Below are 57671 nucleotides of genomic sequence, written 5' to 3' on the forward strand. Positions count from 1 at the left end.
TGCGTTACGGGGCGCATTCGCGAGTGGGCGTCGCAGCCATCGCCGTGCTGGTCCCCGCGATCTATTTCTTCGCCGCGCAGGCGATCCGCGAGGTGACCGGGCTTGGCCTCACGAGCCTTCGGGTCACCGGCATCGCCGCGGGTCTGATTGCGCTGTCACTCGTGCTTCTGACCATGCCGGTGCCCCCCACGGTGCAATACGTCCCTTTCCAGCTGGCGAGCATATTCCTCTTTCTGGACGGCACGCTCGCGCTTGCCCGAAAGCGCAACCGGGATGCGTTCGAAAACGGCCTGGTGGCGCTCGGGTTTCTCGTCATTACAGGCGTAATCCTGCGCGTGCCGATGTTTCCGGCCCTGCTGGACGAGCCCACCCCCTGGGCAGTGTTCGACGCTGCCCTGTTCGAGCGCGTCTACATTCAGTGCATGGGGGTGCTCAACGCGAGCCTCGCCCTGCTCATCGTCGCGCGGATCGTGGCAAAGGTGATCGTTGGATATCGTCACAGCTCCGAGCGCGACGGACTGACCGAACTGCTCAATCGCAGGGCTTTCGACGCACTGGTCGGCAGGCCCGCCACGGCCCCGGGCGCGATCATCATGTGCGACATCGACCGGTTCAAGCAGATCAACGACCGCTTCGGCCATCATGTCGGCGACGAGGTGATCCGATCCTTCGCCTGCATGCTAAGCGAGCACGGGCATCATGCAGGCCGCGTGGGTGGCGAGGAATTCGCGCTGCTGCTGCTCGATACCGGCCTCGACGAGGCGGCGGCGCAGGCAGAGCGGATCCGCAGCGCGTTCGACAGCCTGTACCATCCGGCGATCGGCCCCGACGTGCAGCTGAGCGCAAGTTTCGGAGTCGCCGCGTTCGAGCCCGGCAGCTCCGTTCGTGCAGCCATGCGCAGCGCCGACCGCGCGCTGTACACTGCCAAGCACACCGGCCGGAACCGCGTGACGGTCGCCCGCGAAGAAGACGCCTTGCCCGCACCGCTCCTCTCCGCAGCCTGAGGGCTCGGCGGGAAGGTTCTAGCCCCAGCCGCCCACAAACGCCGCGACGTTGCCGCCCAGCGCGTCGACCGCGTAACCGCCTTCCATCACCACCAGCGTCGGCAGGCCGAGCGTGGCGATCATCTCGCCCATCGTGGCGTAATCCTCTCGCCTTAGCCTGAAATGCGAGATCGGGTCTTCGGCGAAGGTATCCGCGCCGTAGGAGACGATCAGCAGGTCCGCACCATGCGCGCGCACCGTATCCAGCGCCGTCTCGAGCGCGGGCGCATAGCCCGCCCAGTCGGGGCCCTGCGGCAGTGGCAGATTGAGCGTCGCGCCCTCGCCCTGCCCGCTCCCGCGCTCGTCGGCATGGCCCCAATAGAAGGGAAAATCGGTCTTCGGATCGGCGTGGATCGAAGCGAACAACACCTCGCCATCATCGTAGAAGATGTCCTGCGTGCCGTTGCCGTGGTGGTAGTCGACATCGAGGATCGCGATCCGGCGCACCCCACGCGCCTGCGCTGCGCGCGCGGCGATGGCGGCGTTGTTGAGGTAGCAATAGCCGCCCATGTAATCCGCCCCGCAATGGTGCCCGGGCGGGCGACACAGCGCGAGGGCAGCGTTGTCTCCGCCCAGTACGGCATCGAGCGCGGTCAGCGCGCTTTGCGCTCCGCCATAGGCCGCTGCCCACGTTCCGGCGGCGACCGGCGTCGAGGCGTCCATTGCATAGGCCCCGATCTTTGCATCGATCCGGTCGAGCGCGAGCGCGCGGCGTGCGACCACCGGGAAGACGTAGCCCATCGCATCGCCCTCACGTCCGGCGGCGAGCCACAGGTCGTGCGCCTCGCGCAGAAAGGCCACATAGGCGGGGTCGTGGACCGCGAGGATCGGCTCGATCCCGAAGTCGCGTGCGGGCTCCCCCGGGCCGAGCGCGTCGAGCAGCGCGGCGAAGCGCGCCGGGCTTTCGGCGTAGTCCATCCATCCGCCATTATGCAGTTCGCGGATGGGCGCGTGGTGGGCCTGTGCGGGGTCGGAGAAGTGCCGCATTGGAAGCCTAGCCAGCCGCCCGCTCCAGCCGGGCGCGCGCTTGCGTCTCGCCGATCAGCGGCAGCAGTTCGCCCATGTCGGGGCCGTGGTCCATGCCGGTCAGCGCCTGACGCAGCGGCAGGAACAGCGGCTTGCCCTTGCGCCCGGTGCGCTCTTTCAGCGTGGAGGTCAGCGCGCCCCACGGATTGTCGCCCCATGTCAGCGCATCCGCCGCGTCGGCCAGAAACGCGCGGTCTTCGTCGGAGAATGCGGGCTGCTCGATCGGCCCGGTGACCAGCCGCCAAAGCTCGGCCGCCTCGCCGACATGCGACAGGTTGGGCCGGATAGCGTGCCAGCCCGCCTCGTCGATTCCCCCGGGCAGGCGATCCTGCACCTGCGCATAATCCATCTGGTGGACGATCGCCGCGTTGAGCCGCTCCAGCTCCGCCTCGTCGAACTTGGCCGGCGCGCGGCCGAAGCTCTCCAGATCGAAGCCTTCGATCAGCGTCGCACGGTCGGCGATCGGCTCGACCGGCTGACTGGTGCCCAGCCGCGCCAGCAGCGAAAGGATCGCCTCCGGCTCGATCCCCTGCTCGCGCAATGCCTCGCACGACAGCGAGCCGAGGCGCTTGGACAGCTTGCCTTCCTTGCCGACCAGCAGCGCGGTGTGGCCGAAGCGCGGGAAGCTGTCGATCACATCGCAGTGATCGGGCCCGACCCCGGCCGCATGCAGCGCGGTGAACATCTGCACCTGGACGGCAGTGTTGGACACATGGTCCTCCCCGCGCAGCACGTCGGTCACGCCCATGTCCATGTCGTCGATCACGCTTGGCAGCATGTAGAGCCAGCTGCCGTCGGCGCGGCGGATAACCGGATCGGAACGCTGCGCGGGATCGAATTTCTGCGGGCCGCGCACGCCGTCTTCCCACGCAATCAGTTCGTCATGGTCGAGCTTGAAGCGCCAGTGCGGGGCGATGCCTTCGGCTTCCTTCGCGGCGCGCTCGTCCTCGCTCATCGAGAGCGCCGCGCGGTCGTAGATCGGGGGCAGGCCGCGCCCCAGCGCGATCTTGCGCTTAAGCTCCAGCTCCTGCGCGGTCTCGTAGGCGGGATATACCCGGCCTGCGTCCTTCAGCTTGGCAAAGGCGTCTTCATACAGGTCGAGCCGCTGCGACTGGCGGAACTCGGCATCGGGTTCCAGTCCCAGCCAGGCGAGGTCTTCGCGGATCGCGGTGACATATTCCTCGCGGCTTCGCTCTGCATCGGTATCGTCGATCCGAAGCAGGAACTTGCCCGGCCCTTCATCGTCGCCCTTCCGGGCGAGCAGCCAGTTGTGAAGCGCAGTGCGCAGGTTGCCGACGTGGAGGCGGCCCGTGGGTGAAGGCGCGAAGCGGGTGACGATCATGGCAAGCAGCGCTACTCGCGCGCTCGCACGCCTTCAAGCGTGTGTCGCTGCGCGGGCTAGGCCACCTGGCAGCGGATCGGGTGGACGTTGGAGGCGATTTGCTCCTGCGCGGGCCGGTGATCGGGCTGAGTATCTAGCGGCGCAGCGGAGGGTCGGGCCGCCAGCTCGCTCTCCATCGGGCGCGAGATGTAATAGCCCTGCGCCTCCTGGCAGCCGTGCCGTTTCAGCCAGTCGTACTGCTCCTTCGTCTCGACGCCCTCGGCAGTGGTTTCCATGCCCAGCGCCCGGGCGAGCATGATGACGTTGCGGACGATCGCCTGGCAATCGGCGCGCTCCAGCATTTCCGAGACGAAGCATCGGTCGATCTTGATCTTGTCGAAGGGGAAGGCGCGCAGGTAGTTGAGCGAGGAATAGCCCGTCCCGAAATCGTCGAGCGCGATCCGCACGCCCAGATCGCGCAGGCGATGGAGCAGTTCCACATTGCTCTCGCTGTCGTGCATCAGCGCGCTCTCGGTGATCTCGATCTCGACCCTCTGCGGGTCAATCTGCGCTTCGACGATGGCGTTGGTCAGCACGGTGACGAGGTTCGGATTGCACATCTGCACTGGCGAGAGGTTGATCGCGATCCGGTGCGGCTCGTCCCAGCTGGCCGCTTCCTCGATCGCCTGGCGGATGATCCATTCGCCCAGCGGGATGATCAGCCCGGTCTCTTCTGCGATATCGATGAACTCGCCCGGCAGGATCCGCCCACGCACGGGATGTTCCCACCGAACAAGCGTTTCCTTGCCGGTCCACTTGCCGGTCTTGAGACACACCTGCGGCTGGTAGACGAGCGTGAACTGCCCTTCCGTGATCGCGGTGCGCAGGTCGAGCTCCAGATTGCGGCGGGCGTGTTCGTTGTGATTGAGCGAGGGGTCGTAATCGGCGAAGGTCGATCGGCCGGCGCGCTTTGCGGCATACAGTGCAAGGTCGGCCTGGCGCATCAGCTCTTCGCCGTCGATGCTGTCATCCTCGCTGTAGCCGACCCCGACCGAGGCGGACACGCGCACCGTCTGCCCATCGATATTGAACGGCTGCGCCATCGCTTCCACGATCCGCTCCGCACACTGGTGGACCGCTTCGAGATTGCGCACCCGGGTCAGCAGGACCGCGAATTCGTCGCCTCCCAGCCGCGCGGCGAGATCGTGTTCGCGGATCACGCCGAGAATCCGGCGCGCAGCCGCGCGGACCAGCCCGTCGCCGACATGATGGCCGAGCGTGTCGTTGACCGACTTGAAGTGGTCGAGGTCGATATAGAGCAGCGCGATCCGCCGCCGCCTGCCGGTTCCGGCAAGCATTTCGTTCAGGCTTTCGTTGAACAGATGGCGGTTGGCGAGCTCGGTCAGCTGGTCGTAACGTGCCATCCGCGCGACCCGCTGTTCGGTCTGGCGGCTCTCGGTCACATCGCGCAGCACACCGCGCACGGAGCCGTCGCTGGCCGGATTGCCGGAGATGGTCCACCAGCGCTTTTCTGTGCCCACGGTGATTTCCAGTGCAAGATCGCGGAACCGCACCCGGTCGAGCAGCAGCGTCGCCAGCCTCTCTCGCGCCGGGCCGGCATCGAACAGGCCGACCAGCTCGCGCCCTTCGAGAAAGTCGCGGTCGACCCCGGCGGCATGGCCGAAGCGTTCGCATACGTTCATCAGGCAATTGCCCTCGTCGACCTCCCACAGCCAGTCGGACGAGGACTCCTCGTATTCGTGGAGCAGCAGCTTGACCGTTTCGGCGGTCCGTCGCTGGTCGAACTGTTCGCGGCAGGACTGTTCGAACTGGCGCCCCTGCCGCCGGGTCGAACGGATCAGCGCGTAGCCGAACGCGAGCGCGAGCATGAGCGAGGGCCAGGAAAATTCGTCTCTCATGGTGAAGGACAGCACTGCTGCCGCCAGCATCGCCCCGCCCAGATAACTGGTCAGCGGCGCAGGCATCGAGCGGTAGGCGATCACCGAGGATGCCAGCAGTCCCGCGGTCAGGACCGCGAAGAACACCGGATGCGCATTGAACAGGGTGGGGAAGAACACCACCGCGCCCAGCACCCAGAACGCGGTTTCGGTGTTTGCGGCAATCTGCAGTTCACGGTGGAACTTGCGAAGGTGCGTGACATCGATCGTGTCGGGATAGAAATCCAGCGAGAGACGCCATTGGCGGAAATTGCAAAAGGCAATCGTTGCCGCCCATGGCAAGCCGTAGGTGGCGGCAGGATGGCCCCACAGCGCGACCACGCAGGCCAGCGCCGCGAAGGAATGAAGCGCGCACAGCGATGGCAGATGGGAGGTCAGTTCGCGCAGTCGCCAGGCGAGCAGAAGATTGCGCTCCCCCAGAATCGCCATCTGTTTATCGATCACACAGCGTCCCTCCTCGAGGGAAACGACTAGCCAGCAAGTCTTAAAGGACCATCAAACAGACTGTCCCGTTTTTGAAACAAAAGTGCTGGTTGACGACATTTTTTCTGCAGTGAATTGAACCATGGGTCGAATGACCGCTCCCAGGTTCAGCGCGCAACGGGTCGGCGCCTCGTTCGGCGAGCGTCAGCCCGCTCGCCGTCGCCGAACCTTTACTGACCGAACAGCGTCAGGCTGCGCCCATGGCCGGACAGGCGCACCCCGTTGTGCGGCGTACGCTCGATCCGGTCGGCGGCGCGGATCGCGTCCATCACCTCGGCCAGACGCGGCGGAGGCGCAATCTTGCAGACAGGCGCAGCCGGGTCGGGGCGGGTGTCGCCCGCGATCACTTCGAAGCGCGCGCCGGAGATGCGGTAGGCCACGTGCGCCCCGGCGCAGCGCGGGGTCCACCAGATTTCATGCTCGTCGGCGCTCAGCGCGATGCCGTAGGGTTCATCGAAGTCCTCGCCATCGATCCCGGCCACCCGCCACTCCCCTGCGAGCGTCGTTGGCGCGGCAGGGATTGCGGGGTGGAGCGCGATGCTCGCCCCCGCCCGTGACAGCATTACCGAACCGTCTGCAGCTTGTGCCACGCTCCACCGGCCTTGGAGCGCATCGAGCACGCGCGGCAGATCCTGCGGGTAACCGATCTCGCAGACGACCTGCTCGCCATCTGGTTCGGGCCGGGAGAATTCGATTCCGCTGCCCGCTGCGCGATATGAGATCGACTGGCCCGCGCAGTCCGGTTCCCACACCAGCGAATCGCCTCGGCCGGTCAGGGCGATCGGATGGGGCAAGGCCCTGCCATCGATCCTTGCAATCACCCACTTGCCGGAAAGGTCGGGCAAGAGCGCGGCATCCGGCGCGCCATTCGCCGCCGCCGCAGCGCGGGCCCCATCCTCTCCGGCCTGCCCGGAGGGGCCGACGCAGCCACTCACCACCAGCATCGCGGCCAGAAGGGCGGACGAACCGGCAAGGCTGACGGGTGTGGTGCGCATGGTCTGTATCCTGTGTGCCGCGGGAACGCATTCCGGCGTGAAAAAGGCCCCGGAAGATCGCTCTTCCGGGGCCCCTTTCTCTTCGCCGTGGCGTGAACCTGCGCTTACTCTTCGGCAGCGCCCGCTTCATCTTCGCCGGTCTGCAGGTATTCGCCCGCATCAGCGTCGGTGCCGTGGGTCGCGCCTTCCATCTTGGCGAGCGGATCGTCTCCGGTCGCCGCTTCCGGACCCTGCGCCAGTTCGGCCTTGCGCTCTTCTTCCGCGGTTTCGGCGGCGAGGATCGCTTCCTGAGCCTTCTTCCACGAAGCCTTGAGCGCGGCGTCGCGGCTCGACGCGGTGACCCGCATCCGGTTCATGGTCGCGCCCGTGCCCGCCGGGATGAGGCGGCCCACGATGACGTTTTCCTTGAGCCCGATCAGCGAGTCGCGCTTGCCCTCGACCGAAGCCTGGGTGAGCACGCGGGTCGTCTCCTGGAACGACGCGGCCGAGATGAACGAACGCGTCTGGAGCGAGGCCTTGGTGATCCCGAGCAGAACCGGCTTGCCCTGTGCGGGCGTCTTGTTCCGGCCAAGCTTCGAGTTGACCTCGTTCATTTCCTCCAGATCGACCTGTTCGCCCGGCAGCAGCACGGTGTCGCCGCCATCGGTGATCTCGACCTTCTGCAGCATCTGACGAACGATCGTCTCGATGTGCTTGTCGTTGATCTTCACGCCCTGCAGTCGGTAGACTTCCTGGATCTCGTTCACGAGATACTCAGCCAGCGCTTCCACGCCCAGCACGTCGAGGATGTCGTGCGGGTTGGGCGAGCCCGAGATCAGGGTGTCGCCCTTCTTCACGAAGTCGCCTTCCTGAACGTCGATGACCTTGGTCTTGGGGACCAGGTACTCGACGGCTTCACCCTCCTCCGGAACGATCGCGATCTTGCGCTTCGCCTTGTATTCGCGGACGAATTCGATCCGTCCGGAAATCTTGGCGATAATCGCGTTGTCCTTCGGAATACGCGCTTCGAACAGCTCGGCAACACGCGGCAGACCGCCGGTGATGTCGCGCGTCTTGGCGGCTTCGCGGCTGGCACGGGCAAGGATGTCGCCCGCTTCGACCTCTTGGCCATCCTCGACCGAAAGCGTGGTGCCCGGCGCCAGCATGTAGCGCGCAGCCTCGTTTTCCTCGTCGGTGCTGCCTTCGTTGAAGAGGGTGAGACGCGGACGCAGCTCTTCCTTCTTCTTGCGCCCTGTCGCCCGGTTCTCGGTCACGACGCGCTGGGCAATGCCGGTGGCATCGTCGACGCGCTCTTCCAGGGTCGAGCCTTCGACCAGATCGAGGAACTTCACCACACCCGACTGCTCGGTGATGATCGGCAGCGAGAACGGATCCCACTCTGCCAGACGATCGCCTTCGGAGACCTTCTCGCCATCCTTGTGCATCAGCACGGTACCATAGGGCACCTTGTGGATCTCGCGCTCGCGGCCTTCCTTGTCGATCACTGCCAGTTCGCCATTGCGGGCGAGCGACAGGATACGGCCCTTCTTGTCGGTGATCGTCGGCATGTCGCGATAGACGACCTTACCGTCGGACACCGAGTCGAGGTGGCTGGTTTCGTTCAGCTGCGCCGCACCGCCGATGTGGAAGGTACGCATGGTCAGCTGCGTGCCCGGCTCACCGATCGATTGCGCCGCGATGACGCCGACCGCTTCGCCGATGTTCACCGGCGTACCACGGGCGAGGTCACGCCCGTAGCAGGTGGCGCACACGCCCTGGTCGGCTTCGCAGACCAGCGGCGAGCGGATCTTGGCGACCTGCACTTCGGCCTCTTCGATCGCCTTCACCATCGGCTCGTCGAGCAGAGTGCCCGCCTTCGCGATGACTTCGCCGGTGGCAGCGTTCACCGCGTCCTCGGCCAGGGTCCGGCCCAGGATACGTTCTGCCAGCGATGCGATCACCGAACCGCCCTGGACGATGGCGCGCATGTCCAGGCTGTTGTTGGTCTTACAATCCTCGACCACGATCGTGCAGTCCTGCGACACGTCGACCAGACGACGCGTGAGGTAGCCCGAGTTGGCGGTCTTCAACGCGGTATCCGCAAGGCCCTTACGAGCCCCGTGGGTCGAGTTGAAGTATTCGAGGACGGTCAGACCTTCCTTGAAGTTCGAGATGATCGGCGTTTCGATGATCTCGCCCGAAGGCTTGGCCATCAGGCCGCGCATACCCGCGAGCTGCTTCATCTGCGCCGGCGAACCACGCGCACCGGAGTGGCTCATCATGTAGATCGAGTTGATCTGCGCTTCCTTGCCGTCACTGTCGATCGGCCGCGACTTGATCTTGTCCATCATGGCGTCCGCCACCTGGTCGCCGCAACGGCTCCAGGCGTCGATCACCTTGTTGTACTTTTCCTGCTGCGTGATCAGGCCGTCCTGATACTGCTGCTCGTAATCCGCGACGAGGGACTTGGTCTGTTCGACCATGCCTTCCTTCGATTCGGGGATTTCCATGTCGTCCTTGCCGAAGGAGATGCCGGCCTTGAACGCGTAGCGGAAGCCGAGCGTCATGATCGCGTCGGCGAACAGCACCGTGTCCTTCTGGCCGGTGTGGCGGTACACCTCGTCGATCACGTCGCCGATGTCCTTCTTGGTCAGAAGGCGGTTCACGATGTCGTAGGGCACCTTGTGGTTCTTCGGCAGGCACTCGCCGATCAGCATGCGGCCCGGGGTCGTGACGAAGCGCTTCATCTCGACCTTGCCGTTCTCGTCCGTTTGCGGGACGCGGGTGATGATCTTGGAGTGCAGCGTCACCGCATTGGTTTCGAGCGCGTAGTGAATTTCGCTCATGTCGGCGAAGCGCTGCAGCTTCTCGATCTTGTCGTCGCCGTCCTCGATGAACTCGGGCGTCTTCTCCTGCCGTTCCATCGACAGGTAGTAGATCCCCAGCACCATGTCCTGCGAAGGCACGATGATCGGCTTGCCGTTGGCGGGCGAGAGGATGTTGTTGGTCGACATCATCAGCACGCGCGCTTCGAGCTGGGCTTCGAGGCTCAGCGGCACGTGGACGGCCATCTGGTCACCGTCGAAGTCGGCGTTGAAGGCCGAACAGACGAGCGGGTGCAGCTGGATCGCCTTGCCTTCGATCAGCACGGGCTCGAACGCCTGGATGCCCAGACGGTGCAGCGTCGGCGCGCGGTTCAGGAGAACCGGGTGCTCGCGGATCACCTCGTCGAGGATGTCCCACACTTCCTTGCGCTCGCGCTCGACCCACTTCTTGGCCTGCTTGAGCGTCATGGAAAGGCCCTTGGCGTCGAGCCGGGCGTAGATGAACGGCTTGAACAGTTCGAGCGCCATCTTCTTGGGCAGGCCGCACTGGTGCAGCTTCAGCTCCGGACCGGTCACGATGACCGAACGGCCCGAATAGTCGACGCGCTTGCCCAGAAGGTTCTGGCGGAAGCGGCCCTGCTTGCCCTTGAGCATGTCGGACAGCGACTTGAGTGGACGCTTGTTGGCACCCGTGATCACGCGGCCGCGACGGCCATTGTCGAACAGCGCGTCGACCGATTCCTGCAGCATGCGCTTTTCGTTGCGCACGATGATGTCCGGCGCGCGCAGCTCGATCAGGCGCTTCAAGCGGTTGTTACGGTTGATGACGCGGCGATAGAGGTCGTTGAGGTCGGACGTCGCGAAACGGCCGCCATCCAGCGGCACCAGCGGGCGCAGCTCGGGCGGGATCACGGGGACGACTTCGAGGATCATCCATTCGGGGCGGTTGCCCGATTCGATGAAGCTCTCGACGACCTTGAGGCGCTTGATGATCTTGGCGGGCTTGAGCTTGGACTTGGTGGTCTCCAGCTCTTCCAGCAGGTCGGCCTTTTCCTGTTCGAGGTCGAGGTCCATCAGCAGGTGCTTGACGGCTTCCGCGCCGATCCCGGCGGTGAAGGCGTCTTCGCCGTACTCATCCTGCGCTTCGAGCAGCTCGTCTTCGGTCATCAGCTGGTAGCGTTCCAGCGGGGTGATGCCCGGCTCGGTGACGATGTAGTTTTCGAAGTAGAGAACCCGCTCGAGCACCTTGAGCTGCATGTCGAGCAGCAGGCCGATGCGCGAGGGCAGCGACTTGAGGAACCAGATGTGCGCGACCGGCGCGGCCAGTTCGATGTGGCCCATCCGCTCGCGGCGGACCTTGGTCACGGTGACTTCGACGCCGCACTTTTCGCAGACGACGCCCTTGTACTTCATGCGCTTGTACTTGCCGCACAGGCACTCGTAGTCCTTCACCGGGCCGAAGATGCGCGCGCAGAACAAGCCGTCACGCTCGGGCTTGAACGTGCGGTAGTTGATCGTCTCGGGCTTCTTGATCTCGCCGAAGGACCACGAGCGGATGCGCTCGGGGCTGGCGATGCCGATCTGGATCTCGTCGAAGGTTTCGGGCTTCGCGAGCTGGTTGGTGAATTTGGTCAGTTCGTTCATTTCTCAATCCCTCTTGGGGGTGAAATCCGTATCTCGATCAGTTGCCGGTGGCTGGGAGTTGAACCCGCACCCCGTCACCGGGGACCACTTGAGTGGTGCGTCTACCGTTCCGCCACACCGGCCTGATCTTTACTCCGCCGCGATCTGCATGCCGTCTTCGTCGTCCTCGTCCGCGATGGACTTGAGTTCGACGTTGAGGCCCAGCGAGCGCATTTCCTTGACGAGCACGTTGAAGCTCTCCGGAATGCCCGCTTCGAAGGTGTCGTCGCCCTTGACGATCGCTTCGTAGACCTTCTGGCGGCCGACCACGTCGTCCGACTTGACGGTGAGCATTTCCTGCAAGGTGTAGGCCGCGCCGTATGCCTGCAGCGCCCACACTTCCATTTCACCGAAGCGCTGTCCGCCGAACTGCGCCTTACCGCCCAGCGGCTGCTGGGTGACGAGGCTGTACGGGCCGATCGAGCGTGCGTGGATCTTGTCGTCGACGAGGTGGTGCAGCTTGAGCATGTAGATGATGCCCACGGTCACCTTGCGGTGGAAGGCATCGCCCGTGCGCCCGTCGAACAGGATCGACTGGCCGTCCGCATCCAGACCCGACTTGGTCAGCTGGGTGGTCACGTCGCTTTCACGGGCACCGTCGAACACCGGGGTGCCCATCGGCACGCCGCGGGTCAGGTTGCCCGCCAGCTCCGCGATTTCCTCGCCCGAGCGGCTGTCGATCGAGTCGTGATAGTCCTCGCCGTAGATCTCCTTCAGCTTGTCCTTGATCACCGCAGGCGGTTCACCGGGTTCGGCATCGGGGTTCTTGGCACGCCAGTCTTCCAGCGCATCCTTGATCTGGTGCCCGAAGCTGCGGGCCGCCATGCCGAGGTGCGTTTCGAAGATCTGACCGACGTTCATGCGCGAGGGCACGCCGAGCGGGTTGAGCACGATGTCGACCGGGGTCCCGTCGGCGAGGAACGGCATGTCCTCTTCCGGCAGGATGCGGCTGATCACACCCTTGTTCCCGTGGCGGCCGGCCATCTTGTCGCCCGGCTGCAGCTTGCGCTTAACCGCGACGAAGACCTTGACCATCTTGAGCACGCCCGGGGCGAGTTCGTCGCCGCGTTCGAGCTTTTCCTTACGGTCCTCGAACTTGGCGTCGATCACCTTCACGGCGTCGTCGTACTGGCCCTTGATCGCTTCGAGCTGGGCCTGGCGGTCATCGTCTTCGACAGCGAACTTGAACCATTCGTGGCGGTCGACGCTCTCGATCACCTCGTCGGTCAGCTCGGTGCCCTTCTTGATGCCCTTGGGCGCGGCCGAAGCGGTCTGGCCGACCAGCATGTCCTTCAGACGGTTGTAGGTCGCCCGGTTGAGGATCGCACGTTCGTCGGCGCTATCCTTGCGCAGACGCTCGATTTCCTCGTTCTGGATCGCGCGGGTACGGTCGTCGATCTCGATCCCGTGGCGGTTGAACACGCGAACTTCCACGACCGTGCCGGCAACGCCCGGCGGCAGGCGCAGCGAGGTGTCGCGCACGTCGCTGGCCTTTTCGCCGAAGATGGCGCGCAGAAGCTTTTCTTCCGGCGTCATCGGGCTTTCACCCTTGGGCGTGATCTTGCCGCACAGGATATCGCCCGGGTGCACTTCGGCCCCGATGTAGACGATGCCCGCCTCGTCGAGGTTGCGCAGCGCTTCCTCGCCCACGTTGGGAATGTCGCGGGTGATGTCTTCCGGCCCGAGCTTGGTATCGCGCGCCATCACCTCGAATTCCTCGATGTGGATCGAGGTGAACACGTCGTCCTTCACGATGCGTTCGGAGATGAGGATACTATCCTCGTAGTTGTAGCCGTTCCACGGCATGAACGCGACGAGGCTGTTCTTGCCCAGCGCCAGTTCGCCCAGATCGGTCGAGGGGCCGTCAGCGATGACGTCGCCCTGCTCGACCGTTTCACCCACCTTCACCAGCGGGCGCTGGTTGATGCAGGTGTCCTGGTTGGAGCGCTGGAACTTCTGCAGCGTGTAGATGTCGACGCCCGACTGGCCGGGTTCGACATCGCCGATCGCACGGATGACGATACGCGTGGCGTCGACCTGGTCGACGATGCCGCCACGGCGGGCGGTGATCGCCGCGCCGCTGTCACGCGCCACGGTTTCTTCCATCCCGGTGCCGACCCACGGAGCCTCGGCCTTCACCAGCGGCACCGCCTGGCGCTGCATGTTGGCACCCATCAGCGCACGGTTGGCGTCATCGTTTTCCAGGAACGGAATGAGCGATGCACCGACCGAGACGAGCTGCTTGGGGCTCACGTCCATCAGCGTGATGGTTTCACGCGGAGCCATCAGGTTGTCGCCGCTCTGACGGGCGGAGACGAGCTCTTCCACGAAGCTGCCGTTCTCGTCGAGTTCTGCCGAGGCCTGCGCGACGGTGTGCTTCTGCTCTTCCATCGCCGACAGGTAGACGACATCGCTGGTCACCTTGCCGTCCACAACCTTGCGGTAGGGGGTCTCGATGAAGCCGTACTTGTTCACGCGGCTGAACGAGGCGAGCGAGTTGATCAGGCCGATGTTCGGGCCTTCGGGCGTCTCAATCGGGCAGATGCGGCCATAGTGCGTCGGATGCACGTCGCGGACTTCGAAGCCGGCGCGCTCACGGGTAAGACCGCCCGGCCCAAGCGCCGAAACGCGGCGCTTGTGGGTGACTTCCGACAGCGGGTTGGTCTGGTCCATGAACTGCGAGAGCTGCGATGAGCCGAAGAACTCGCGCACCGCCGCCACGGCGGGCTTGGCGTTGATCAGGTCGTTCGGCATCACGGTCGACACGTCGACCGAGCTCATGCGTTCCTTCACCGCGCGTTCCATGCGCAGCAGGCCGACGCGGTACTGGTTTTCGAGCAGTTCGCCGACCGAGCGCACACGGCGGTTGCCGAGGTTGTCGATGTCGTCGACTTCGCCCTTGCCGTCCTTCAGACCGACCAGTTCCTTGACCACGGCAAGGATGTCTTCCTTGCGCAGCGTGGTCACGGTGTCTTCGGCGTCGAGTTCCAGACGCATGTTCAGCTTGACGCGGCCGACGGCGGACAGGTCGTAGCGCTCGCTATCGAAGAACAGGCCTTCGAACAGCGCTTCGGCGGTTTCCTTGGTCGGCGGTTCACCCGGACGCATGACCTTGTAGATCGCTTCCAGGCCCTCGTCGCGGTTCTCGGCCTTGTCGGCCTTCAGCGTGTTGCGGATCCACGGGCCGGTGTTGACCTCGTCGATGTCGAGCAGTTCGACCTGGTCGACGCCCGCAGCGTCGAGCACTTCGAGGTGCTCGGGCGTCACTTCGTCGCCCGCTTCGATGTAGATGCGACCGGTCGATTCATCGATCATGTCGCGCGCGGCGTAGCGGCTGAAGATTTCCTCGCTCGGCAGGAGGAGCGTTTCGAGGCCGTCCTTTTCCGCCTTGTTGGCGGCACGCGGGCTGATCTTCTGGTTGGCGGGGAAGACTTCCTCGCCCGTCTTGGCGTCGACCAGCGGGAAGGTCGGCTTGGCACCGCGCCATTGCTCGGCGACAAAGGGAATCGTCCAGCCGTCCTTGGCGCGCTGCCACACCACGGTGTCGTAGAAGTGATGCAGGATCTCTTCGCTGTCGAGGCCCAGGCCGTAGAGCAGCGAGGTCACCGGCAGCTTGCGCTTGCGGTCGATCCGGACGTTGACGATGTCCTTGGCGTCGAATTCGAAATCGAGCCACGAACCACGGTAGGGGATGACGCGCGCAGCAAACAGCAGCTTGCCCGAGGAGTGCGTCTTGCCGCGGTCATGGTCGAACAGGACGCCCGGCGAACGGTGCATCTGCGAGACGATCACACGCTCGGTGCCGTTGACGATGAAGGTGCCGTTCTCGGTCATGAGCGGCATGTCGCCCATGTAGACTTCCTGCTCCTTGATATCGAGCACGGAACGGGCTTCGGTGTCCTGGTCCACCTCGAACACGATCAGGCGCAGCGTGACGCGCATCGGCGCGGCATAGGTGATCCCGCGCTGGCGGCATTCGGTGGTGTCGTACTTGGGCGGTTCAAGTTCGTAATCGACGAAGTCGAGCTCGGCCGTGCCGGCGAAATCGCGGATCGGGAAAACGCTGCGCAGGGTCTTCTCGAGGCCCGAAACGTAGTCGATTTCCTTGTCGGAACGCAGGAACTGTTCGTAGCTTTCGCGCTGAACCTCGATCAGGTTGGGCATCTGCACGACTTCGTGAATATCGCCGAAGATCTTGCGGATGCGGCGCTTGGCAGTGCCGGTCTTGGCCGTGCCGCGCTTCATCGGAAGCTTGGCGTCGTCGTTCGCGCTCTTGGTCGCCATAAGTCGAGAGAACCTCTTCTGCCGTTCGCGCAGGAACGAAGGCAAAAGGCCCTCGCCACGCGCGAGTCATGAAAAATATCGCTGCACGAGGGGAACAGGCCATGACGCGGGCGGCATATCGGCAGGCGCACCATGCGTCTGCCGTTGGGGTCATACCGCCGCGAGGGTCTGGCCGCGCCGCTTCCTTCCCGGGATCCGAATCTCGCGCGTGATTCGGCCTTGCTCGAAGCTGACGTGTCCGCGCCATATAGGAATCTGCACGCCAAGTGTCAAAGGCAGGGGGAATTTTTCGTTTATCGATCAGGGATTTATCGTTTTTCGATATTTATCGATTGACGATAAGTGCGGGCGGGATTATTGAATATCGATATCGGACAACAAGGAGATCGATAAATGACCGACACCGCCAAACACATCACCGCCGCTCTTGCCGCGATCATCATCGCCGCCACCAGCATGACCGCCGTGGTCACCGTGCCGCCCGCCGAAGACGGCATGGTTGCCACCGTCCACACGATCGAAGTCGCCTGATCCGGCGCCCCGACACCTTCAGAACAGAAAGCCCCATCATGCCCAAGCTTGCCCAGAACCTCCTCGTCCTCACCGTCGCCGTGCTGGTCGCCGGTACCAGCCTGACCGCGATCACCACCGTGCCGCCCGCACAGGATGGCACCGCCACCGCCTACGCCAACCTCTCGCACAGCCCGCAAGAGCTGGCCTGACCCGACACCCGACGCCCGCCCCCACCATGGGGCCCGACAACAGGGGAGAACCATCATGACCAATGCCCTCAACGATCCGCTGCTGCTCATCGGCAAGATCTTCTGCATCTTCCTCCAGGCCGTCATGGCGCTCGCCACAATCGCCCTCGGCATCGCAATTCCCGTGATTATCTTCGCGCAAGGGACGATCCAGGCGGAAATCGCCAAGGAACTGCCCGGCATGACCGAGCAATTCCCCGGCCTGTTGATCGCCGCGATCATGGCCATCGGCCTCGCGATCGTCGCCATGCTGTTCGTCTTTTTCGGCAAGCTGCGCCGGATCATCGGCACGGTCGGCGAAGGCGACCCCTTCCAGCCGCAGAACGCCACACGGCTGAGCCAGATGGGCTGGCTGATGCTGGGCACGCAGCTGGTCGTCATCCCCGCCGGATTCATCGTCATGCAGCTGGCGAACTACGCCGACGCGATCGAGAAGGCCGGCGCAAAGGACTTCCACATGTCCTTCGACGATGGCGGGTTCGATATGACCGCGCTGCTGCTGACCGTGATCCTGTTCATCCTCGCCCGCGTGTTCCGCCACGGTGCCGCGATGCGCGAAGATCTGGAAGGAACCGTGTGATGCCCCCCTCCCCCGACACTCCCGACGGAGCTGCCATCATGGTGAAACTGGACGACCTGCTGCACGAACGCCGCATGACCCTGACCGAACTGGCCGAGCGAGTCGGCATGACGCTGGCCAACCTCTCCATCCTCAAGACCGGCAAGGCCAAGGCGATCCGCTTCTCCACGCTCGAGGCAATCTGCCGCGAACTGGAATGCCAGCCGGGCGACCTGCTCGCCTACGACACCCGCAGCGAAACCGCCTGAACCCGCGCGCGAAGCTCCCTGCACGCCCATCCGCACGGGAGCTTCGCCTTTCCCTCCAAGGCAGCCGATCCAGAGAAACACGCTAAGTCCCTGAACAATATTGCTTGGCGCGGGAACCGTGATGGAGCATGGGCGGTTGCCACCAAATCCGAATGCCGGGGGAATGGTCCCCCGGATCGAGAAAACAGGGGGAATTACCTTGAAGAAGATCATCGCAACCGCCGCCATCGCCACCTTCGCGCTCTCGCTCGCCGCATGTAACGGTGCCAACGAAGAAGCCGGCGAACAGGCCGACGACGTCACCGAAGCGCAGGGCGAAGTCCTCGACGCGCAGTCGGGCGTGACCGAAGCCCAGGCCGATCTGGCCGAAGAAAAGGGCGACGAAGCCACTGCCGAGCAGCTTGAAGAAAAGGCTGACCAGCAGGAAGAAACCGCCGACGAGATGTAATCTCGCCGGGTTTTCGGACCTGACAGAAGCGGCCGCGCGATCCTTGGGGATTGCGCGGCCGTTTTGCGTCGGGCCGCGATCAGCTCTCGCGGCAGCGAATCCAGTGGTGTCTGCCCTGGTAAAGCACCGATCCATCATAGGCATCGCCCTTGCGCACCGTCTTGACCACCGCCAGCCGCTCGTTCGCCTGCGGGTCAGTCAGCACCAGCCGCAACTCGCCGTCGTCGAGCCACCATTGCGGCGCATCGACGGACACGTCCCTGCCATCGACCTGCAACCTGTGGGCGAACAGCGCCGAACCCGCCGTGTGGCCGAACCCGACCGCGATCTCGATCGCCGGCTCGGCCGCAGTTCGGCACACAAAGCCCCCGGTCGCATGGGCCGGGCTGGCGAGCATCGCGAATACGGGCAGGGCGATCAGGAGACTGCGCATGGCAGCCTGTTGCCCGGACCCGCGTGAACCGGCGGTGGACGGCACGCGCCACCCGCTTTTGCTTGACTCCGCCCACGTTCTCGCTAAGTGCCCGCCCCGACCGCTCCGGCCATGCGCCCTGCGGTCATCCGTCCGAGACAGTTGGTGACCGGAATATGCCGGTCTTAATTTCCAGCCTAGACGGGGAAACGAGATTTACAGCGGCCCGCATGTCCCCATGCGCCGCAATCGCATCCGATAGCCGGATGCACCTCCTTCCCTTGTCAAACGGACCCATGGCCTCGCAGCTTTTGCGGCGGGGTCGAACGTGAGCCGGTCGTCTCCGCCTGTGCGGGGTCGGCCATAGTGAAGGAGTAAGCATGGATCGTTCGCAAAAAACCGATGCGGTCGCTCAGCTGAACAACGTCTTCAACGAGGCGGGCGTGGTGGTTGTCACCCGCAACCTCGGCCTGACGGTGGCAGAGTCCACCGATCTGCGCGCGAAGATGCGGGAAGCCGGCGCGACTTACCAGGTTGCGAAGAACCGTCTTGCCAAGATCGCCCTCAAGGACACCGACTACGCAGGTATCGAAGAATACCTGTCCGGTCCGACCGCCCTCGCTTACAGCGAAGATCCGGTCGCCGCGGCCAAGGCCGTGGTGGAGTTCGCGAAGACCAACGACCGCATCGAAGTGGTCGGTGGCTCGATGGGCTCGCAGGTGCTCGACGAAGCAGGTGTCAGGGCTCTCGCCTCGATGCCGAGCCTCGACGAACTGCGTGGCAAGCTCGTTGGTCTGGTCAACGCCCCCGCGACGAAAATCGCGCAGGTCGTCAATGCCCCGGCGAACAAGCTCGCTCGTGTCTTCGGCGCATATGCCGCCAAGGACGCTGCGTAAGACGTTTTTCCGCACGACATATCCGGTCGCGGCATGAGCCCGGCCACGCTATTTTTTGGAGTGAATTATCATGGCTGACATCGCCAAGCTCGTTGAAGAACTTTCGAAGCTGACCGTCCTCGAAGCAGCTGACCTCGCCAAGGCTCTTGAAGAAGAGTGGGGCGTGAGCGCCGCTGCCGCCGTTGCGGTTGCTGGCCCGGCTGCCGGTGGCGACGCCCCGGCCGCTGAAGAAAAGGACGAATTCGACGTCATTCTCACCGGCGACGGTGGCAAGAAGATCCAGGTCATCAAGGAAGTCCGCGCCATCACCGGCCTGGGCCTCACCGAAGCCAAGGCTCTCGTCGAAGGCGCGCCCAAGCCGCTCAAGGAAGGCGTCAACAAGGCCGAAGCAGAAGAAGTCAAGAGCAAGATCGAAGCCGCTGGCGGCACGGTCGAGCTCAAGTAAGCTCTTCTCGCTTCCGAGCGAAATCGAAGGGCGGTGCCAGCGATGGCGCCGCCCTTTTTCGTGGTGGCCGGAAGATCAATTGCGCCATTTCGCCGGACCAGCGATAAGAACGAATGACGGCGAATAATCTTGAGTGGCTCATGAACTGGTATGTTCGCGAGTGTGACGATTATTGGGAGCACTCTTATGGGGTCAAAATCGACACCTTGGACAACCCCGGATGGACGATCGCAATCGACCTACGCGAGACCTCGCTAGAAGGGCGCACCTTCGCGGCCGAGCATGGCGAACCTGCGGCTGACATTCATGAATGGCGTGAGAAGGGAAGCTGGTGGATCGCAAAGGCCAACGGAACCAGTTTCTCTGCCGCGTGTGGCCCGACCGACCTCTCTTCGGTAATCGGCCTCTTCCGCGACTGGTCGGAAAATTCGAGCGATTAGTGCCGACTGTACCGTCTAGGATTCGTGCCCCCGCACTCAATCCTATGAGATCGATGTCGAGCTGCCGCCGAATAGATCTCCCGCAAGGCACGTCATTGGCCGAGGCTCAGGTCACCCGGCCGCGCAGCACGTTGCGTTCCTTGCCCGCGTGCAGATCGTCCGCATCGATCTGCGCCTGCAGCCGCGCCATGTCGTTCTCGCGGTAATCCTGCTCGAGCTGCTCGATCGCGCGCGCGTCGGTGTCGAGATGCTCCAGCACTGCGCGGCCCATCGCAATCGCGCTTTCGCGCAGCTCACGCACCTGAAACGCGATCTGTGCCGGGGCCAGCTTCATCACGTGCCGCCGGTCGAAGGTGCGCACGAACAGCGCGGCGTCGGGGAAGGCCTCGCGGACCGAGGCGAGGAATTCGGCGTCGATCTGGTCGCCATCGATGCAGAAACAGATCAGCTTCGCCTCGCGCGCTCCGGCCTGGCGCAGCATGTCCATCCGCAACCCGTCCCCGAAGAACACCTTGATCCCGAACTCCTCGGCAGTGTCGATCTGCGGCACGTTCCTGTCGATCATCGTGACGTCGAGCCCGGCGGTGGCGAGCATTTGCGCGACCGTTTGGCCGAACCGGCCGAAACCGATCACCAGCGCCTGCGGCGTTTCGCCATCCGGCCCCTCGCGCTCCTCCCGCGCGCCGGCAGCAGGCGTGCGCAAACGCGCGGTCGCCATCATCAGGAACGGCGTGGTCGCCATGGAAAGCGTGACGATCGCGGTAAACAGGCTGGCGGTCTGCGTATCGATCACCCCGCCGCTTTGCGCGGCATTGAACAGCACGAACCCGAACTCGCCCCCCTGGCTCAGCAGCAGGCCGAGCGCGAGGGCGCTGCGCCACGGTAGCTTGACCACCATGCCCAGCCCGGTGATGATCGCGGCCTTGGTCGCCACCAGCGCCGCCGCCATGCCGATCACGAACAGCGGCTGCGCGGCGATCGCCTGCAGGTCGAGCATCATCCCGACCGAAACGAAGAACAGGCCCAGCAGGATCGAGCGGAACGGCTCGATATCGGCCTCCAGCTCGTGCCGGTAGGGCGTATCGGCCAGCATCACCCCGGCGATGAATGCGCCCAGCGCGGTCGACAGGCCGATCGCCTCCATCACCGCCGCCGAGGCGACCACCGCGAACAGCGCGGCGACGACGAACATCTCGCGCTCGCCCAGCCGCCCGATCAGGCGCAGCAGCGGGCGCAGCAGGAACCGCCCGGCGAGCACCAGGGCGACACAGGCACCCAGCGCGATCGGCAGCTGGACCCATCCGCCGGTGCCGCCATCCTCGCCCCCCTGCACGCCGAGCGCGGCGACGATCGCGAGCAGCGGGATGATCGAGAGATCCTGAAACAGCAGGATGGAAAACGCCCGTTCCCCCACCGGGGTACGCAGGTTGCCGCCCGATTGCAGCATCGGCAGCACCTGCGCGGTGGACGACAGGCCGAGCGAGAGGCCCACCGCCAGCGCCGCCGCCATCGGATAGCTGGTCGCGAGCCAGATCACCCCCGACACCGCAAGGCCGCACAGCGCAACCTGCGTCAGGCCGAGGCCGAAGATCGCCCCGCGCAACCGCCACAGCCTGCTGGGTGCCAGTTCCAGCCCGACCACGAACAGCAGCATGACGATGCCCAGCTCCCCGAAACTGAGCGTTTCCTCGCCGCTGCCCGCCAGCCCCAGTACCTGCGGGCCGACCACCGCGCCTGCGACAAGGTAGCCGAGCGTCGCGCCCAGCCCCAGCTTGCGAAAGAGGATCACGAACAGCAGCGCGGCGGCCAGCAGCACGACCCCGCTTTCGAGCGCTACGTGCGCGGAGGCTTCGCCGTGTTCCATGCCAGTGTGTTCCCCGGGTATCAGGTCGATCCGCAAAACCCATGGAGCGCATGCTCCCCCTAGGCAAGCGGCACGCGCACCAATATCCGGGCCGGCTTTTTATGGCTTACGAACCCAACCCCTCACGGGATCCGTCCCCCTGGCGCACCGAGATATTCGCCACGCTCCGGCTCAGCTGGCCGCTGGCGCTCGCCAACCTGCTGCAAATGCTGACCTATGCGATCGACGTGATCTTCATCGCGCGGCTGGGGGAAGAGCCGCTGGCCGCCTCCGCGCTGGCGGTGTCGGTGTTCGGGCTGATCGTGTGGGCGCTATGCTCGATGACGGGGATGGTCGCGGCGGTGATTTCGGCGGAGCTGGGCGCGCGGGCACCGGCCTTGCGGCCCGTTCGCCGTGCGACCCGCATGGCGCTGTGGCTCGCGGTGCTGAGCGGCGCGGCGGGGATGATCGCGTGCCTGGGGTTCGAGCAGTTTGCCCTGCTGACCGGGCAGGAGCCCGCGCTCGCCGCACTGGGGCAGAGCTACATGCTGATCCTCGTCTGGTCGGTGATTCCGTTCATCGTCAACAACGTGCTGCGCAGCTTCGTCTCGGCGCTCGACCGGCCGATTTTCGCGACGGCGATCACCGCGCTCGGCATCGGGGTGAACGCGGCGGGCAATTATGCCTTCATCTTCGGCAACTGGGGCGCTCCTGCCCTGGGCCTGCCCGGCGCGGCGGTCGCGACGCTGTTCACCTCGCTGTTCACCATGCTGGCCTACGTGATAGCGATCCGGCTCGATCCCAAGCTGCACCGCTACCATATCTTCGGGCGCTGGTGGGTGCCGGACTGGCCGGTGTTCTGGCAGATCGCGCGCAAGGGCACGCCGATCGCGCTGATGGTCAGCGCGGAAGCCGGGGTGTTCAGCGCGGCGGCCTTCCTGATGGGCAATATCGGCGCGGCGCAGCTCGCCGCGCACACGCTCGCGCTGCAGATCGCCGCGCTCGCGTTCCAGGTGCCCTTCGGTGTCGGGCAGGCGAGCACGATCCGGGTGGGCTATTTCTACGGCGCGCGCGACAGCGACGGGATGGCCCGCGCGGGCTGGGCCGGAATCGGCATCGCGCTGCTGTTCATGAGCGTGACCTCCAGCGCGATGGTGCTGGTGCCCGACTATCTGCTGTCGATCTATATCGACCCGTGGGCGGCGGCGAACGTCGCGATGGTCGCCTTCGCCACCCGCTACCTGCTGGTCGCCGCCGCGTTCCAACTGGTCGACGGGGTGCAGGCGGTCGCGGGCGGAGCGCTACGGGGCCTGCAGGACACGCGCGTACCGATGTGGATCGCGGTCTTTTCCTACTGGGTGCCGGGGTTCGGTACCGCGGTGGTACTCGGCTTCTGGACCCCGCTGGCGGGCGTCGGCGTGTGGCTGGGCCTGGCGACCGGTCTTGCTTTTGCCGCCGTGCTGCTGACCTGGCGCTGGGCGCGGCGCGAGGCGCTGGGCCTCACGCGCGTCCAGCCGGATGCGAAAAGGGTCAGGCCGCCTTCTGCGTGATTTCGCGCTGCGGGAAGGGAATGGTGATGCCCTTGTCGTCGAAGGTCGCCTTGGCTGCCTCGGTCAGGTCCCAGGTCAGCTGCATGTAATCGCCGGTCGCGCACCATACGCGCAGGCCGATCCCGACCGAGCTGTCGTCGAGCGAGGCGACGAAGGCCTGCGGTTCGGGGTCCTTGAGCACGCGCTCGTCCGCCTCTGCCAGACCGAGCAGCGTCTCGCGCGCCTGCTGCATGCTGTCGTCGTAGCCGATGCCGACGATCAGCTCGATCCGGCGGGTGGGATGGCGGTGCAGATTGACGATCGGCTGGTTCCAAAGTTCGGAATTGGGGACCATCACGAACAATCCGTCGAACTGTTTCAGCTCGGTCGTGAACAGCCCGATCCGCTGGACGGTCGCGGTGAACTTGTCGACGCTGATCGCCTCGCCGACCACGAAGGGGCGTTGCACGAGGATCATCACACCCGAGGCGACATTGCTGAGCGTGCCCTGCAAAGCGAGGCCCACCGCCAGCGCCATGCCGCCCAGCGCGGCGATGATGCTGGTCGTCTCGACCCCGAACTGGCTCAGTACGGTGACCAGCACCACCGCCCACAGCGCATACTTGACCATGTTGGACAGGAAGTTGGCGATGGTCGGTTCGAACTTGGAGGATTTGGACAGCGCGCGTTCGGCCCAGCGCGACAGCACGCTGGCGATCAGCAGGCCGATCACCAGCACCGCGAAGGCGCCGATGATCTGCATGATATTCGCCTGCAGCCACTCGATGATGCTGGTCACGAAGCTGAGGTCCACGCCGGGCGTATCGGCGCGCGGGGTCGGTGTTTGAGAAGCCATGCCTGTCCTGTTACCTGGGGTCCTGATCGAAATGCGGTGGCCCGCACTTATGTGGGCTACGCATGAGAGGCCCAGCCGGTCCCGCGAGGCCCGGTTCGCAGGCCGCCGCTCTCAGGCAACTTTTTATCCGGGCGACCGCTTGACGCGCCTTTGGCGGCTGCACATATGCCCCTCGCTGGCACTCTCCCCATGGGAGTGCCAACACCCGTTTTTCACCCTATCAAGAGGTATCAAGCATGGCATTTCGTCCGCTGCACGACCGTGTTCTGGTCCGTCGCATCGAAGCCGAGGAAAAGACCGCCGGCGGCATCATCATCCCCGACAGCGCTCAGGAAAAGCCGAGCGAAGGGATGATCGTTGCGGTCGGTTCGGGCGCCAAGGCCGACGACGGCACCGTCACCCCGCTCGACGTCAAGGAAGGCGATCGCGTACTCTTCGGCAAGTGGGGCGGCACCGAGGTCAAGATCGACGGTGAAGACCTGCTGATCATGAAGGAAAGCGACATCATGGGGATCATTTCCTGATCCGCTGATCGCAACGCTTCCTACCAATACCCTAATTTCAGGAGACAATTACAATGGCAGCCAAGGACGTAAAGTTCGGCCGCGAAGCACGCGAAGGCATCCTGCGCGGCGTCGACACCCTCGCCAATGCAGTCAAGGTCACGCTCGGCCCCAAGGGCCGCAACGTCGTGATCGACAAGAGCTTCGGCGCACCCCGCATCACCAAGGACGGCGTCACCGTCGCCAAGGAAATCGAACTCAAGGACAAGTTCGAGAACATGGGCGCGCAGATGATCAAGGAAGTCGCATCGAAGGCGAACGACGCCGCCGGTGACGGCACCACCACCGCCACCGTGCTGGCCCAGGCCATCGTGACCGAAGGCATGAAGTCGGTCGCAGCGGGCATGAACCCGATGGACCTGAAGCGCGGCATCGACATCGCCGTGACCAAGGTCGTCGAAGACCTTAAGGGCCGTTCGAAGGACGTCTCCGGCTCCAGCGAAATCGCCCAGGTCGGCGTGATCTCCGCCAATGGCGACAAGGAAGTCGGCGAAAAGATCGCCGAAGCGATGGAAAAGGTCGGCAAGGAAGGCGTGATCACCGTCGACGAATCGAAGGGTCTCGAATTCGAGCTCGAGACCGTCGAAGGCATGCAGTTCGATCGCGGCTACCTCTCGCCCTACTTCATCACCAACCCCGACAAGATGACCGTCGAACTGGATGATCCCTACATCCTGATCTTCGAAAAGAAGCTGTCGAACCTGCAGGCGATGCTGCCGATCCTCGAAGCAGCCGTCCAGTCGGGCCGTCCGCTCCTCATCATCGCGGAAGACATCGAAGGCGAAGCGCTGGCCACCCTCGTGGTCAACAAGCTGCGCGGCGGCCTGAAGGTTGCTGCGGTCAAGGCTCCGGGCTTCGGCGATCGTCGCAAGGCGATGCTGCAGGACATCGCGATCCTGACCAAGGGTGAAATGGTCAGCGAAGATCTCGGCATCAAGCTCGAGAACGTCACGCTGAACATGCTCGGCCAGGCCAAGCGCGTCACCATCGACAAGGACAACACGACGATCGTCGACGGTGCGGGCGAACAGGCCGACATCGAAGCGCGCGTCAACGAAATCCGCACCCAGATCGACAACACCAGCAGCGATTACGACAAGGAAAAGCTGCAGGAACGTCTCGCCAAGCTGGCGGGCGGTGTTGCCGTGATCAAGGTCGGCGGTGCAACCGAAGTCGAGGTGAAGGAGCGTAAGGACCGCGTCGACGACGCGCTGCATGCCACCCGCGCCGCGGTTGAAGAAGGCATCGTCCCGGGCGGCGGTACCGCGCTGCTCTACGCGTCCAAGGCTCTCGAAGGCCTCAAGGGCGACAACGAAGACCAGACCCGCGGCATCGCGATCGTGCGCAAGGCGATCCTCGCCCCGATCCGCCAGATCGCGACCAATGCCGGTCACGACGGTGCGGTGGTTTCGGGCAACCTGCTGCGTGAAGGCGACGAAACGCAGGGCTTCAACGCCGGGACCGACACCTACGAGAACCTGGTCAAGGCCGGCGTGATCGACCCGACCAAGGTCGTTCGCACCGCGCTGCAGGGCGCAGCCTCGGTTGCCGGTCTGCTGATCACCACCGAAGCGGCTATTTCGGAAGTTCCGGAAGACAAGAACGCCGGCGGCGGCATGCCCGACATGGGCGGCATGGGCGGCATGGGCTTCTAAGCCCCCCCCAACCACGCCTGCCGTTACGGCAAAGAAAAGGCCCCGTCGGAGCGATCCGGCGGGGCTTTTTCGTGGCGGCTTGCGCGCGGTGGGAATGCCCGGCGGCTACCCGCCCTTGCGGCTCGCCTCCGCTGCCGCGAGCACGTCCTCTGGCCAGGTCACCTGCGTCTGCGTCTGTGGGTTGAACACATCGCCCGGGTACTGCGCCGCCTCGGCTGCCGCGATTTCCTCCGCGGTCAGGAATTCGCTCGGCTCGAGCGCGAAAACGTCGAGCCCGCGGGCGATCTCGGTCGCGTAGATGCGGCCGTTGTACCAGTAGGCACTCCAGTAGCCGCCGGTGATCAGCTGCTCCGCATCCACCGGGCCGCGATCGAAATACGCGATCTCGACCGGGTTCTGCGCATCGGTGAAGTCGATCACGCTGATCCCGCCCTGATACCACGCCTGCACGAAGATATCGCGGCCCGGCACCGGGATGATCGAGCCGTTGTGCGCGACGCAGTTTTCCTTGTCGCTCTGCGGGGCGGGCAGTTTGTAGAGGCTGTCGAAGCTCAGCTTGCCGTCCTTGAGCGAATAGATCGCGTCGGCGCCCCAGTTGCGCGGATCGCCCGCCTGGCAGCGCGGTCGCCCGCCGCCGCCCCATTCATCGGTGAACAGCACCTTGGTGCCGTCGTTGTTGAAGGTGGCCGAGTGCCAGTAGGCAAAGCCCTTGTCCGTCACATCGTCGATCCGCACCGGCTTGAGCGGGTCGGAGATGTCGAGGATGATGCCATTGCCCGAGCATGCGCCCGCGGCGATGTTCTTGGCCGGGAACACGGTGATGTCGTGGCACTGGTTCGTAACGTAAGTGTCCTGCGTCGGCTCGCCCGCCTCGGTCATCCCGTGGTCGCCGCCGCGCCACAGGCCGGCGATCTGGCCGTCCTTGGCGAAGACGCGCGGGGAATCGACGATCCGCGATTTCGCCGGGTCGGCCAGCGGGATCTCGATCACGTCGATGCTGAACAGCGCGGTTTCGTCACCCGCCGTGTCGAAGCAGCCCGCCAGCTCCGCGTCGTCCCGGACATAGCTGGTGCCCGAGTTGTAGACCACGATCCGGCGATCATCCGCCGCGACGACGGAGTGCGTGTGGCTGCCCCGGCAGGTCTGCACCAGCCCCACCTGACGCGGATTTGTGATGTCGGAGATGTCGAAGATGCGCAGGCCGCGGAAGCGATCCTCGCTCACCCGGCCCTCGACCCCCTGCAGCCCGCAATCCTTGCGCGCGCGGCTGTCCTGCACGCTCATGATAAGAATATCGCCGACGATGCTGACATCGCCCTGCCCGCCCGGGCACACCACCGAGGTGACGAGGTTCGGCACCCCGTCCTCGCCCAGCCGGTAGGCATTCCACCCGTGATAGCTGCCCGCGACCAGCAGATCGCCCGAGAACGCCATGTCGGTATTGGCGAAGCTGAGCAGCGATCCGCGCTGGCCGAAGCGGTCTTCGCTCTCCTCGTCCTCATCGCGCGGATCGGCCTTGGTCGCATCGACCAGCTCTGCCTCTTCCTCGTCGTCCTCGATCCGCGGTTGCAGCTGCGCGGGGTTGGCAGGATCGAAGAACCCGGTCGGCTTGGGCATTGCGGTAACGATACGCAGGTTGGAAATCGCCTCGCCCGCATCGCGGAACCCCGGGGCGAGACCCGCGCGCGGATCGGTGGAGAGTTTGGCGCCGACCGCATTCATCCGGTCGATCTCGCCCTGCTGTTCGACTTTGATGTCGTTGACGAATTCGAACATCACCGGGTCGTAGGCGGTGCCCGGCTGGTTGAGCAGATCGTCGACCATGCGGATCGCGCCCTGATGGTGGCGGATCATCAGTTCGAGGAACAGCGCGTCGAATGCAGTGCCTTGCAGCGAGGCAAGGCGCTTCATCTGGTCCGGCGTGGCCATGCCCATCGCGGCCATATGCTCGGCATGGGTCATCCCGTCCATATTGGCGGCGGTGTGTTGCATCGTTGCAGGCAGCCCGCGCGAGGACAGCCAGTCACGCATGAAGGCGATCTCGTCGCCCTGCCCAGCGTCGATCCGGCCCGCGATCTTGACGATGTCCGGGTTGCTGGTGCGCCCATCGACCAGCTGGGTCATTTCGGTCGCCTGCTGGTGGTGCGGGATCATCATCTGCATGAAGCGCGCATCGGCGGGGGCGAAGTTCGTCCCGGCAAGCTTGCTCGCGTCCTCTGCCTTGAGCGACCTGTTCTCCTGTCCCGGCGCGCCCGGCTGGATAATCGGCGCATCCTGCGCCGCGAGCGGAACCGCCATCGTCGTGGCCAGAGCAATAAGGCTGGCGGCGGTCGCCATGGTGCGGATGGTCATGCTGGTATCTCCCCTGTTCGAGCGCGAACTTACCGCTTTTGCCCTTCATGAAAAGGCGGATCTCATGCCATTTACCCGCAACGATCCGCGCGCTGGCGTGTTGGTGGATGGAAAGGAGAGAATTGCCACTATGAAACTACCCCACAACGCCCATGTCGCCGTCGTCGACGGCAACCGCTTCATGCTCCTCCGGAACACCGGCAAGCCGTTCGAGCCGACATTGGAGAAGGTCGACCAGCCCGAACTCGATCCGAGCAATTTCAGCGCGGGCGTGCGCCACCAGGACGATGCCAGCCAGCGCAGCGGCGCGACCGATCTGAACGAGCTGGCCCATGGCGCGGCGGTCAGCGAATGGCTCAACGCAAAGGCCGTCTCGGGCGACCTGAAAGAGCTGATGGTGATGGCCGATCCCAAAACTCTCGGCGAGATGCGCCGCCACTATCATTCGGAACTGGAACGCATTCTGGTCGGCGAGATCGACAAGACCGTAACCGGCGAACCGCTTGAAAAGATCGCGAAAGTGATCGCCGAAAGCTGATCGAACGCGATTGGTTTCACGCTTTACCGCAGGATTGGCATGATCGACCGTGCCAATCCTGCGCAAGTGGCACTTTGGGCTTGAGCGCCCGTTAAGTGCGCGCATTAATGCTCTGCACACGAGTCACGGGCTATGGGGCAGAGCATGCTTAGGAAACTTGGGTCGACATTTGCACTGGCACTGGCAGCGGGCGCACTGGCGCAGGCACCAGCTGCCGCGCAGGACGCACAAAGTGCCTCGCTCGACGCGCAGGTTTCGCTCGAATCGCAATTCGACAGCATGCTGGGCACCGAGCTTCGGGCCCCCAAAACTTTCGAAGCAGTCTACGATTCCTCGTTCGAACGCCAGGTTGCCGCCCTTGCCGACGGCTCTCAGGGCCGGATCGGCGTCTACGCAGTCGATCTGACCACCGGCGCAGAGGTCGGCGTGCTTGCCGATCAGCGTTTCCCGATGGCCAGCACCAGCAAGGTTGCGATCGCGGCGACCTTCCTCGCTGGGGTCGACCAGGGCCGCTGGAGCCTGTCGAGCGAGTTCGAACTGCCCGGTCGCGGAACCTATATTTCCGCGCGCGAGCACCTCAATCTGATGATTACCCGCAGCTGCAATGATTGCACCGACGCGCTGCTGAACGCCGTGGGCGGCCCGCAAGCGGTCAATGCGTGGATGCGCAGCGCGGGAATTCTCGATTTCCAGCTGACCCGCAACATCGCCGCGCTGGTGCGCGAGGATGGGCGGACCGACCCCGCGACCGAGATCGATCTGCGCGACAGCGCGACCCCGCGCGCGATGGGCCAGCTGCTCGCCGGGATCTATCAGGGCCGGTGGCTCAGCCCCTCGTCCCGGCAGGTGCTGATGAACGCAATGGGCGACACGGTAACCGGCAAGCGGCGGATGACCTCGGCCCTGCCGATGAGCGCCAATCTGGCGCATAAGACCGGCACGCTGAGCCGGACCGCCAGCGATATCGGCATTTTCTACACGCCCGACGGCCGCCCGATCGCAGCCGCGATCTACGTCACCGGGCAGAGCGCCTCGATGGCGGTCGAAAACGGCAGCCGTGCGGAGAAGCTTAACGCGCGCCGCCTGCGGGACGAACGGATCGCCTCGATCACCAGCGCGCTGTACAATGGCTTCGGGCAGCAGCGCGAGCCGACCGACGGCCGGGTCTGGGCCACCGCCAATTACGGCGCCGGCGGCCAGTAAGTTTCATTTTCTTCGGACAAAAAAAGGGCGGCACCGAGAGGCGCCGCCCTTCTTTTTTCGCTGAAACGCTGGCCTTAGTCGGCAGCGGCTTCGGTTTCGGTTTCGCCCTGGATGTCGGCTTCCGCTTCGGTCGCTTCGTTTTCAGCAGCGTCGGTCGCGTTGTCGATGGCTTCGCCGGTGTCGTTGGCGGCGTCTTCGATGCCTTCGCCCATGGCGTCGACATTGGCTTCGGTGTCGGCAGCGGCGTTTTCGACGGTGTCGCCAGCGGCGTCTTCAGTGCTTTCCGAGCAAGCGGCGAGGCCGAGAGCGGAAACGGCGATGGCCGAAGCGAGAACGATCTTGCGCATAATCTGTAATCCTTTTCCAGATGGATCCTGCCGCGGTCTGAGCGCGGAGAGGATGAAACCTCCGGGTTCCGGCGGCTTCTGATTCGTAGATAGTGGCAAGAATGTGGCGGGGCAAGCCCAATTTCGCCACAAACTGTGACAAGCGCCTTTTTCCGGCCATTTTTCTGGGAATAATTTGCCGTGCGTAAGCTGCTGACGCCCTCTCGCCACACTGCTAGCAGGGAGGCATGGCCGACAAGCAGCACCTCTATCTCGTCGACGGTTCGGCGTATATCTTCCGCGCGTATCACCGCCTGCCCCCGCTGACCAATCCGGAGGGGACACCGGTGGGCGCGGTCTATGGCTACACCACCATGCTGTGGAAGCTGGCCGAGGATCTCGACAAGGCCGAGGGGCCAACGCACCTGGCGGTGGTGCTCGACAAGTCGAGCCAGAGCTTCCGCAACGAGATTTACGACCAGTACAAGGCCAACCGGCCCGATCCGCCGGAAGACCTCGTCCCGCAATTTCCTCTGATCCGCGACGCCACCCGCGCGTTCAGCCTGCCGATGATCGAGGAACCCGGCGTCGAGGCGGACGACATGATCGCCTCCTACGCCCGCGCCGCGGCAGCGCAGGGCTGGGACGTCACCATCGTCTCGTCCGACAAGGACCTGATGCAGCTGGTCGGCACCAGCGAGCAGGGCGGCACGATCGATATGCTCGATACGATGAAGAGCGCGCGGATCGGCCCCGCCGAGGTCGAAGAGAAGTTCGGCGTCGCGCCCGAACTGGTGGGCGACGTCCTCGCGCTGATGGGCGATTCGGTCGACAACATCCCCGGCATTTTCGGAGTCGGCCCCAAGACCGCGACCAAGCTGATCCAGGATCACGGATCGCTCACCGCCGCGCTCGACGCGGCTCCCGAGATGAAGAAGAGCAAGCTCAAGGAACGCCTGCTCGAACATCGGGCCGATGCCGAACTCAGCCGCATTCTGGTCACGCTGAAGGAAGATTGCGAGCTGCCGATCGCGATCGACGATATGAAGCTGGGCAAGATCCCGCCCGAACCGCTCGCCGCCTTCCTCACCCAACACGGCTTCGGCAGCCTGCTGAGGCGGCTGGAGGGCGGAAATGGCGGCCCCGGCCCGAAGACCCAGCTGCACCCCGCCAAGCCGCAGAACCCGGGCGAGGCGCATGCGCCGCAGGGCAACAGCCAGCCGCTGTCCGAGATGCCCGCGATCGACCGCAGCGCCTACGAGTGCGTGCAGAGTGTAGAGCAGCTCGACGAATGGATCGAGAAGGCCTTCGCCGCGCGGCTGGTGGCGGTCGATACCGAAACCAGCGCGCTCGACGCGATGCAGGCGGATCTGGTCGGCGTCAGCCTCGCCATCGGGCCCAACCAGGCCTGCTACATCCCGCTGGGCCATTTCAACGAAGGCGGCGGCGGGGACGACATGTTCGCCGAGAAGCCGCAGCAGATCGAGACCGAAGTGGCGCTCGCGAAGCTCAAGCCGCTGCTCGAAAGCGATGCGGTCGTCAAGGTCGGGCAGAACATCAAGTACGATCTCAACGTGCTCGCTCGGCATGGCATCGCGGTGGCGCCGATCGAAGACACGATGATCGTCAGCTTCGCGCTGGATGCAGGGCGCTCGCAGGACGGCATCGGCGGCGGCCACGGGATGGACGAGCTGGCGCAGCGCCATCTCGGCCATACCTGCCTGACCTTCAAGGAAATCTGCGGCACCGGCAAGAAGGCGATCCCCTTCGGCGAAGTGCCGATCGATCGCGCGACCGAATACGCGGCGGAAGATGCCGACGTCACCTCGCGGCTCTACACGCACCTCAAACCGCGGCTGGCGGTCGAGGGCGGCACACGCATCTACGAGCGGGTCGATCGCCCGCTGATCCCGGTGGTCGCCGGGATGGAGCGGCACGGGATCAAGGTCGACCGCCAGCAGCTCGCCGCTCTGTCGGAGCGGTTTGCGCGGGAAACCGCCCGTCTCGAAGGCGAGATCCATGAAATCGCCGGGCAGGAATTCACCGTCGGCAGCCCCAAGCAGCTGGGCGACATCCTGTTCGATAAGATGGGGTACAAGGGCGGCAAGAAGGGCAAGAGCGGGCAATACTCGACCGACCAGTCCGTTCTGGAGAAGCTGGACGCGACCGGCGCGCCGATCGCCACGAAAGTTCTCGAATGGCGCCAGCTCGCCAAACTCAAGTCGACCTATACCGACGCGTTGCAGCAGGCGATCAACCCGAAAACCAACCGCGTGCACACCAGCTACAGCCTAGTCGGCGCGCAGACCGGCCGCCTGTCGAGCACCGATCCCAACCTGCAAAACATTCCGATCCGCACCGAGATCGGCCGCGAGATCCGGCAGGCCTTCGTCGCCGACGAGGGCAACGTGCTGCTCGCCGCCGACTATTCGCAGATCGAACTGCGGCTGGCCGCGCACATGGCCGATGTGGCCCCCTTGCGTGAAGCCTTTGCCGCGGGCGAGGATATCCACGCGCGCACCGCGCAGGAGATGTTCGGCAGCGTCGACCGCGATACCCGGGCGCGCGCCAAGACGATCAACTTCGCGATCCTCTACGGCATTTCGCGCTGGGGCCTCGCCGGGCGGCTGGGGATCGAGGCGGACGAGGCGCAGGACCTGATCGACATCTACTTCGCCCGCTTTCCCGGCATCCAGCGCTATATCGTCAACACGATGGAGACCGTGCGCGAGTGCGGCTATTCGCAAACCCTGTTCGGCCGCAAAACGTGGTTCCCGCGGATCAATTCCAAGAACCAGGCGGAACGGCAGGGGAGCGAGCGTGCCGCGGTCAACGCGCCGATCCAGGGCACCAGTGCGGACATCATCAAGCGCGCCATGGCCCGCATGGGTCCCGCGCTCGCCGAAGCGGGCCTGAAGCCCGATGCGCCCGACGGGGTGCGGATGCTGCTGCAGGTGCATGACGAACTGGTGTTCGAAATGCCCGAAGGACTGGTCGAGCAGGCCAAACCGGTCATCCGGTCGGTCATGGCCGACGCCGCCGGCCCGGCGGTCGAGCTCAGCGTGCCGCTGGGGGTCGAGATCGGCACCGGGAAAAACTGGGACGACGCGCATTGACCGGGTCGTCCCCCTCATCATCCCGGGTCGCGCTCTTTCGCGTGTTTATCCGCCGGTGGTTCAACTGGCTGGTGCTGGGCGCAATGGCGGGCGCGATCCTGGGCGCGGTGCTGCTGCTGCTGTCGACGGGCGCGGCCGAGCGTGCCGAGCGCAATCAGGTCGAGCGGCTGGGCGACGTGCTGCTGATGCTCGACCGGATCGAACGCGCCGCCCTGTCCGCCGAAAGCGCGCAGCGCGGTTATTACATCACGCTCGATACGCGCTATCTCAAGCCTTACCGGACCTCGCGGCGCGATGCCGAGACGGCGATGGAGAGGCTCGCACGGTCGATCAACACCCGGATGACCGACGAACAGCGTGCCGAGTTCGTCGCGATCGAGGATGCCCTGAACGACAAGTTCGCCGAGCTCGACCAGACCATCGGGCAGGTCGAACGCGGCCAGCTGCGCGACGCGCGACGCCAGATCCTTGAGGGTGAGGGCTATGATGCGATGCAGCGCCTGACCGCCGCGATCGACCGGCTGGCGCAGATCGAGAACCGTCTGCTGGATGAACAGAGCGCGCGTGCTCAGGCCGCCGAAGCGCGCATCCTGCCGCTGCTGGGCCTGCTGCTGCTGCTGCTGGTGAGCGCGATCGTGCTCGGCGCGGTGCTGGTCGCACGGACCGCGCAAGCCGAGACCGAGGCGGCGCAGGCGCGCGAGCTGGAGGTTGCGCGCGACCGGGCGAACCTGCTGGCGCAGGAGCTCAACCACCGGGTCAAGAACCTGTTCGCGATGGTCCTCGCGATCATCCAGATGAGCGCGCGCGAAGCGAGTGATGTGACTGCCTACAAGGACCGGATCAGCGCACGGATCCACGCGCTGCTGACCGCGCACGAGGTCACGCAGGGCCACGGCACCGCCGCCGACCGGCTCAACCGGCAGGGCGGCGCATCGCTGCGCGCGCTGGTAGAGGCGACCGTCGAGCCGCACGTGTCGCAGGACAAGCGGCTGGTGCTGGAAGGCGATGATGTCGCAATCGACCGGGTGCAGGTCACCCCGCTGGGGCTGGTGCTGCACGAGCTGGCGACCAATGCGGTGAAATATGGCTGCTGGCGTGATGCCGGCGAGCTGACCGTGCGCTGGACGCGCAAGGGCAACCTGCTCCATCTCGACTGGCAGGAGGACTGGGATACGGCAGACCAGCAGGAAGGTGAACAGCCCGCGCAGAGCCAGGGCGGCTTCGGCAGCACGCTGATGATCGGGGCCGCACGCCAGATGGGCGGCGAGATCGAGCGGACCTTCGGCCCGCGCGGCGTTACGGTCAGCATCGCGTTTCCCGCGCAGCCCGGCAAAGCGGCGGCCTGACCGATGTCGATCCTTGTCTCCATCGCCATGCCCGACCTGCGCAGCTGGGCGGTGCCGGTCGAAGACATCGCCATCGCTGCGGCCATCCTCGGCGTGTGCGTGATCGTCGCGGTGGCGGCCCATCGGCTCGCCTTCGGCATCATCCGCAAGGCGACCGCGCATGGTCCGGCGCGCCACGGCCAGCCGGTGGTCGAGGCGATCCGCGCACCGGCGCTATGGCTGGCCGTGACCATCGCGATATCTGCGGCGGCGGAGCGGGCCGACGTGATCCGCCCGGCGTGGGATGCGCTGTCGGATTTCGTCGCGCCGGTGATCCTGGGCTGGCTGGTGCTGGCCTTCGTGACCGGCTGGGCCACCGCGCACGAACGGCGGATGGAACGCCGGCTCGACCCGATCCACATGCGCAGCCGCAAGACGCGGATCGAGATTTTCCGCCGCACCGCGTCGAGCCTGATCATCGTCATCACCATCGCGCTGGTGCTGGTGAACATCCCCGGCGTGCGGCAGGTCGGCGTCACACTGATGGCCTCGGCCGGCCTCGCCGCGCTGGCGATCGGTGCCGCCGCGCAGCCGGCGCTCAAATCCCTCATCGCCGGCATCCAGATGGCGCTGACCGAACCGATCCGGATCGGCGACATGGTGGTGGTCGACGGGGTGACCGGCCGGGTCGAGGAAATCCGCATGACCTTCGTCATGGTCCGCGTGTGGGACGAGCGCGTGCTGGTGGTGCCGACAGGCAAGTTCTTCGAGGAGAGCTTCGAGAACTGGTCACGCTCCGCCGACCGGCTGACCGGCGTCGTAATGCTGCACCTCGATCCGATCGCGGATGTCGCGCCGATCCGGCAGGCATTTCTCGATTTCCTGAAGGATCATCCGCAGTGGGACGAGCGCGATGCCGCCGCGCTGGTGACCGACGCCTACCCAGAAAGCATCGCGCTGCGTCTGTCGATGACCGGGGCGACGATCGGCGATGTGTGGGATCTGCGCTGCGCGGTGCGTGAATACATGCTGCAATGGCTGCGCGAGAACCAGCCGGTCGCACTGATCCGCCACCGGCTGGAGGTCGAGGCCGCGAACGAACGGGGCGGCTAGACGCGCGTTCACTGTCCCGTCACATCTTCGGCCTAAATTGGCGAAAGCCCTTACAAACCAGCCAGTTGGGATCACCCATGATCGCACGTCGCAGCTTCCTTGCCACCACCGCTGCGATGGGGGCGGTTGCGCTCTCCCCAGCCCGGCTGCTGGCCCAATCGAACACCATCACCATTCCCATCCGGCTGACCGACAAGCGCGTGCTGATCGACTGCCTGCTCAACGGGCAGGGGCCGTGGCCGCTGGTCGTCGATACCGGAGGGTCGGTCGGCCTGATGGAGCAGGCGATGGTGGATCGGCTGGGCCTCAAGACAGTGGGCAAGAGCCCGCTCGGCCTGATTGGCGCGCACCGGGTGTACGATATGGTGCTGGTGGACGAGCTTTCGCTGGGCGGCGTGGTGCGCCAGGCCGGCGCGCTTTTCGCCGCGACCGACCACGTCAATTTCATTGAGGATGCAGTCGGATCGCTCGCCGCCGGGGTGGTCACCACCATGGACAGCGAACTGGATTTCGGTGCGTCGCAATTGCGGCTCTATCCCTCCGGAGCGCCCGACCGCAGCGGCTGGACCCGGGTCGAAGATGCCTTCGTGCTGGAAGGCAACCGCTATGGCTCCAGCTGGATGTTCGCGCCGGTCACCATCGGGGGCCAAGCCTTCCCCATCGGCCTCGACACCGGCTCGCCGACCGAATTGCGGTTGAGCGGCGAGGCTCTGGAGAAAAGCGGCTTGTGGGATTCGCCCCGCTGGACACCCGGATCGCCCGACGGGAAAGCCCGCATTGTGCGGTTACCCGAGGTCGGATTTGGCGGCACGGTCCTGACCGGGCTGATCGCAACGCTCACACCCAAAAGCCCGTGGACGTATTTCGAACACGGACTGGTCGGCCTGCCAATCCTGCGCCGGTTCGATATCGCCACCCGGCCGGCGACGAAAGAGCTGTTCCTGCGCCGCAACACCCTGCCCGCACCCGCACCGGAGTATAACCGGGCGGGCATGTGGATCGATCGAGCCGGCAAGGACGTAAAGGTGGCGGTGGTCGGCCCCGGCAGCCCTGCGGCGGTCGCGGGGATCGTGCCGGGAGACCGGCTGGTCGGGGCCGATTTCCAGGGTCTGATCGCAGCCATGCAGGGGCCCGCCGGAACGGTCCTGCCGCTGGAGGTCAGGCCGAAGACGGGCGGCACCCGCCGGATCGACCTGACCCTCGCTGACTTTCTCTAGCCGCCGGGCGTATTCCCCCGGCGATCAGTCGCCGTGCTTAGATTGGCGGGTCGATTCCACCATGCCTTCGGTGATGAAGCCGATCGGCATGGGCTCCGCCGCGCGCTTCTTCAGCTCGCCGCGCATCTTCCTGTATTCGTCCTCCATCTTGGCGGTGACCGACGCGCGGCTGTCCTTCAGCGCCTCGGTGAAGTCGGCCATGGTGACCTCCTGCACGTCCGCGCCCGCACGATGCAGCGCGACCAGCCCGGCGCGGCGGACCACGTCCTCCAGATCGGCCCCGGTGAAACGCTCGGTGTCCTCGGCGATCTTCGACAGGCTGACATCGTCGGCCAGCGGCATGTTGCCGGTATGGATGCCGAGGATCTGCTCGCGCCCCTTCACATCGGGCGTGCCGACGTAGACCAGCTCGTCGAACCGGCCGGGCCGCAGCAATGCAGGATCGACCAGCGTGGGGCGGTTGGTCGCCCCGATCACCACGACAGACTGAAGCTCTTCCAGCCCGTCCATCTCGGCAAGGATCGTGTTCACCACTCGCCCGGTCACCTGCGGTTCCATGCTGCCTGACCCGCGCGCAGGGACCAGAGAGTCGATCTCGTCGATGAAGATCACACACGGGGAGACCGCACGCGCACGGCGGAACATCTTGGCGATCTGCTGCTCGCTCTCGCCGTACCATTTGGACAGCAGGTCGGAGCTCTTCATCGAGATGAAGTTGGCATCGGCCTCCTTCGCGACCGCCTTGGCCAGCTGGGTCTTGCCGGTGCCCGGCGGGCCATAGAGCAGGAAGCCCTTGGCCGCGCGGATGCCGAGGCGGTGGAACGCCTCGCGGTTCTTGATCGGAAGCTCGATCCCTTCCTTCAGCTTCTCGATCGCGTCGTCGATCCCGCCCAGATCGCTCCAGCTGACATCGGGCACCTGGACCATCACCTCGCGCATCGCGGAAGGCTGGACGCGCTTGAGCGCGGACAGGAAATCGTCGCGCCCGACATGCAGGCCTTCGAGCACTTCGGGAGGAATCGTCTGCGCATCGAGGTCGATCTGCGGCATGATCCGGCGGACCGCGTCGATCGCCGCCTCGCGCGCAAGCGCGGCGATATCCGCGCCGACGAAGCCGTGGGTGACGCGCGCCAGCTCCTTGAGGTCGACGCCCTCGCCCAGCGGCATCCCGCGGGTGTGAATGGCGAGGATTTCGCGCCGCCCGGTCTCGTCCGGCACGCCGATCACGATTTCGCGGTCGAACCGGCCCGGACGGCGCAGCGCCTCGTCGATCGCATCGGGACGGTTGGTCGCCGCGATGACCACGATATTGGCCCGCGACTCAAGCCCGTCCATCAGCGTGAGCAGCTGCGCGACGAGGCGCTTTTCCGCCTCGCCCGGCACGCTGTCGCGCTTGGGAGCAATCGAGTCGATCTCATCGATGAAGATGATCGCGGGGGCCGCCTGGTTGGCGTTCTCGAACACCTCGCGCAGGCGCTTTTCCGATTCGCCGTAGCCCGAACCCATGATCTCGGGCCCGTTGATGGCGAAGAACTCGGCATCGCTTTCATTGGCGACGGCCTGCGCCAGCCGCGTCTTGCCGGTCCCGGGCGGGCCATGCAGCAGCACGCCCTTGGGCGGATCGACACCCAGCCGGGTGAACAGCTCCGGATAGCGCAGCGGCAGCTCCACCATTTCGCGCAGCTGCTGGATCGTCTCCGAAATCCCGCCGACATCGTCGTAGTTGACCACGGAGCGGCCCGCCTTGGGCTCTTCGAAATCGGGCCGCAGCTCGATCTCGGTATTCTCGTCGATATGGACGATGCCCTTGGGCGCGGTGCTGATCACGCGCAGGCGGATCTGGGTGAGCGCATAGGCGGGCGCGTTGAACATGCGCTGCACTTCGGGCGGCATGTTCTGGACCGGCTGCTGCCCGGTGGTGGCGACCAGATCGCCGCTGACGATCGGCTTGCGGAAGAAGTTGCGCTTGAGCGCCTGGGTCGGCCCTTGCAGCCGCATCTCGCGGCTTGCGGGCGCGAACACCACGCGGGTCGCGGGGCGCGATTGCGCGGCCTCGATCTTCACGTGCTCGCCCGATCCGACCTCGGCATTGGCGCGCTGCAGACCGTCGAGGCGGACGACCGCAAGCGCCTGATCCTCGTCATGCGCGGCGATCACGATCGCGGCGGTCGAGCGCTTGCCCGACAGCTGAACCACGTCGCCCTCGGTCACGCCGAGCGTCTGCATCGCGCTGCGCGGCAGGCGTGCAACGCCGCGGCCGCTCTCTTCCTGGCGGGCCGCAGCCACCTGAAGGCGGACGATTCTTTCTTCGGTGGCGGTTTCGCTGTCGGCCATGTGTGCGGTTTCTCCCGGTTGTCGCCCATATCGGGGGGTATGGCGACCCTACATAAGTTGCGCTGCGGCTTATGGAATGGGCGAGCACGCGCTTGGGTCCGCACGACGCTGCGATTCGGCAGGCCGCGGCGGATTGCAGGCAAGAAAAAACCCGGCTGGCGAACCAGCCGGGTATGAAGTTTGGGAGAGGATGCCTGAAAGGCTCCATTGTTCTGCCGCAACGCAGTATATTTCGCAAGTGCGAAAAAGACATCGGGCATTGCAAAAGTTGCAATTCTCTTATGGTACTGATTTTAGGTCATTTTCATCTTCTCACGCCCGTTTCCGCCCTGCTGCGCCGCACCATTTTGCGTTTTGCGCACGGGATGACAAGGCACGCGCGAAGCCTTAAACCCTCCCCAAGCCTCACCCCAGACCTGCCGGAGTCCCATGCAGAAACTCTACCCCGATGCCGCCGCCGCACTCGACGGCGTGCTCAAGGACGACATGCTGATCGCCAGCGGAGGTTTCGGCCTTTGCGGCATCCCCGAAAGACTGCTCGACGCGATTCGCGACAGCGGGGTGAAGAACCTCACCTTCGCCAGCAACAATGCCGGGATCGATAATGAAGGGATCGGCAAGCTGCTGCGCACCAAGCAGGTGAAGAAGATGATCAGCAGCTATGTGGGCGAAAACAAGGAGTTCGAACGCCAGTTCCTCTCCGGCGAGCTCGAGGTCGAGTTCTGCCCTCAGGGCACGCTGGCTGAGCGGATGCGCGCAGGCGGCGCAGGCATTCCGGGCTTCTACACCAAGACCGGCGTCGGCACCCAGGTGGCCGAAGGCAAGGAGGTGAAGCAGTTCGACCGTGGCGAAGGGCCGGAGGATTACATTCTCGAACACGGGATCTTCGCCGACCTCGCCATCGTGAAAGCGTGGAAGGCGGACGAGACGGGCAATGTCGTGTTCCGCAAGACCGCGCGCAATTTCAACGTGCCCGCCGCCACCTGCGGCAAGGTGTGCGTGGTCGAGGTTGAGGAAATCGTGCCGACCGGCTCGCTCGATCCCGATTGCATCCACCTGCCCGGCGTGTTCGTGCAGCGGATGATCGTGGGCGCGCCCTACGACAAGAAGATCGAATTCCGCACCGTGCGCGAGGCGGCCTGACCGCCTCACTGCGATGAAACGCCTGCTCGCCCCGCTCCTGCTGTTTGCCATCGCACCCGGCCTGTCGGGCTGCGTTGCCGCCGCTGCGCCGATCGCGGCGGGGCTGCTGCTGGGCAAGCGCATGACCGACGACAAGCCCAGCGGCTATGATCGCCCCGGTGTGCAGAGCGCTAGCGCAAAAAGCGAGATCGAGGACGAGAATGTGGCGATGGCGGCACTGCCCGCTCCGTCCAGCGCCGCTCGCCCCGGCACAGGCTCGCCGACGGAAGGGGCAGGCCCCGGCCAAACCGAGACAAGCAGCGCGACCCTGACCAACCTTACCGCGCTGCCTCCACCCAGCGGCGCGCCGGGCGAATCGGCGACGGGCGGCTTCGAAGGCCTGTTCGCCGCCGCCACGGCAGTCGCCCAGCGCGATCCTTACGCGACCGAGCCGCGCCTGTCCGCGCTGCTCGCCGAGCCGGGCCAACTGAAGCCCGAACGTGCGCCCTGCGCCTTCGCACAGACCGCGGTTCTGGTCGATCTGGACCCCGGTGACGGCGAGGCCCCGCTGACCGACGATATCGCCGCCCCCAACGGGCTGGTCCGCGTGCTCGCCGCGCTGCGTGCGCAGGAAGTCGCGGTTCTGTGGCTCTCGCGCCATACCGCCGATCGCGCGGGCGCGGTCCGCAAGGCGCTGCTGCGCACCGGGCTCGACCCGCGGGGCGAGGACGAACTCTACCTCGTGCGCTACGAGAACGAGAGCAAGGATTCGCGCCGCCAGGATGCCAGCGGCGATTATTGCATCGTCGCGATCCTGGGCGACCAGAAGCGCGATTTCGATTCGCTGTTCGGATATCTCAAGAACCCGGACGATGCCTTCGCGCTCGATCCGCTGATCGGCGAGGCGTGGTTCCTCGGCCCGGCTCCGATCACCGCTGCGATCAGCGCACCCATCACCGCCCAGACACCTCCTTCACAAGGCTAGAGACATGACCGAGCAGACCCCCGGCTGGACCCGCGACGAAATGGCTGCGCGCGCCGCGCGCGAGCTTCAGGATGGCTATTACGTCAACCTGGGCATCGGCATCCCCACGCTGGTCGCCAACCACATCCCGGAAGGCATGCACGTGACGCTGCAGAGCGAGAACGGCATGCTCGGCATCGGTCCCTTCCCGCTGGAAGGCGAGGAAGACGCGGACCTGATCAACGCGGGCAAGCAGACCATCAGCGAGCTGGATCACTCCGCCTATTTCGACAGCGCGACCAGCTTTGCGATGATCCGCGGCGGGCATATCGACCTGACCGTGCTGGGCGCGATGGAAGTGGCCGAGAACGGCGACATCGCCAACTGGATGATTCCCGGCAAGATGATCAAGGGCATGGGCGGCGCGATGGATCTGGTCGCGGGGGTCAAGAAGATCATCGTGGTGATGGACCACACCAGCAAGCACGGCGACCCCAAGTTCATCCCCGAATGCAGCCTGCCGCTGACCGGTACCAATGTGGTCGACATGATCATCACCAACCTCGGCGTGTTCCAGCGGCCCGACCACGACAGCGCGTTCCGCCTGATCGAGCTGGCACCGGGCGTGACCGAAGACGATATCGCGAAGAGCACGACGGCGAACTACGAGGTCGCGCTAGAAACCGCGTGATGAAGTGGTGGATCGCGGGGCTGGCGCTGTCGGCCGTGCTGGCGCTGGGCGTGGCCATCGCGCTGACCTCGCCCCCGAAGCTGCTTTCGATCATCGATCGGATTTCTGGCGGGGGCACCGGCACGCATCGCGCGGGCACGGCGATCCCCTTCGGCAATCATGAGCAGACGCTCGACGTGTGGGTGCCCGACGCGGCGAGCGAGACACCGCGCCCGGTGATCGTGTTCTTCTACGGCGGCGGCTGGGTGAAGGGCGATCGCGATGCCTATGCCTTTGCCGGGCGCGCACTCGCTAGCCGCGGCTTCGTGGTGGTCATCCCCGATTATCGCAAGGTGCCGCAGGTGCGCTTCCCGGCCTTCGTCGAGGACGGGGCCGAGGCGGTGCGCTGGACTCGCGACAATATCGCCCGCTTCGGCGGCGATCCCGGCCGGATCGCACTCGCGGGCCATTCGGCGGGCGCGCACACCGCAGTCACGCTGGCGCTGGACCCGCGCTGGCTGAAAGCTGCCGGTGTGGCGCCCGATACCGTGAAGGCCGCGATCGGCCTGTCCGGCCCTTACGACTTCTACCCCTTCGACAAGAAGCGCTCGATCGACGCGATGTCGCACTGGCCGAGCCCGCGCGACACGCAGCCCATCGAATGGGCGCGCGCCGATGCACCGCCGCTGCTGCTGATCACGTCAAGCAAGGACACCGTGGTTCGCCCCTACAACACGGAGAACCTCGCGGCGAAGCTGCGCGACCTCGGCGCGCCGGTGCGCACGGAGAACTACGAGGACCTGAGCCACGAGGATGTGGTCGTGGCGCTATCCAAGCCGTTTCGCAGCAAAGCCCCGGTGCTCGACCGCAGCGTGACCTTCCTCGACCAAGCGATGTGATCCGCCCGGCTTGACCTCGCCACCGCGCTGGCCCAGCGAAGCGGCCATGTGGCTCGATAAACCCCGCAATCCGAATGCGCCGCTCGCCGGCCTCAAGGTGCTCGAACTCGCGCGCATCCTCGCAGGCCCCTTCGCCGGGCAGACCCTGGCTGATCTTGGCGCGGACGTGATCAAGGTTGAAGCGCCCGAGGGCGACGGGACGCGGCTGTGGGGCCCACCTTTCGTGGAGCGCGAGGACGGCGCGCGCGAGGCGGCCTATTACAACGGCTGCAATCGGGGGAAGCGTGGGATTACCGCGGATTTTCGCAATGCGGACGATCTCGCCCGGGTGACCACTCTCGCAGCCGAAGCCGACGTGGTGCTGGAGAATTTTCTGCCCGGCAAGCTGACCAAGTTCGGCCTCGACTACGCCAGCCTGTCCGCCTCCAATCCCGCTCTTGTCTACTGCTCCATCAGCGGCTTCGGGCAGGATGGCCCGCGCCGCGATGAGCCGGGCTACGACTTCGTGATCCAGGCGATGAGCGGGTTCATGGCGCTGACGGGCGAGCCCGAGGGCGAGCCGATGAAGCACGGCATGTCGATTTCGGACCTGTTCTGCGGGCTCTATTCGACCATCGCGATCCAGGCCGCGCTGGCGATGCGGGCGCGGACGGGGCCGATGGAGGGGAGGGGCCAGCATATCGACATGGCGCTCTACGATTGCTCGGTCGCGCTGCTCGCCCATCAGGCGCAAAGCTTCTTCGCCACCGGTGAGAACCCGCCACGCATGGGCAACATGCACGCGCAGGTCAGCGCCTATGGCGTGTTCCCGACCAAGGACGGCCCAATCGTGCTCGCGCCTGCAAACGACCGGCTGTTCCGCAGGCTGCTCGAAGTGTTCGAGCGGCACGATCTGCTGGGTGACGAACGCTTCGCCACCAACGAGGCGCGGATCGCCAACCGCGCCGAGATCGACGGGATCATCGCCGCGGAGACCGCGCAGTGGGATCGTGAAGCGCTGCTGCGCCATTGTCGCGAGGCGGGTGTCCCCGCAGGGCCGATCTACGAGGTTTCCGAAGTGTTCGAAGAGCCGCAGGTGCAGGCGCGCGGGATGACCTTCCCGATGGCCGAGGGGCTGACCGGCCTGCGCAGCCCGTTCAAATTCTCCGACGCCGAGCTGGCACTGGGCGAGCCTTCGCCCAGGCTAGGGCAGGACGACTAGCGCCTGATCGGGCCGAAGCGCCCGCGCGCGATGCCGCGCCACAGCCACTCGAACGGGCCTTGTCGGAAACGCGCCAGCCAGAGCGGCGACCAGATCAGCATCAGCACGATCGGCACGAAAGCGAGCGCAAAGGCTCCGCCGCGCGACACTGTCCCGTAGAGGCCCAGCCCCCAGGAATTGAACAGCAGCGCGAACACCACGCTGGTAAGAAGGTAGTTGGTGAGCGACAGGCGCCCGGTCGCGGCGAGAACGCGGCGCAGCGCGCTCTCCCGACCGGCGAACAGAGCCATCACCAGCGCGGCATAGGCGATCGCCAGCAGCAGATCGAAGGGCAGCGACCAGAAGAGCGAGACCGGACCGACCACCGCGCCGGTAAAGCCCGTCCACATATCCACCAGCATCAGCAGCACCAGCGGCGGCAGGGCGATCAGCGCGAGTTTTCGCGCCAGAGCAAGGCAGCGTGCGCGCGGCCAGCTACCCTGCAGGAGGCCGCTGCGCCACAGGCCTGCTCCCACCAACATTGTGCCCAGCGCGGAAGGGACGCCGGGCACCTGGGTCTCCAGCGCCGGGCCGAACCCGGCGATGCGGCGTGCAAACCGCTCGGCAAAACTCTCGGTACCGATCATCTGCCCGTAGCGGAGCGCATCCGGGTTTGCGCCGAAGGCCCAGTCGGGCAGCAGCGCCTGCTGGGTGCCCGGCTCTGCAGTTAGCCACTGGTACGCAATCAGCGTGCCGCCGATCACGTGCAGCACCATCAGGATGCCGCCCGCGACCAGCAATCTGCGCGCATCCAGCCGCAAGAACAGCGGCACGAACAGGCCCGCCATTGCGTAGAGCCGCAGCACGTCGTTATTCGCGAGCAGGATCGCGTGAGCACCGCCGATCGCGAACAGCACCAGCATGCGCAGCGCATGGTCGCGCAGCGGGTGACCGCGTCGGTCCTTTCCCGCACGTTCGATCAGGATCGCGACTCCTGCGCCGAACAGCATGGCGAACAGGCTGCGAAACTTGTCTTCCACCAGCAGGAAGCTGAGCGCCCAGTCAATCGCATCGAGCGCGCTCTCGCTGCCCGCCGCCGCCGGATTGAAATAGGCAGCCGGGGGCAGCGCATAGATATAGACGTTCATCAGTGCGATGCCCGCCACGGCAATGCCGCGCAGCGCATCGAGCGCGACGACCCGCCCTCCCGAGGGACCGGGCGCGGTCAGTACAGTGCCGCGCCGGTCCACCGGATTACTTGCCGACGGCAGCCTTCAGGTCGTCGACCAGGTCGGTGCGCTCCCACGGGAAGGCGTCGCCCGCTGCCGTCCGACCGAAGTGGCCATAGGCCGCGCTCTGCTTGTAGATCGGCTTGTTCAGGCCAAGGTGCGTGCGGATGCCGCGCGGGGTCAGTCCGCCCAGCTTGGTCATCCCGCGAATCGCATCTTCCAGCGCCTCTTCGGAGACCGTGCCCGTGCCGTGCAGGTCGACGTAGACCGACAGCGGCTCGGAAACGCCGATCGCGTAGGACAGCTGGATGGTGCAATGCGTGGCGAGGCCTGCTGCCACGACGTTCTTCGCCAGATAGCGGGTGATGTAGGCGGCCGAGCGGTCGACCTTGGTCGGGTCCTTTCCGCTGAACGCGCCGCCGCCGTGCGGGGCTGCGCCGCCATAGGTGTCGACGATGATCTTGCGACCCGTCAGCCCGGCGTCACCGTCCGGCCCGCCGATCTCGAACGCGCCGGTCGGGTTGATGTGCCACACCGTATCGCCGTCGATCAGGCCGTCGGGCAGCACTTCGCCCACGGCCTTCTTCACGTAGGCCTTCAGCTCGGCTTCCTTGTCGCCCTGGTCGTAACCCTTGGCGTGCTGGGTCGAGACGACGATCGCCATGGCTTTCACCGGCTTGCCGTTTTCGTAGCGCAGCGTGACCTGGCTCTTGGCGTCGGGTTCGAGGAACGGTGCCGTGCCCGACTTGCGGTCGTCGGCCAGCCGCTGGAGAATCTTGTGGCTGTAATCGAGCGTCGCAGGCATCAGGTCGGGCGTCTCGTTGCAGGCATAGCCGAACATGATGCCCTGGTCGCCCGCGCCTTCGTCCTTGTTGGACCCGTCGGTGCCGGCGTCCACGCCCTGCGCGATTTCGCTCGACTGGCCGTGCAGGTGGTTTTCGAAGGTGAACGTCTGCCAGTGGAAACCGGTCTGTTCGTAGCCGATTTCCTTCACCGTATCGCGCACGACCTGCTCGATCTCTTCGGCGGCACCCGGCTTCCACTCGCCATTATCGTACATCGGCGTGCAGCGGATCTCCCCCGCGAGCACGACGCGCTGCGTGGTGGTGAGCGTTTCGCAGGCGACTCGCGACTCGGGATCCTTGCTGAGCATCAGATCGACGATCGCATCCGAAATCTGGTCGGAAACCTTGTCCGGATGGCCTTCGGAAACGCTTTCGGAGGTGAAGATATAGCTGCTGCGCATTGGTCGACGTTACCTCGATATAAAGAGTTCTTTAAGTCTCGATGTGCGCCCTAAACCCGCCTGCGCCGGTTGACAACTAGGGAGCCGCCGAGGAGTGCGAGCGCCCAGATCAGCGCCAGCCAGTTGCCCAGCCGCGCGAACAGCGTCGGCGCCCCGGCGGGCGGCACCTTGCCTTCGATCCGCGCCTGCTCGCCCATTGCCATATGCTGGCGGACGACGCCCCGCGCGTCGATCACGCCGCTGATCCCGGTGGTGGTAGAACGCAGCACCGGCAGGCCTTCTTCGATCGCACGCATGCGGGCCTGCGCCAGATGCTGTGGCGGCCCGGTCGGCCCGAACCAGCCGTCGATCGAGGGGTTCACGATGTAGTCCGGGCGGTTGGTGCGATCGACCACCTGACCGGAGAAGATGATTTCGTAGCAGATCTGCACGCCCGCACGGCCATAGGCGCCCAGATCGAGCGTCTGCGGACCCGGGCCGGGATGGAAATCGATCGAGCCTGCCACCAGCCGCGACAGGCCGAGCGGTTCCAGAACGTCGCGAAACGGCAGATATTCACCATAAGGCACCAGATGCGCCTTGCGATAGCTGCCGGTGATCTCGCCCTGGTCGTTCAGCACGGTGACCACGTTGTAGGCCCCCGTCACGGTGTCCCCGTCCACCTCGAGATCGGTCGTCCCGGTCAGCAGCAGTCCGCCCTCGCCGATCACACGGGCGAGCCGGGCTCGCGCGAAAGCGGGGTCGCGCCCGGCGGTGGTCGCGGCGTAGAAACGCTCGGGATAGCCCTCGCGCAGATAGTCCGGCAGCACGCCCTCGGGCCACAGCACCAGCCGCTGATCGGGCTCGCTCGCAGGCGGGCGGGCGGATAGCGCCGCGAGCGTGAGGAAGCTCGGCTCGTACTGACGCGGATCGTTCAGCTCGTCCTGATCGAGATCGGGCTGGACCAGCGTGTAGTCGAGCTCACCCTCACGCCCAGCCCCCACGGGCCAGTACATCGCAACCGCAAGCAGGACCGAGGCGATCCCGAAACGCAGCCATTCGCGGCGCAGCACCTGGTCGATCAGCATCGCGGCCAGCACCACCGCGATACCCGACAGCGCGTAGGTGCCGGTCAGCGGAAGCAGCCCGGCCAGCCCCGGCCGGTCGAACGGGCCGAGCATGGCGAGGCTGAAGGGCCCCCAGGCATAGCCGGTGAACAGGGTCGCGCGCAGCCACTCGGTCAGCACCCAGGCCCCGCCCAGCGCCAGCGCATAGGCCAGCGTACTGCGACCACGCGCCAGCCGGTAGGCGGCGGCAAAGGCGATTGCGGGGTAGAGCGCGAGGAAGGTCGACAGCAGCGGCACCGCGAGCCAGCCGAGAATGGCGGGCATCCGGTCCTGATGGGTGAAGGCGGTCGCAATCCACGTGTTGGTGACGGTGAAGTGGGCGAGCGCGAACAGCCATCCGCGCAGGAATGCGCCCCGCACCGTCGGGCTGAAGCGGATCAGCACCGCCGCCGCGCCCAGCGCGAGCAGCGCGAGAGGCCACAGGTGGAAGGGCGGGAAGCCGAGCGCGGAAATGCCGCCCAGCACCAGCAGGGTCAGGCGTGGATGCGCCAGCGCGAAAGGCAGCGCCCGGTTCAGCACGGGGGCTGCCCGCGCCGTGCCGGGCGGGTCACCGGCTCAGTGCCGACCGCGCCACGCGACCACATTGGTCGGGCCACACGCATCGCGCTGTCAGCCTACCGCGCTCAGCGCCTCGTCATCACCATCGTCGGCCGCTTTGCGGGTCCGCCGACGCGGCTTAGCCGCTGCCTTGGCCGGCTTGGCATCTTCGTCGCCGTCGCCAGCCGTCGCCGCCGCGATGGCAGGCGGCAGGACGTTGGCGTCGATTTCGCCGTCATCGCCCTTGTTGTCGTCGCTATCCTTGTCCGCCTTGCGCGAGGTCTTGCGTGCCTTCGGAGCGGCGCGGCGCGGTTCGCTGCTGCGCTTGCGCACGAAGGGGTTGTCGTCGCTTTCGAACTCGTCGTCGCCATCATTGGCGTCGGAATCGGCATCGGACGACGTGTCGTCATCGTCGGAGCGATCGCGACCGCGCTGGCGTTCGCTGCGGTTGCCCTTCTTGGGCTTGCGCCGTTCGTCGTTGCGATTGTCGTCGCCACGATTGCCGCTGCTGCGGTTGTCATTGCCACGATCGTCGTCGTCTTCGTCGGTATCGTCGTTCGCACGGTCGCGCCCGGTGTCGCGCTTGGCGCGCTGTTCGTCCTGGCGGGCCTTATTGTCGGCGATGACGCGGAAATAGTGGTCCGCGAACTGCAGATAGTACTCCGTCTGCACGCGGTCGCCATTGTGCTGGGCGTCCTGCGCGAGCTTCTTGTACTTGTCCAGCAGCTGGGGTGCATTGCCCCGTGCGCGGCTGTCGATCCGGTTGGAGCTGTTACCGCCCCCGCCCTGATTGCGATTGCCGCGGCCGCGCCGCCGGTTGTTGTTGTTGCGATTACTGTTGTTGTTCAAGGAATTAGTCTTCCCTCGTGGTCGGGCCAATAGATGCGGCGTCGCAGCTGTGCTGGGTCCGCGGCCCACCTGTCCCTAAGCATGATCTTCGAACTCTTGCCGATCGCAAGCCCTTGAAGGAGCCTGGTCCCACCGCAAATGTCGGATCGCGACCCGGGCGAGAAACCGTCCATTTCTTGCCAGGTCGAGACCGGACTTACCGGTTGGCTTTCCCTTTGCCAACCCCTTGCGACATAATCATTGCGCGCGGGTGTCCGTTCAGGTCCCGGCGCATGGCGTTCTCAAGCCCTTGATTTTGCGCGAGTGCGGCGACTGCCTCATGCTGCGTACCGCCGATTTCGAAGATGGCGATCCCATCAGGCGTCAACAAGGGCGCGATTTGCGGGAGTAGGATTCGGTAATCGTCGAGACCTTCGGGCCCCGCAAACAGCGCCGATCCCGGCTCGTGCTCGCGCACGCACGGGTCGAGCGATGCGTCATCCTCGACATAGGGCGGATTGCACAGGACCAGGTCGAACGTGCCCAAATCGCGCTGCCAGCCATCCCGGCGCCAGCTGCGCCGCAGGAACCTGGCACGCTCCGCCAGCCCCAGCTTGCGCGCATTGCACTGCGCGACGCGCAGCGCGGGCATGGAGGCATCGAGACCAATCCCCTCCGCCTCGGGCCACTGATACAGCGCCGCCAGCAGCAGCGCGCCCGACCCGGTGCCGAGGTCGAGGATGCGCTGCGGCGGTTCGCCCGTCCCGAAGTGCTCCTGCGCGGCGTCGATCAGCGTCTCGCTATCCCCGCGCGGGATCAGGACGGCGGGCGTGACCTTCAGCTCGAACCCATAGAACTCGGCACTGCCGGTGATGTAGGCAACCGGCTCGTGTCCCAGCCGCCGCGCGAACAGCGGAGCGAAGCCATCGGGCACCGGATCACGCATATGGTGAAGCAGCATGGCCGAGCGTGAGCATCCCAGCGCGTGCGCCATCAGCAGCTCGGCATCGATCCGCGCCCATGCGACGTCGAGCAGGCTCGCCGCCTCGCGGATGACCTCGCCGACACTGCCCTTCAGGTCGACAGCATCACTCATTCATCGCCGCGAGCCGCTTGGCCTCGTCCTCGGCGATCAGCGCGTCGACCAGCTCGCCCAGCCCCGGCCCGGCGATGATCTGCGGCAGCTTCTGCAGCGTGAGGCCGATCCGGTGGTCGGTCACGCGGCCTTGCGGAAAGTTGTAGGTGCGAATCCGTTCGGAACGGTCGCCGCTGCCGACCATCGCCTTCCTCGCCTCGGCCTCCGCCCCCTGCGCGGCGTCGCGCTGCTGTTCGTAGAGCCGCGCGCGCAGCACCTGCATCGCCTGTTCGCGGTTCTTGTGCTGGCTGCGCCCGTCCTGGCAGGTGACCACGAGCCCAGTGGGCAGGTGGGTGATGCGGATTGCCGAATCGGTCGTGTTGACGTGCTGCCCGCCCGCGCCGGACGCGCGATAGGTGTCGATCTTGAGGTCGCCCGGATCGACCTGCACGTCGACCTCGTCCGGTTCGGGCAGCACCGCCACGGTCGCCGCCGAGGTGTGGATGCGCCCGCCGCTCTCCGTTTCGGGCACGCGCTGGACGCGGTGCACGCCGCTTTCGAACTTGAGCTTGGCGAACACGCCGGTGCCGGTGACGTGGGCGACGATTTCCTTGAACCCGCCCACTTCGGACGCGCTCATGCTGACCGGCTCGACCTTCCAGCCCTGCTCGCCCGCGAAGCGTTCGTACATGCGGTAGAGGTCGCCCGCGAACAACGCGGCTTCATCACCGCCCGTGCCTGCGCGGATTTCGAGCATCGCGGGCTTGGCATCGGCACTGTCGCGCGGGAGCATCGCGACGGCGAGCTGCTGTTCGAGCTCGGGAATACGCTGGTTGAGCGCTTCGAGCTCCTCTTCCGCCATGTCGCGCATCTCGGGATCGGCGAGCATCTCGTCCAGCCCCGCGACTTCCTCGCGCGCGGCCTTCAGCTCCAGCGCGAGCTTCGCGACCGGCTCCAGCTCGGCATAGTCGCGGCTCGCCTGGACGAATTCCTCGCCCTCCAGCTGGCCCGAGGCCATCCGCGCCTCGATCTCTGCGAAGCGGTTGGCGATCTGGTCGAGGCGTTCGGGAGGGATGGTCAATGGTCGTTCCGGTAGGATTTCTGGCACACCTGACACACAGTCCAGGGGTTAGAAAGTGGGCCCTGCGCGACGGGGCTAGTTCGGCAGGTGAATGTCGGGTGCGTGGGCGATCATGCAAGGCGCATTAGCGCGGGAAGGATGGAGTAGGAAAGATAGCGTGGCCCTCCCCCTCCACCGTCATCCCGGGCTTGCCTGCCCCTGCGCAGGCGGGGGCCCCGGGATCAGGCTTCTTTTGGCTTGGCTCGCGCGAAAGGAAACCCTGCCCCGGATCAAGTCCGGGGCGACGAGATGGGAAGCGACGGCACTTAAGTTCTACGTCATGCTGAACTTGTTTCAGCATCCAGCCTTCCGTCTGCAAGCCCATCGCGGGAGGAGGACTGGACCCCGAAACAAGTTCGGGGTGACACGCAAATCCTATAGCTGGTGCCGCATTGCATCCCACGCTGCCTGCACCTCTGTCGCGCGTGGATTTTCGCCCCGGAAGTTGGAGGTCGTTCCTTCGGCTCCGTCACGCAAACTCACGATCGCCGATGCAGGTGTCTTCACGGCCTTGTCGAAGCGCTTCTTGGGCGAACCACTCGCGATCAGATCTGCGGAGAACCCGAGCTCACGGAACCGGGCCAGCGCGCGGATGGCCGTGAGAATCACGTCATCGGATTCCGCAACCACCATCACATCGGCCGCGTTCGCTTCCTTCTCCCCCACCAGCATCGCCAGCCGCTCGATCCCCGCAGCCCAGCCGACTGCGGGCGTGGGCGAACCGCCAAGGCTCTCGATCAGCCCATCGTAGCGCCCGCCGCCCAGGATCGTGCTCTGCGAACCCAGCGCGTCCGCCGCAGCCGAGCCCTCGTCGGGAATGAACTCGAACGCGGTGTGGCGGTAGTAGTCGAGCCCGCGCACCAGACTTTCCGCGCGCACCCACTTCACGCCCGCGGCATCCAGACCGCTGGTTACCGCATCGAAAAAGCCACGCGCCTCGTCGGTCAGGAAGTCGTCGATCTTCGGCGCGTCGGCCAGGAAGCGCTGGTCGCGGCGATCCTTGCTGTCGAGAATCCGCAGCGGGTTCTTCTCCAGCCGCTCCTGCGATTCCTCGCTCAGCTCGTCCTTCACGCTACGGAAGTGCTCGACCAGCGCGGCGCGCCATGCCTCGCGGGAATCGCCATCGCCCAAAGTATTGAGGTGGAGCGTCACGCCCTCGATCCCCAGCTCGCGGATCACCTGATCGGCCATCGCGAGCAGCTCGACGTCTACTTGGGGCTCCGCCGCGCCGATGATCTCGGCGTCGATCTGATGGAACTGGCGGTAGCGGCCCTTCTGCGGGCGCTCGTAGCGGAACAGCGGGCCGTGGGTCGCCAGCTTCACCGGCGCGTGCTGTTGCCAGCCGTTAGTCAGATACGCACGCGCGATGCCCGCGGTGAATTCGGGCCGCAGCGTGAGCGATTCCCCGCCGCGATCCTCGAAGGAATACATTTCCTTCGAGACGATATCGGTCGTCTCGCCGATCGAGCGGGCGAATACTTCCGTCTTCTCGAACACGGGCATTTCCGCGCGGCGGAAGCGGTAAAGCTTGCGCACGCGTTCGAAGGTTTCGACCACGAAGGCGAAGCTTTCCGCCTCGGCCCCGAAAATGTCCTGCGTGCCGCGGATTGCCTGCGGTGTCTTTGTCTTTGCCATGATGGGCGAGCGCTTAGCGTGCGGGTCGCCGAAACGAAAGCAGGATACATTATTGCATGCGCGCGCGATTGCCCGCATGAACCCCGTCCATGAAGCATCCCGCCCTTAGCGCCGCCCTCCTCCCCTTCCTGCTGGCCACCCCGGCCCTTGCGCAGGGCGACATCCGCCCCGCGGGCAACACCGCGCCGGAGCAGGCGCAGCTGGACGACGCGACCCCGCTGCCCGCCGATACGCCGTGGCCGGGCGGGACGATCGCGCTGGATATCGACGCGACCGACACGGCGCGCGGCGTCTATCGCGTCACCCAGACCATTCCCGTAACCGCGGACATGCGCGAGCTGCGGCTGCTGTTCCCCGAATGGCTGCCGGGCAACCACGCGGCGCGCGGGCCGATCAACCTCGTCAGCGGCATCCGCTTCACCGCGGGCGGCAAGGTGCTCGAATGGAAGCGCAATCCGCTCGACGTGTACGAGTTGATCGTCGACCTGCCCGAGGGGACCGAAGCGGTGACCGCGCAGTTCGTCCACACCTCGCCGATCACCGGCAGCGAGGGTCGGATCACCATGACGCAGGAAATGCTCAACCTGCAGTGGGAGAAGATGAGCTTCTATCCCGCCGGGCACTACGTGCGACGGATCGCGGTGAAGCCGACGGTGAAAGTGCCCGCGGGATGGCAGGTGTTCACCGCACTGGATGGCAAGACGCGTGAGAACGACACGGTCACCTGGCAGACGGTCGATTACGAAACGCTGGTCGATTCGCCGATCTTCGCGGGCAAATATGCCGAACGCTGGGAAGTGGGCGAGAACGTGTGGTTGGATGCGGTGGCAGACAAGCCCAAATATCTCGACCTCGCGCCCGAAAACCTCACCCGCTTCGAACGGCTGATCGACGAGGCCGACGCGCTGTTCGGCGCGCGCCACTTCGACCACTACGACATCCTGCTCGCGCTGACCGACCGGATGGGCGGGATCGGGCTGGAGCACCAGCGCTCGGCGGAAAACCAATACGAGCCCACCGCGCTGATCGACTGGGACGAGATGGACTGGGACCACAACGTCGTCAGCCACGAGCTGGTGCATAGCTGGAACGGCAAGTACCGCCGCCCGGACGACCTGTGGACGCCCGACTATCGCACCCCGATGCAGGATTCGCTGCTGTGGCTCTACGAAGGGCAGACCCAGCTGTGGGGCTGGGTGCTCGCCGCGCGCAGCGGGTTGCAGACCAGGCAGACCTTCCTCGATGCCTTCGCGACCTATGCCGCGAACTATTCCGAAGGCCAGCCGGGTCGCGCGTACCGCTCCGTCGCCGACACCACCAACGATCCGATCATCAACTCGCGCGCACCGCTGCCCTACTCTTCGCTCGCGCGCAGCGAAGACTATTATGTCGAGGGTGCGCTGGTGTGGATCGAGGCGGACCAGATCATTCGCCAGGGCACCAAGGGCAGGAAGGGGCTCGACGATTTCGCCAAGGCCTTCTTCGGCGTGAATGATGGCGACTGGGGCCAGCTGACCTATGATTTCGACGAGATCGTCGCGACGCTGAACGGCGTCTATCCCTACGACTGGGCCGATTTCCTGACCACCCGCCTGCTCGAACCCAACCAGCCCGCCCCGCTGCACGGCATCGAAATGGGCGGCTACCAGCTGGTCTGGAAGGACGAGCCCAACAGCTACGACAAGGGCCGGATGGGCAACGGCAAGTACCTCAACCTGTTCTACTCGCTCGGTGTGAACCTCGGCACCGACGGCACGGTCACGGGCACGCTGTGGGACGGGCCGGCCTTCGATGCGGGGATCGTCAACGGCAACACCATCGTCGCGGTGAACGGCATCGCCTACTCGGGCGACACGATCGAAGAGGCGATCACCGCCGCGAAGGACACGGACCAGCCGATCGAACTGCTGGTCAAGCGCGGCGATACGTACCGCACGGTGGCAATCGATTACCACGGCGGGCTGCGCTATCCGTGGCTCGAACCCGTCGGCAAGGGCGAGCAACCGCTCGACCGCTTCCTGGAGCCGCGCGCGGGCGGCTGACCCGGACAATCAACGCCAACCCTCCCGCAGTGCACAAAACGCGTTGCGGCTTGCGGGCGGCTCCACTAGGTCGCGGGCATATCCTTCCAGCCCGATCGCGCGGGTGCCTGCACCCTGCCGATGGCGAGAGCGAACAGAGAGTAACAATGCGCATCGACAAGATCCCGACCGGCGACAATCCGCCCGAAAGCCTCAACGTCATCATCGAAGTGCCGACCGGCGGCGAGCCCGTGAAGTACGAGTTCGACAAGGAATCGGGCGCGCTGTTCGTCGATCGCATCCTGCACACGCCGATGCGCTACCCCGCGAACTACGGCTTCGTGCCGCACACCCTGTCGCCCGATGGCGACCCGCTCGACGCGCTGGTGATCGCACGCTCGCCCTTCATCGCGGGCTGCGTGGTGCGTGCGCGCCCGATCGGCGTGCTCAACCTCGAAGACGAGCATGGCGGCGATGAAAAGCTGATCTGCGTGCCGATCGACACGACCTTCCCCTATTACTCGGACGTCGCCGAGACGAAGGACCTGCCGAGCATCATCTTCCAGCAGATCGAGCACTTCTTCACCCACTACAAGGATCTGGAGAAGGACAAGTGGGTCCGTGTCGGCAAGTGGGGCGATGCGGCGGAAGCCAAGCAGATCGTGCTGGAAGCGATCGAGCGAGCGAAGGGGTAAGCGCCGCGCCCGGCTAGGCTTCCTGCCTAACCAGGCACTGAGCCAAATCTCGGAAAATGGACCGCACGCTCTGCGGATCGTCTTTTGCCAGATCGTGATCGGCGTTCAGAACGATGAGGCACTTCGTGCGGCCCGGCCGGGCGGCCAGATAGTCGCGGGTTCGCGGATCCTTGTTGCCGAGCACGATCCGCGAACATGCGCCGCGCGGGCGGACTTCGCGGAAAGCAAGGTCGCGCCCGCCGACATATCGCGGCACGTAATCGTGTAGCGGAAGCACCTGCGAATGGTCGAACGCGATGCCTGAGTCGGTTTTCGAGTAGATATTGAAGGTCGTCCATTCGCCGAAGGGCTCTCCCTTCGCTTCGGCCTCTTCTCGCTTCTCGACGTTCTCCCGGCGGTTCCGTTGCAGATGATGCTGCAGCCCGTCCATCACAGGTACGACGGCGAGGACGTTCATTCGCTCCAGCCTTTCCCGCCCGAGAGCGCCGAGCGCAATGTGATTGCCGAGACTGGTCGTAACCAGAGCCGGTTCCGCGCCCGCCTGATCGCGGTAGAAATCCACTGCGGCCGCCACGTCGGCGAACGCCATCTCGATTTCGTCGGCCGCCCCGAGCGTGCGTATGTTGGTGCCCCAGTAGCCGACCGAAGCGATGGTGAAGCCACGACCCATCAGATGGCGATAGGGCGAGACACGCATGTCGCCCCAGATGTTCGGGGTAAGCCCGGCATCCTTGAGTCGATCGAAAAACTCGTCGGTCGTCCCTCGCCGGACCAGAAAAGGCTCCCCTCCGGGGCCACCCACGACATCGATCACATAGCGCCCATCTTCGCTGGCAACTTCGAGGCGCGATTCGACCACCGGCACGAACGCGTCGCCCTCCCTGAGCGCGACCAGCGTGGATGTGACCCCTTGTGCGGTCCACGTGTCGCACTCGATCCGCGACGCGTTTTTATCCGCCAAACGCGCCACGCCTCCCACACAGGCATGCCAGTCTCTGGGAAGCCCCAGCTTCGGCTCATCGGAGCGCGAATCTACCAGTTCCTTGAACAGACGATCGCGGGTGGCGGCATCTATTCCGGTGGAAGCGGAGGTGAAGGCCCACAGAGCCCCTACTGCCAGGATACCCGCTGCCAGCAAGGCAGCGATAAGCGCCTTGGGTCGACGGATCATCGCCTCGCCACCGTCTCGACGGTTAGATAGGCTGGCGCGGTCAGCCAACTCACTCCACCGGTCTGCGGTGGTCGAGCAGGTCCTGCTTCTGCTCGCTGCTGTCGCGCTCTTCCTCGACCATTTCGTCGATCTCGTTGCGCGGGGTGACGTCGCTCGGTGGCGGGGCGGCGGCGCGCGGTTTGCGCGGGGGCGTGGTCTCGCCAACGGACCCGGCGTCGCGGTCGGCGATATTCTCGAACGGCAGGCTGGCGGAACGCGGGTCGAAGCGCAGGCGGTAGATCGGTTCGGGCAGGCCGAAGCCGGCATCCTCCAGCGCGGTCTTCACCGCCGGGATCGCGACGCTCTGCGCCTTGAACCAGTCGGTCTCGCGCTGGTC

General features: G+C 65.4%; 46 protein-coding genes and 1 tRNA gene (2 of these 47 cut by a window edge). 25 read left to right on the forward strand and 22 right to left on the reverse strand.

From position 1 onward, the window contains the following. A protein-coding gene (locus VO57_001135) for a GGDEF domain-containing protein (protein XBL69972.1) crosses the window boundary here: on the forward strand, nt 1–1004 show its 3' portion. The gene continues 154 nt to the left of window position 1, outside the view; the window shows 1004 of its 1158 coding nt (coding positions 155–1158); its start codon lies off the left edge, out of view; it ends in the stop codon at nt 1002–1004. 18 nt (nt 1005–1022) lie between these two features. Here the strand turns inward: VO57_001135 and VO57_001140 are convergent, their stop codons facing one another. From VO57_001140 to rpoB, 7 genes are all read right to left on the reverse strand, one after another. Further along, nucleotides 1023–2030, reverse strand: coding sequence for a histone deacetylase family protein (locus tag VO57_001140; protein XBL69973.1), 1008 nt, complete (start codon nt 2028–2030; stop codon nt 1023–1025). Between the two features lie 7 nt (nt 2031–2037). Continuing rightward, nucleotides 2038–3411: a glutamate--tRNA ligase gene (gene gltX, locus VO57_001145; protein XBL69974.1), complete on the reverse strand. Its 1374-nt coding sequence runs from the start codon at nt 3409–3411 to the stop codon at nt 2038–2040. A gap of 56 nt (nt 3412–3467) precedes the next feature. Continuing rightward, nucleotides 3468–5792, reverse strand: a complete 2325-nt coding sequence (locus tag VO57_001150) for an EAL domain-containing protein (GenBank protein ID XBL69975.1) — start codon at nt 5790–5792, stop codon at nt 3468–3470. Nucleotides 5793–6001: 209 nt separating this feature from the next. Then, nucleotides 6002–6826, reverse strand: a complete 825-nt coding sequence (locus VO57_001155) for a hypothetical protein (protein XBL69976.1) — start codon at nt 6824–6826, stop codon at nt 6002–6004. Nucleotides 6827–6930: 104 nt separating this feature from the next. Beyond that, nucleotides 6931–11274, reverse strand: a complete 4344-nt coding sequence (gene rpoC / locus VO57_001160; protein XBL69977.1) for a DNA-directed RNA polymerase subunit beta' — start codon at nt 11272–11274, stop codon at nt 6931–6933. Nucleotides 11275–11316: 42 nt separating this feature from the next. After that, nucleotides 11317–11396, reverse strand: a tRNA-OTHER gene (locus tag VO57_001165). Between the two features lie 7 nt (nt 11397–11403). Next, a complete protein-coding gene (rpoB, locus tag VO57_001170) occupies nt 11404–15558 on the reverse strand; it encodes a DNA-directed RNA polymerase subunit beta (protein XBL71370.1) in 4155 nt (1384 codons plus the stop codon). Nucleotides 15559–15990: 432 nt separating this feature from the next. On the opposite strand from rpoB, the gene VO57_001175 reads away from it, so the two are divergent. The 5 genes from VO57_001175 (at nt 15991) to VO57_001195 (ending at nt 17634) form a co-directional block, all read left to right on the forward strand. Beyond that, on the forward strand, nt 15991–16128 hold the full coding sequence (locus VO57_001175; GenBank protein XBL69978.1) for a hypothetical protein: 138 nt from the start codon (nt 15991–15993) through the stop codon (nt 16126–16128). A gap of 38 nt (nt 16129–16166) precedes the next feature. Next, the gene (locus tag VO57_001180; protein XBL69979.1) at nt 16167–16319 is read left to right on the forward strand and encodes a hypothetical protein; all 153 of its coding nucleotides are present in this window, start codon (nt 16167–16169) and stop codon (nt 16317–16319) included. A 55-nt stretch (nt 16320–16374) separates the two neighbouring features. Continuing rightward, entirely contained in the window at nt 16375–16938 is a 564-nt protein-coding gene (locus VO57_001185; protein ID XBL69980.1) for a DUF2975 domain-containing protein, read from the forward strand. Beyond that, the gene (locus VO57_001190; protein XBL69981.1) at nt 16938–17186 is read left to right on the forward strand and encodes a helix-turn-helix transcriptional regulator; all 249 of its coding nucleotides are present in this window, start codon (nt 16938–16940) and stop codon (nt 17184–17186) included. Before VO57_001185 ends, VO57_001190 begins: the two co-directional genes overlap by 1 nt. Nucleotides 17187–17385: 199 nt before the next feature. Next, nucleotides 17386–17634 carry a hypothetical protein gene (locus VO57_001195; GenBank protein ID XBL69982.1) on the forward strand — a complete coding sequence of 83 codons (249 nt, stop codon included), beginning with the start codon at nt 17386–17388 and terminating at the stop codon, nt 17632–17634. A 79-nt stretch (nt 17635–17713) separates the two neighbouring features. Here the strand turns inward: VO57_001195 and VO57_001200 are convergent, their stop codons facing one another. Next, nucleotides 17714–18067: a hypothetical protein gene (locus tag VO57_001200; protein ID XBL69983.1), complete on the reverse strand. Its 354-nt coding sequence runs from the start codon at nt 18065–18067 to the stop codon at nt 17714–17716. A 359-nt stretch (nt 18068–18426) separates the two neighbouring features. On the opposite strand from VO57_001200, the gene rplJ reads away from it, so the two are divergent. From rplJ to VO57_001215, 3 genes are all read left to right on the forward strand, one after another. Then, nucleotides 18427–18942: a 50S ribosomal protein L10 gene (gene rplJ, locus VO57_001205; protein XBL69984.1), complete on the forward strand. Its 516-nt coding sequence runs from the start codon at nt 18427–18429 to the stop codon at nt 18940–18942. Nucleotides 18943–19012: 70 nt separating this feature from the next. Further along, a complete protein-coding gene (gene rplL / locus VO57_001210; GenBank protein ID XBL69985.1) occupies nt 19013–19387 on the forward strand; it encodes a 50S ribosomal protein L7/L12 in 375 nt (124 codons plus the stop codon). A gap of 140 nt (nt 19388–19527) precedes the next feature. Then, nucleotides 19528–19827: an Imm53 family immunity protein gene (locus tag VO57_001215; GenBank protein ID XBL69986.1), complete on the forward strand. Its 300-nt coding sequence runs from the start codon at nt 19528–19530 to the stop codon at nt 19825–19827. A gap of 106 nt (nt 19828–19933) precedes the next feature. Here VO57_001215 and VO57_001220 read toward each other — a convergent pair whose 3' ends face one another. Beyond that, a complete protein-coding gene (locus tag VO57_001220) occupies nt 19934–21691 on the reverse strand; it encodes a cation:proton antiporter (GenBank protein ID XBL69987.1) in 1758 nt (585 codons plus the stop codon). A 101-nt stretch (nt 21692–21792) separates the two neighbouring features. On the opposite strand from VO57_001220, the gene VO57_001225 reads away from it, so the two are divergent. Beyond that, nucleotides 21793–23220, forward strand: coding sequence for an MATE family efflux transporter (locus VO57_001225; protein ID XBL69988.1), 1428 nt, complete (start codon nt 21793–21795; stop codon nt 23218–23220). On the opposite strand, the gene VO57_001230 is transcribed toward VO57_001225, so the two are convergent. After that, nucleotides 23201–24055, reverse strand: a complete 855-nt coding sequence (locus VO57_001230) for a mechanosensitive ion channel domain-containing protein (protein ID XBL69989.1) — start codon at nt 24053–24055, stop codon at nt 23201–23203. The two genes, VO57_001225 and VO57_001230, sit on opposite strands and share 20 nt — an antisense overlap. Before the next feature lie 236 nt (nt 24056–24291). Between VO57_001230 and groES the strand changes: the two genes are divergently transcribed. After that, nucleotides 24292–24579, forward strand: a complete 288-nt coding sequence (gene groES / locus VO57_001235) for a co-chaperone GroES (GenBank protein ID XBL69990.1) — start codon at nt 24292–24294, stop codon at nt 24577–24579. Nucleotides 24580–24632: 53 nt separating this feature from the next. After that, entirely contained in the window at nt 24633–26273 is a 1641-nt protein-coding gene (groL, locus tag VO57_001240) for a chaperonin GroEL (protein XBL69991.1), read from the forward strand. A 105-nt stretch (nt 26274–26378) separates the two neighbouring features. Here the strand turns inward: groL and VO57_001245 are convergent, their stop codons facing one another. Then, nucleotides 26379–28625 (reverse strand): DUF305 domain-containing protein, encoded by a 2247-nt coding sequence (locus tag VO57_001245; protein XBL69992.1) that lies wholly within the window; start codon nt 28623–28625, stop codon nt 26379–26381. On the opposite strand from VO57_001245, the gene VO57_001250 reads away from it, so the two are divergent. Together VO57_001250 and VO57_001255 are read left to right on the forward strand one after the other, a co-directional pair. Then, entirely contained in the window at nt 28618–29163 is a 546-nt protein-coding gene (locus VO57_001250) for a host attachment protein (GenBank protein ID XBL69993.1), read from the forward strand. The genes VO57_001245 and VO57_001250 overlap by 8 nt on opposite strands. Before the next feature lie 144 nt (nt 29164–29307). Continuing rightward, a complete protein-coding gene (locus VO57_001255) occupies nt 29308–30366 on the forward strand; it encodes a serine hydrolase (protein ID XBL69994.1) in 1059 nt (352 codons plus the stop codon). A 74-nt stretch (nt 30367–30440) separates the two neighbouring features. Here the strand turns inward: VO57_001255 and VO57_001260 are convergent, their stop codons facing one another. Further along, nucleotides 30441–30713 carry a hypothetical protein gene (locus tag VO57_001260; GenBank protein XBL69995.1) on the reverse strand — a complete coding sequence of 91 codons (273 nt, stop codon included), beginning with the start codon at nt 30711–30713 and terminating at the stop codon, nt 30441–30443. 227 nt (nt 30714–30940) lie between these two features. Between VO57_001260 and polA the strand changes: the two genes are divergently transcribed. The 4 genes from polA to VO57_001280 all read left to right on the forward strand — a co-directional run bounded on the left by polA (nt 30941) and on the right by VO57_001280 (nt 37463). Beyond that, nucleotides 30941–33808, forward strand: a complete 2868-nt coding sequence (gene polA / locus VO57_001265; GenBank protein XBL69996.1) for a DNA polymerase I — start codon at nt 30941–30943, stop codon at nt 33806–33808. A gap of 41 nt (nt 33809–33849) precedes the next feature. Further along, entirely contained in the window at nt 33850–35154 is a 1305-nt protein-coding gene (locus VO57_001270; GenBank protein XBL69997.1) for a CHASE3 domain-containing protein, read from the forward strand. A gap of 3 nt (nt 35155–35157) precedes the next feature. After that, complete coding sequence (locus VO57_001275; protein ID XBL69998.1) at nt 35158–36246, forward strand: mechanosensitive ion channel domain-containing protein; 1089 nt, start codon at nt 35158–35160, stop codon at nt 36244–36246. Between the two features lie 77 nt (nt 36247–36323). Beyond that, nucleotides 36324–37463: an aspartyl protease family protein gene (locus VO57_001280; GenBank protein ID XBL69999.1), complete on the forward strand. Its 1140-nt coding sequence runs from the start codon at nt 36324–36326 to the stop codon at nt 37461–37463. Between the two features lie 24 nt (nt 37464–37487). On the opposite strand, the gene VO57_001285 is transcribed toward VO57_001280, so the two are convergent. After that, nucleotides 37488–39797, reverse strand: coding sequence for a CDC48 family AAA ATPase (locus tag VO57_001285; protein ID XBL70000.1), 2310 nt, complete (start codon nt 39795–39797; stop codon nt 37488–37490). A 429-nt stretch (nt 39798–40226) separates the two neighbouring features. Here VO57_001285 and VO57_001290 point away from each other — a divergent pair, with 429 nt between their 5' ends. From VO57_001290 to VO57_001310, 5 genes are read left to right on the forward strand one after another with little or no spacing between them, the layout of a single operon-like run. Beyond that, the gene (locus tag VO57_001290) at nt 40227–40940 is read left to right on the forward strand and encodes a CoA transferase subunit A (GenBank protein XBL70001.1); all 714 of its coding nucleotides are present in this window, start codon (nt 40227–40229) and stop codon (nt 40938–40940) included. A gap of 13 nt (nt 40941–40953) precedes the next feature. Then, nucleotides 40954–41904 carry a hypothetical protein gene (locus VO57_001295; protein ID XBL70002.1) on the forward strand — a complete coding sequence of 317 codons (951 nt, stop codon included), beginning with the start codon at nt 40954–40956 and terminating at the stop codon, nt 41902–41904. A 4-nt stretch (nt 41905–41908) separates the two neighbouring features. Further along, complete coding sequence (locus VO57_001300) at nt 41909–42574, forward strand: CoA transferase subunit B (protein XBL70003.1); 666 nt, start codon at nt 41909–41911, stop codon at nt 42572–42574. Continuing rightward, nucleotides 42574–43452 carry an alpha/beta hydrolase gene (locus VO57_001305; protein XBL70004.1) on the forward strand — a complete coding sequence of 293 codons (879 nt, stop codon included), beginning with the start codon at nt 42574–42576 and terminating at the stop codon, nt 43450–43452. The genes VO57_001300 and VO57_001305 overlap by 1 nt, the downstream gene beginning before the upstream one ends. A 46-nt stretch (nt 43453–43498) precedes the next feature. Then, complete coding sequence (locus VO57_001310; protein ID XBL70005.1) at nt 43499–44653, forward strand: CoA transferase; 1155 nt, start codon at nt 43499–43501, stop codon at nt 44651–44653. Here the strand turns inward: VO57_001310 and VO57_001315 are convergent. From VO57_001315 to hisS, 7 genes are all read right to left on the reverse strand, one after another. Then, a complete protein-coding gene (locus VO57_001315) occupies nt 44650–45882 on the reverse strand; it encodes a DUF418 domain-containing protein (GenBank protein ID XBL70006.1) in 1233 nt (410 codons plus the stop codon). The two genes, VO57_001310 and VO57_001315, sit on opposite strands and share 4 nt — an antisense overlap. Before the next feature lie 4 nt (nt 45883–45886). Further along, nucleotides 45887–47107: a methionine adenosyltransferase gene (gene metK / locus VO57_001320; protein XBL70007.1), complete on the reverse strand. Its 1221-nt coding sequence runs from the start codon at nt 47105–47107 to the stop codon at nt 45887–45889. 50 nt (nt 47108–47157) lie between these two features. Next, nucleotides 47158–48732, reverse strand: coding sequence for an apolipoprotein N-acyltransferase (gene lnt / locus VO57_001325; protein XBL70008.1), 1575 nt, complete (start codon nt 48730–48732; stop codon nt 47158–47160). Between the two features lie 90 nt (nt 48733–48822). Continuing rightward, nucleotides 48823–49599, reverse strand: a complete 777-nt coding sequence (locus VO57_001330) for a DUF4167 domain-containing protein (protein XBL70009.1) — start codon at nt 49597–49599, stop codon at nt 48823–48825. 196 nt (nt 49600–49795) lie between these two features. Beyond that, entirely contained in the window at nt 49796–50674 is an 879-nt protein-coding gene (gene prmC / locus VO57_001335; protein ID XBL70010.1) for a peptide chain release factor N(5)-glutamine methyltransferase, read from the reverse strand. After that, entirely contained in the window at nt 50667–51734 is a 1068-nt protein-coding gene (prfA, locus tag VO57_001340; protein XBL70011.1) for a peptide chain release factor 1, read from the reverse strand. Before prfA ends, prmC begins: the two co-directional genes overlap by 8 nt. A gap of 414 nt (nt 51735–52148) precedes the next feature. Beyond that, nucleotides 52149–53408, reverse strand: a complete 1260-nt coding sequence (gene hisS / locus VO57_001345; protein ID XBL70012.1) for a histidine--tRNA ligase — start codon at nt 53406–53408, stop codon at nt 52149–52151. Nucleotides 53409–53497: 89 nt separating this feature from the next. Here hisS and VO57_001350 point away from each other — a divergent pair, with 89 nt between their 5' ends. Together VO57_001350 and ppa are read left to right on the forward strand one after the other, a co-directional pair. Continuing rightward, entirely contained in the window at nt 53498–55450 is a 1953-nt protein-coding gene (locus tag VO57_001350; protein XBL70013.1) for a M61 family metallopeptidase, read from the forward strand. Nucleotides 55451–55596: 146 nt separating this feature from the next. Further along, nucleotides 55597–56124, forward strand: coding sequence for an inorganic diphosphatase (ppa, locus tag VO57_001355; GenBank protein XBL70014.1), 528 nt, complete (start codon nt 55597–55599; stop codon nt 56122–56124). Between the two features lie 13 nt (nt 56125–56137). Here ppa and VO57_001360 read toward each other — a convergent pair whose 3' ends face one another. Beyond that, nucleotides 56138–57295 carry a hypothetical protein gene (locus VO57_001360; protein XBL70015.1) on the reverse strand — a complete coding sequence of 386 codons (1158 nt, stop codon included), beginning with the start codon at nt 57293–57295 and terminating at the stop codon, nt 56138–56140. A gap of 49 nt (nt 57296–57344) precedes the next feature. After that, nucleotides 57345–57671, reverse strand: the final stretch of a protein-coding gene (locus tag VO57_001365; GenBank protein ID XBL70016.1) for a mechanosensitive ion channel family protein. The gene runs 1068 nt beyond the window's last position; only the last 327 of its 1395 coding nucleotides appear in the window; its start codon lies off the right edge, out of view — the gene reads right to left on this strand; the stop codon is at nt 57345–57347.

Source organism: Citromicrobium bathyomarinum, assembly GCA_001306305.2.
Lineage (GTDB): Bacteria > Pseudomonadota > Alphaproteobacteria > Sphingomonadales > Sphingomonadaceae > Alteriqipengyuania > Alteriqipengyuania bathyomarina.

Excerpts from the sequence above, each read along its gene's own strand:
- VO57_001140 (XBL69973.1), bottom strand. The coding sequence starts at position 2,030 with ATGCGGCACTTCTCCGACCCCGCACAGGCCCACCACGCGCCCATCCGC.
- gltX (XBL69974.1), bottom strand. The coding sequence starts at position 3,411 with ATGATCGTCACCCGCTTCGCGCCTTCACCCACGGGCCGCCTCCACGTC.
- VO57_001155 (XBL69976.1), bottom strand. The coding sequence starts at position 6,826 with ATGCGCACCACACCCGTCAGCCTTGCCGGTTCGTCCGCCCTTCTGGCC.
- rpoC (XBL69977.1), bottom strand. The coding sequence starts at position 11,274 with ATGAACGAACTGACCAAATTCACCAACCAGCTCGCGAAGCCCGAAACC.
- rpoB (XBL71370.1), bottom strand. The coding sequence starts at position 15,558 with ATGAAGCGCGGCACGGCCAAGACCGGCACTGCCAAGCGCCGCATCCGC.
- VO57_001175 (XBL69978.1), top strand. The coding sequence starts at position 15,991 with ATGACCGACACCGCCAAACACATCACCGCCGCTCTTGCCGCGATCATC.
- VO57_001180 (XBL69979.1), top strand. The coding sequence starts at position 16,167 with ATGCCCAAGCTTGCCCAGAACCTCCTCGTCCTCACCGTCGCCGTGCTG.
- VO57_001185 (XBL69980.1), top strand. The coding sequence starts at position 16,375 with ATGACCAATGCCCTCAACGATCCGCTGCTGCTCATCGGCAAGATCTTC.
- VO57_001190 (XBL69981.1), top strand. The coding sequence starts at position 16,938 with ATGCCCCCCTCCCCCGACACTCCCGACGGAGCTGCCATCATGGTGAAA.
- VO57_001200 (XBL69983.1), bottom strand. The coding sequence starts at position 18,067 with ATGCGCAGTCTCCTGATCGCCCTGCCCGTATTCGCGATGCTCGCCAGC.
- rplJ (XBL69984.1), top strand. The coding sequence starts at position 18,427 with ATGGATCGTTCGCAAAAAACCGATGCGGTCGCTCAGCTGAACAACGTC.
- rplL (XBL69985.1), top strand. The coding sequence starts at position 19,013 with ATGGCTGACATCGCCAAGCTCGTTGAAGAACTTTCGAAGCTGACCGTC.
- VO57_001215 (XBL69986.1), top strand. The coding sequence starts at position 19,528 with ATGAACTGGTATGTTCGCGAGTGTGACGATTATTGGGAGCACTCTTAT.
- VO57_001220 (XBL69987.1), bottom strand. The coding sequence starts at position 21,691 with ATGGAACACGGCGAAGCCTCCGCGCACGTAGCGCTCGAAAGCGGGGTC.
- VO57_001225 (XBL69988.1), top strand. The coding sequence starts at position 21,793 with ATGGCTTACGAACCCAACCCCTCACGGGATCCGTCCCCCTGGCGCACC.
- VO57_001230 (XBL69989.1), bottom strand. The coding sequence starts at position 24,055 with ATGGCTTCTCAAACACCGACCCCGCGCGCCGATACGCCCGGCGTGGAC.
- groES (XBL69990.1), top strand. The coding sequence starts at position 24,292 with ATGGCATTTCGTCCGCTGCACGACCGTGTTCTGGTCCGTCGCATCGAA.
- groL (XBL69991.1), top strand. The coding sequence starts at position 24,633 with ATGGCAGCCAAGGACGTAAAGTTCGGCCGCGAAGCACGCGAAGGCATC.
- VO57_001250 (XBL69993.1), top strand. The coding sequence starts at position 28,618 with ATGGTCATGCTGGTATCTCCCCTGTTCGAGCGCGAACTTACCGCTTTT.
- VO57_001245 (XBL69992.1), bottom strand. The coding sequence starts at position 28,625 with ATGACCATCCGCACCATGGCGACCGCCGCCAGCCTTATTGCTCTGGCC.
- VO57_001255 (XBL69994.1), top strand. The coding sequence starts at position 29,308 with ATGCTTAGGAAACTTGGGTCGACATTTGCACTGGCACTGGCAGCGGGC.
- VO57_001260 (XBL69995.1), bottom strand. The coding sequence starts at position 30,713 with ATGCGCAAGATCGTTCTCGCTTCGGCCATCGCCGTTTCCGCTCTCGGC.
- polA (XBL69996.1), top strand. The coding sequence starts at position 30,941 with ATGGCCGACAAGCAGCACCTCTATCTCGTCGACGGTTCGGCGTATATC.
- VO57_001275 (XBL69998.1), top strand. The coding sequence starts at position 35,158 with ATGTCGATCCTTGTCTCCATCGCCATGCCCGACCTGCGCAGCTGGGCG.
- VO57_001280 (XBL69999.1), top strand. The coding sequence starts at position 36,324 with ATGATCGCACGTCGCAGCTTCCTTGCCACCACCGCTGCGATGGGGGCG.
- VO57_001285 (XBL70000.1), bottom strand. The coding sequence starts at position 39,797 with ATGGCCGACAGCGAAACCGCCACCGAAGAAAGAATCGTCCGCCTTCAG.
- VO57_001290 (XBL70001.1), top strand. The coding sequence starts at position 40,227 with ATGCAGAAACTCTACCCCGATGCCGCCGCCGCACTCGACGGCGTGCTC.
- VO57_001295 (XBL70002.1), top strand. The coding sequence starts at position 40,954 with ATGAAACGCCTGCTCGCCCCGCTCCTGCTGTTTGCCATCGCACCCGGC.
- VO57_001300 (XBL70003.1), top strand. The coding sequence starts at position 41,909 with ATGACCGAGCAGACCCCCGGCTGGACCCGCGACGAAATGGCTGCGCGC.
- VO57_001305 (XBL70004.1), top strand. The coding sequence starts at position 42,574 with ATGAAGTGGTGGATCGCGGGGCTGGCGCTGTCGGCCGTGCTGGCGCTG.
- VO57_001310 (XBL70005.1), top strand. The coding sequence starts at position 43,499 with ATGTGGCTCGATAAACCCCGCAATCCGAATGCGCCGCTCGCCGGCCTC.
- metK (XBL70007.1), bottom strand. The coding sequence starts at position 47,107 with ATGCGCAGCAGCTATATCTTCACCTCCGAAAGCGTTTCCGAAGGCCAT.
- prmC (XBL70010.1), bottom strand. The coding sequence starts at position 50,674 with ATGAGTGATGCTGTCGACCTGAAGGGCAGTGTCGGCGAGGTCATCCGC.
- hisS (XBL70012.1), bottom strand. The coding sequence starts at position 53,408 with ATGGCAAAGACAAAGACACCGCAGGCAATCCGCGGCACGCAGGACATT.
- VO57_001350 (XBL70013.1), top strand. The coding sequence starts at position 53,498 with ATGAAGCATCCCGCCCTTAGCGCCGCCCTCCTCCCCTTCCTGCTGGCC.
- ppa (XBL70014.1), top strand. The coding sequence starts at position 55,597 with ATGCGCATCGACAAGATCCCGACCGGCGACAATCCGCCCGAAAGCCTC.
- VO57_001360 (XBL70015.1), bottom strand. The coding sequence starts at position 57,295 with ATGATCCGTCGACCCAAGGCGCTTATCGCTGCCTTGCTGGCAGCGGGT.